This window comes from Rubricella aquisinus (assembly GCF_014199445.1).
GTDB lineage: Bacteria > Pseudomonadota > Alphaproteobacteria > Rhodobacterales > Rhodobacteraceae > Rubricella > Rubricella aquisinus.
Genome location: NZ_JACIJS010000006.1, coordinates 113,107 through 170,326 on the forward strand (window position 1 = coordinate 113,107; position 57,220 = coordinate 170,326).

Genomic DNA, 57,220 nt, shown 5'->3' on the forward strand with positions numbered 1-57,220 from the left:
ATGCGGAACTGGAGGCCAATCCGGGCCTTGTCAAAACCATGTCCGTCAAACCCCCTATGGGGCAAGGGCGGGTCCGGCTGGTGCGGATCGGGTCCGATGAGACCCAGATTGATTTGCAACCCTGCGGCGGCACCCATGTGGCGCGCACCTCAGCAATCGGCCTGTTGCGCCTTGGCAAAATCGAGAAAAAGGGCAAGCAGAACCGCCGCGTTTCAATCCATTTTGCGGATTAACGAAACTGGCGCATTCGGCCCCTTGCAATCCGCGGCGCGTTAGGTAAAACACCGCTCACTTGCGGTGGGGTGGCCGAGTGGTCGAAGGCGCACGCCTGGAAAGTGTGTAGGCGGGGAACCGTCTCCAGGGTTCGAATCCCTGTCCCACCGCCATTTGCCCCAGTATCTACATCCCACATCAAGTCTGTGCGGTTATTGCCCGACTTGCGCTGGTTTGCGGCTGTGTGGTCGCTCATGAGACACACGGTGAGCGCGGATCCACGCCTATTTCCGGGCGCAGTTTCTATTGCCCAGTTTGGGCGGTGGTGTCTTCGGTGATTTCGCTGACAACAGGCAATTTTCATAGAAATATTTAGTCTAAGGCCGTTTTCGGCGCTTGTGACTCAATTTTAGAGGGATTTCTTTATTATAACAGGGGAGTTTTTTTGACCGTGATTCCGAAGCTTTTCTCCTGGCAGGGCTAGTCGAGTGGAAATTGGGTCCAGAACAGTGTCTCGAGGGTTAATTTGAGCAATTGGATTCCGGTGATGATTGCTTCATGGATCAGCGGCGAAAGCGTGGCCAGTGATGTGATCGGCGCAACGTCGCTCTCGGAAAAGCCTTCTCGAATTGTAATGGTTTTGCTGGCGATGGCAGACGCCATCCTGGGGAGTCAGTCGTTCCGGTCACGAGACAGTTGGGAAGGTAATACCGAACCCGCCGGCCATGACGTTTTGTGTGCGTCGGTGTGAGCGGATCGCCAGTCTCGTCCCTGAAATTGCCAAGCAACGGGGCGGAGAGTGTGGCGTCGGTCTTTGATCCGGTGAGCTTGCCCACTCCACACCGGCGCGCGCTGGCGGATTGCGGCTTGTCCTGTACCCGCTCCCAAAAGGCATCGCTGACTATAGCGGTAAGAGCGCCTGGCAAGACCTTTTCCTTGTGCCGGATAAGGCCTCGATAAACCGCATTAGTCAGGGGCCGAGATATCTGCCCGCGGCTGAACATGGCACCGCCCTGCCGGATGCCATCGGCAAAGACCCGTCGCCTCGGCCATTCGAGCCGCCTAGGCCGTTGCTTTCAAACAGCTATTTTCAATGTAGAACTCGAACAGTCGGCGCACCGTCTTGGGCTCGGTCTGGTTGCCAACGAGGCCGCGCCAGTTGGAGTAGGGATCCGGCGTTGAGCGCGGATTTTTTGTCGGCAATGAGAACCGCTTTTTTTCTGCCTTCGTCAGATCGACCAAACAAATGCAGGTCACTTCGTTAACGTCGATTGACTTGGCTGCTTCTAGTCGTCCGTGTCAGGCGATGATCTCGTTCGCCTCATAGATCTGGATCGGGTTTATAAATCCGAACTCTCTGATGCTGGCCGCGATCTTCCGGGTTTGTTTTGCAGAGTTCGTAAACAGTGCAAACCGCTTCAATGTTGCAATCACGCGTTTGAAATGTGTTGCTGTACTGGTGGTGTCGCCTAGAGTGTTTGAAACGGAATGTAGGACGGCTCAGCAGATGTAATTGGCAAAAGCATTCTGTCGTTACTTGTAGATAGCCACCGAAAACGAATAACTCACGGATTAGAAAAATTTTTAAAAAATTGAGAGGCCGAGCGAATTGACTTTTTCAAAAATTTATCAACTCGAGAGAAAAGGTCCTCTCAAATCCTCGACGAACTTCGTTGAGAGCTACCGCAATCCAGAATTTGGCGCCTTGCGTGTATTGATGAGCGGCCCTTCGGCCTGCGTTGCGCTGTTCCGCAAAATAGTCAGTTCCGTCGGTTTTTTGGAATATTTGCATCAGGATCAAAGCGTTGCGGAAACGAATTTTGATCTTGGGTCCGGGGCCGAAAATCTAGGTATTACAAACTAGATAGTCAAAGTGGAGAAAGTGCGATGCGAAGCATCAGCCGTTTCAGTTGGTTTTTGATTTTCCTTGTCGCAGGGGTTTGGATTGCCACCAGCTTCCTAGAGGCATCGCTAGAAATTGTGTCTTTCAAAGTGGCAGCGGAGGTCGTGAACGAGCTTCTCTCTGGGCAATCTGAAAACGTATCTGATCGTACTTTCGTCTTTACTCTTGCGGCTTGGATCGTTGCGGTTGGCGCGGGTCTCTTAGTCGCCTATTTGGCTGTCTACGGACTAATCGTTCCATTTCAAATTGACCAAGCAACGCGAATGCTAAAGTCCGCCAAAGACCGCAAAGACTTTACGGCGAATTATGATGATCTCCACATCAAGCTGGCAAAGCATTCTTTGTTGGGAAGAGCTTGGCGCGAGTTTGACGAGACGTTGGTCAAGCCGGGGTTTGGTTCCAAACCAGCTGTAATACAGAATACCACTCGCCCAAATGTGTTCTTCAATGCAGAGCTTGTTCGGGGGCATTCCTTTGGCCTGAAGATGATGCCGAGCATCCCCGGCTACTTCGTTGGTACAGGCCTACTTCTGACCTTCATCGGGCTAGTTCTCGCTCTAGACACGGCAGGGACTGCTGTTACCACTGAGGATAGCTCTGAGATGCAAGCTGCAACGAGAAAGCTTCTGGAGGTTGCTTCCTTCAAGTTCTCGACCTCGATTGCGGGTCTTGGAAGCTCGATCGTTCTGGGCATTGTCTTCCGATCAATTGGAATCTGGATAGAGACAGCATTCGCAAGACTTTGCGAAGAGATCGAAACTGTTCTCCTCTACCGTTCACCGCAGGCAATCTCGGTGGAAATGGCCTCCGATCTGAAAGAGCAGCGAGATTATATGAAAGACATAACCCAGGGTGATTTCTTCCAGCGGTTTGGGCAAGAATTCGAGCCGCGTCTCCAGAATGCAGTCTCGGGAGCTATGGCGCCGGTGATTTCTGGCATTCAAGCGGCCGTCGAGGAGCTCTCCAGCCAAAGCCGACAGGGCGCAGAAGACCTTCTGGGCAAGTTTACCGAAACCCTTCATGAGGGTGCAGGGACAGAGATGCGTGAACTTGCGAAGACCTTTGAGGGCATTCAGACAAACCTCTCAACGCTTCAGGACGCGCTAGGTGAAACCAGCCGTGGCTTCGGAGGCGACATGGAGAGGGTGTCGAGTACCTTGACAGCATCCCTTGCTCAGGCAACCGAAACAGCAGAAGCGTTCAACACGGCCGCCCGACGGCTTGAGCGCTCAACCGCGCCGCTTCTTGAGAGTGGGACCAAGATCTCCGAGGCAGTTGATAAGATGGAAGCTTCCCTGCGCACCACCACAAATGCCCTTGAAACGGAGCAGCAGGCTGTCGCATCGCTTTCGGAGAAACTCGCCGCTCAGATGAAGGAGCAAGAGGCTCTCTGGGCCCAATATGCCGAACGCTTCCAGGGAATTGATGCCGAACTGGGAGGAGCGCTTGAGCAGTTATCGAAGGCTACGAGAGAGCAAGGCGAACGTATGCACGAGTACGCTGTTAAAGTCGATAAGGGGCTGGCGGAAGCCGTTGATAAGCTGAGGGGTCTCCTTGGAGGTCTTGATGAAAACACCCGTGAGTTCGGGGAAAGTGTTGAACAACTTGCGGAAGCTTTGAGGAACGGCCGTAATCTAACAGACGAGCGACTCGATGACCCCCTTTGACCTTGCAACAAACTCCGTTGAGCACGAAGAAGAGGAGAACTACTTCGTCTCTATGACCGACATGATGGTCGGGGTGCTTTTCATTTTCATCATCATGCTCATGGTTTTTGCTATGAACTTTCGCGAGCAGACCGATGAACAGGAGCGGATTTCGGCAGAACGGCTAAGAATTCTTGAAGAGCTCGAACAAGAAACAGAAAGAGTTGCGCAGCGCCTTGAACACCTCCGTGGAGAGGTCCGCGACGAAATCGATGTTCTCGCAACGCAGCAAGGTGTACGCAATCGGCTTCTGCGCGACATTAGAGAAGCTCTTGAAGATGAAGGTCTTGTTGTAGAAATCGATGAAAGAAACGGTGTGCTCCGGCTGACGGAAGACGCTGTTCGTTTTGGTACTAACAGTTCTGCGCTGAGCGGGACGAATCGTCGAAATGTTGGGCGGATCGGTGCAGCCCTTGCGACGGTACTTCCTGCCTACACCGCATGTTCTCAGACAACTCCAACAGAGGGGTGTGGACGAACCGGCAGTACCACTGTTGAGACGGTCTTTATTGAAGGCCATACAGACAACACCGGAGGGGACAATCGAAACTGGCAGTTGTCAACAGAACGCGCCGTTACAACCTATCGTGCGATTGCTACTGATGAACCCCTGTTGACGAACCTGCGCAATCGCGCAGGGCGGCAAATCATGTCGGTCTCAGGCTACGCCGCAACGCGTCCTGTGACTAACGATCGGACCGCGGATGGTTTGGCACGAAATCGAAGAATTGATTTGCGCTTTGTAATGGAAACAGACACGCGGAGGAGACTTGGCGAAATCCTTGAGCTAACCGATGCGATGCAAGGTGAGATCAAGAAGCTTCGTGACTTGGGAGGCCAGTAACATGGCCCCAGAGTTTAAGGCTGCCATCGCGCGCGTTGAGGATGCGTCAACTGCGAAGCAACGGCCGCCGGAGGTGCCCGCAGTGACACGCGCAGCCGAGCGAGTTGTCTTGGGGGCAGGCTCAGAGGGTTTTCGGGAAGATCGCGACTATGATGTGATCGCCCACGAAATCCGGGCGGAGGTCTCGCGTGGGGCTCCTCTTTCGCGAAAGATGTTAGCGGACGCGGTTTGGTGCCTTTGGGCGACAAAGCCTGCGCTTGCTGAAACACCGTCGGTTCTGACGCGTTTGATTGATACGTTTGCTGATGTAGGTCGTTCTAGATTATTCCGCAGCCTCGCCGCATCATATCTTCAAAACTTCCGACAGGATTTGCCCGGCCTTTTTGAGATAAGCGCTTTGCTTCAAAAGACGGCGCCGATTGCGCGCGAGCCCTATCGGGGACTTAGCGCAGAGCTTGATCTGTTTATTCCGCAACGTGGACCAGAAAACATTGCTACTCAGGCGATCGAGATGGGGACTTCGATACCGGAGTATTTTCGTAAGAAGGGAGTCGGCACACAAACGGCCTTCGGTGAATACTCTTCGCATGCTACTGAATTGGCGTTACAGCGGCTCGAAAGTGGTCGCCCCCTTGACGCTTTTGAGCACTTGAGGAGCGTCAAAAGACTTGCGCTCCATGCGGACGGGTCTCTCTTATTCGGCGGTCTCAGATCGGGGTTCGCAAATGCCCTTTTACTCCCATACGAGAGCCAGGATCCGGGCAAGTCTGAACGCGATCAGTACCTTGAACTCCTGCTCGAGGTTATTGGAGATCCGCGGTCGCATAGTGCAAGGTGGACTCCTATGCCGAGAGCCCGAGATGTGGCCCTGCGATGGTTTACAGAACAATCTTTGCGGCAGTTCCTCGACATCGTTGACAAGGTCGCCGATCGAAGGATGTGGCGCTACAGGCGAGCGTTTTGGGAGGCTGTTCACGCAAAGGGTCTAATCGATAGTGCCTGGGTGGTCTTCGACGGCTCCGGCGCGCGCGAAGCCCGAAGTCGCTTTGGCAAAAATACTAAGTTCGGGCAGTTTTCGCTGGGCGTCCAATCGGGGCAAGCCGCCTTGATCCTTCAGATTGGACCAAGCGTGGTGGCTGAATGGAGCCACAACGGCCGCTGCCACATCTGGAACGATGGATCCGAAGGACCGGCGCCTTACAAGTCACGATATAAACCCGCCGAGCTTCGAGCCACCTCCTCGGGTAACGCTGACTGCCCACGATTGTTTTCGCAGTCCCACGTCTCACCAGACACCTATTCTTGGCAAAGGAAGGTTGCGAGCAAACTTCAACGAATAACCGGCATTTCAATTTCCCAATCTGAGTACAAGATATCCCGATATGACTGACCGCTTCAAAACCGAAATCACTCAGTATGGTGCTAAAGTGAGTCTCTGGCGATCAAAGCTGATCGGAAGCCGAGCGATTGAGGTTCGCGACTGGAACTCCACCGAGAGTTCACTGCGACCTGGCCTTGCACGGATTCTACGGCTCATGCACGAAGGCCGTGCCTCAGTTTCGAATGATGGTTTGGCTGTTCTAATTCCCAATGATCAGGCGGTTTCGCTTGATGCGAGTTTTTCGGACTTGCTAGGGTTTCCTCCCGTTGCGACAGCCTCTTGTCACCTCGATGCGCACGGCCGTATCGATCAACCTGAGACAAGGATCGCTGAAAAGTGGCGCGACAGCGACTTCAATATTGTTCGGCCAAAGAGGCAAGGTGCCTTTGTACGTTATGGTGGTCAGGATTGGCGCCTGACACCGCAGGTCTACGATCTCTTGAACGCTGTCGCGGGGTTCAACGCCAGCGAAGGCCAAGACGCGCTGATCAGGATAAGGGCGTGGGGGCCCGTTCAGGCGGCACTCAGGGTTGTGACTGGTGAGACGATCGAGGCTGATCAGTACCTCTCTGGGCTCACAATCTATCAGGCTGGAAGCTTTGCGCTAGATATCGAGCAGACAGTGGACGGACCAAACTTCCTGCCAGTTTTGATGGCACGAGAAAAGCGTCAGAAGGACCTCGACGAGACAAATGCGCCAGAAGACGGGGAACTCGTAGACGAAACAGATGATCTGCGCGATGAAAACACCGATGCTCTTTTGCCGCAGGAGCTTCAGGACGACTTTGCGCGTCGACGCTTCGTCGCGGATCGAAGCGTCTCGTCGGCCTACGTCGTCGGCCGAAGCCAGTTCATTGTATTGGAGTCATCTCTTCAAGCAGCGCTCAAGGTAGTTCAGGAGAAACGCGGAGCGCCGGAAACGGAGCGGCGAAGATTTATAAAAAACCCCCGAGTTTATCTTGCAACGGCCCTGAATGATGATCCGTCAGCGGCTAATATCTTTGTCGAAACCAAACAGTACTCAGATCGTGTGACGGGTCTGAAGCTCTGGGATCCAGCCGATCTGCCTTGGCTCGCGAAGTTCAAGACCGCCTGGCTACCCGAGGGTGTGCCAATAGTGTTGGAGGGTGAGGAAATCCTCCTCACGGAGCCTCCAGAAAGTCTGGCAGAACGCGTACTTCAGGCAAAATCCTTTGGTCAGGAAACGGTCAATGTTGACGGTCGAGAGATCAATGTTTCCGCTCTAGAACAGGCTCTTGAGGCTTTCACGCTACGCCCTCCAAAAGGTAAAACCGCGGACGGAGAAAAGCCGGATGTTTCCCAGCTTTCAAGAGATGTGCTCGATATCGAGGACAATATTGAAGAGGCGGCTTTCGTTGTGGCGATGTCACCTCGAAAGTCTAAGGTCGGTTACGATCTAGGGCTGGACTCCCGCGTTCTGTCATCCCCTAAGACTCATCAGGTCGACGGTATTCAGTGGCTTTGGGACGCTTGGACGTCCGGCTGGCCAGGCGTTCTCTTGGCCGACGACATGGGTCTTGGTAAGACTTATCAAACGTTGGTCTTTTTGGCGTGGCGACGTGCTGAAATCGCAGCAAGGAGCAAGTCTAAGTCGCCGATCCTTGTCGTTGCGCCCACGGCACTTTTGAAAACATGGATTGCTGAGGCCGAGTTACACCTAGCACCAGACGTTCTTGGAGAGCGTGTTGAGGCCTTTGGCAGCGGCTTGCAGGGCTTGAAGGCGCCGAAGGGGCCCGGATGGTCCCCTGAGAATGCGTTGGACGTTGCAAGCCTGCGGCAAGCAGGCTGGATTTTGACCACCTATGAGACGCTGGCCACTTATCACCGAGCATTCGCACGTGTTGGGTATGACGTCGCCGTCTTTGACGAGATGCAGCGGGTAAAGTCGCCCACGACGCTCAATACACACGCCGCCAAGGCCATAAGTGCTGATTTTGTGCTCGGCCTAACAGGAACTCCAGTCGAAAACCGATTGGAGGACCTTTGGTGTATTATGGACCGTATCGCGCCAGGCCTTCTGGGCGATTTAAGACGCTTCAGCAAAGATTACTCTGACGCTGAAGAGAAGAAGCTGACCCAACTCAAGGTTAAGCTGGAAGATTCCAGCGCAGCGCCACCCGTAATGAAACGCCGGATGAAAGAAGATATTCTTGATGGTCTTCCTGCACAAGAAATCCGAACCTACCAAGCTGCAATGCCTGACATTCAAGCGAATGCCTACGCCCATACTGTAAGCGCTGTGGACTCTCTTGGGGCCAATCGGGCAACAATGCTCGAGGCAATCCACCGATTTCGAGGAATTTCCATGCATCCTAAGCTCGATGCAGACATTCCCTTTGGTGATCCCGCTGCCTTCGAAAATTGGGCCAATCAATCCGCTCGTGTCAGGCTCGCTTTGGAGATTCTCGATAACATACGAGAAAAACGAGAAAAGGCTCTGCTCTTTGTGGAGTACAAAGCAGTGCAGCGGACGATTGCAGCCGGTCTAACTGCCAAGTATCAACTTTCTTCAGAGCCAATGATCATTAACGGAGATGTGCCTGGTCACAGGCGTCAGCCCATAGTGGCGGAGTTCCAAGAACTTCCACCGGGCTTCAATGTGATGATCTTGTCACCGCGTGCCGCGGGCGTGGGTCTAACCATCACGGCTGCGAACCATGTAATTCATCTCTCACGTTGGTGGAACCCGGCCGTCGAGGATCAGTGCAACGACCGTGTCTACCGAATTGGTCAAGACAAGCCAGTTACCGTTCACGTGCCGCTCGCCCTACATCCCTCGTATCAAGAGACATCTTTCGATTTAAAACTGGATCAGCTTCTCCAAAGAAAGCGGACGCTGTCGCACAATCTGCTGGCGCCCCCTGAAAGCCGAAGCGACGTCATTGAGCTATTTTCCGGTGTGGTTTCCAAGTAGAATGAGGCATGATGCCTGGTAAATTAATGATAATGACGAGGGTCTACTTTTTTAAAAGTTCTCAAAAAAGCAATCAATAAATCAAAATTCACTATCATTTATCGAGAACAATTTTCTAAAAGCGCAGATGCATTCCAATTCCAATTTTTTACCTCCAAGATAATTTATGCGGTCCACTACCCCAAAAATAGGGATAAGCGTTTGAAGAGCTAGGAGACTGTAGACTTTCATGTTGAGCTGGCAAGAATGCCTTGCGATCTCGCTTCTGCTCTAGTTCTTTCCTCCATACTTAAACAATCCATGACTAGCTTCCAAAGGGCACGCTGACGGTCATGCTGTATTGCAGCTACATCCTGAGTTGCGACTGTCAGCGTATGCGCGGAAATTGCGTCCTGCCTCCATTTGGGAATCGCCCTTTTCGAGCCATTTCTTGAAATCGTTTTTAATCACGTCTCTCTGTTATTTTATTCGAAATACCACAGCAATCCTGTCCAGAATTTGTGTATTTGCATTTTGTGATGCCTTTTCTGCCGCCGCCAGCAAATGTTCCATTCGGGAACGCACTTTTGTGAGCATCTTCGGTCGCTGCTGCTCAAAGAAACCATAGATCGAATTGATCCCCAGATAATCTGGGATATCTCTTTCCTTTTCGCTGCGTTGACTGACGTCTTTCTTGGCTTCAATCCAAAAGGGGTCGAGTTCCTGGGCCCAGGCCTCCGCAAGCTTTTCAAGCGACGGCAGCGTCAAATGCCCGAACCTGTTGTAGCCTTGGTTCTTTGAAGGTCCTGACTCGAGGAACCTATCCAAAGACTCCAAGAGTGAAACAATGCGCTCGGGACGAATATCCCAGTGTGCCAAACCTTCCAAAGTCGGCTGGAGGCCCTCGATTGCAGAACTTAATTCGGCTTCTGTAAGTCTTTTCTGATGTTTTCCGGCCTTAGCGGTCTCGCCATAGGCCTCGCGCAGCAGCCGCGTCACTTCCGGCTGATCGCGAATGATTTCTTGTCGATCGCCTGTCTCGCGGACGGCCAACAGTCGTGGTGGTAAATAGGATGCTTCGACGAGCGATGGTGACCGCCCACCAAGCGCAATGATGGTCATCGGTGACCTACCTGCGAGAAGACACAGATCAGCACCCCAAAGGCTCACGGGCTTGATGCGCTCAATGGACCTCAGGCGAGCTTCTGGCAGCTTGCGCCGCATGTCTTCAACCAGATCGTAGAGGTTGTTCCGGCGAAGCGGCCGCGGTTTCTTGTGCTGCTCCAGGATCAAGTCTGTCAGATCGCCGGCAGAGAATTCCAGATACTCGTCGGCGAGATCGGAAGCACCCACACCCGAAAGTAGAGCGATGGACTCGATGCGATCACGGCCTTTCTTGTCGGAAGACAGCACAAGCCCGGGCAAATCGAAGGTGGTGTAGGTGATCTTGGAATGCGGGCTGCCTCAGACTGGAACAGGTCCTTCATGCCAGACAACTGACGATCCTCGAAGTTCTGCTTAAGTGCGCGGAGTGCGTTCAACTCTAGAGCTCTCTCGCGTCCCCGCTTGAGGTTGTCGTTAATTCTGGAGGTGATTTCGGGGGGTACATAGATCGACGCACGTCGTTCATGGAAGGCGAGCAATCCGTCCAAGCCCTGGTTCCCCATCAGGGTCGCTGACAGGCAAGACGTCCAGATTGCAGGGCTTTGTTCGAAGACGAGGGAGCGTCTCGACGGGGCGAGATAGCGGGAGTTTAATCGATGACTCTCGTCCACGATCATGGAGGCGGAAGATCGGACGCCTCGGTTGATCTCCTCAAGTTCCTCGGCCTCTTCGCCTTTACTGCGTGAAAGATGGCTGTGCTTGATGAGATTGAGGTTTGCTGGCTTGCTCTTATCCCAATTGCGAAAGACGCTCGCCGGAATGATGCCGAGCGCGCCATTGCGTGTTTGATCCGGACGCTCATCTCCATGCCGAAGAACGATGCTCGAGTGCATTGTCGGCAATACCGTCGCTAAGTGCTTGCCGATGTCGGTCTTACCTGCGCCTGTCGGTGCTTCTACAAATGCAAATCCGTGTTCGTATGCTGTTCCGGCGGCCTCGTAGACGAGATCTTGCTGGAATAACAGCGGCGGACGCCCCGCGGCGCCATCACCGTCGACACACCACGGCGAAAAGGATGTCATTTCGTGAACCGTTCGGGCGAGGGCTTCTTCGGCGCTCACGGGCCTAAGGAGTGCTCTCAGGATCGCAAGAGCCTGTTCGGTCCAGTCGGTGCCAAGCGTCCAGAAATCTTCAGCGGCCTGTCGTCGCATTGAGGCAAGGTCAGGAAACGCTTGAAGTTCGTCGGCGTACTCAAGATTGCGTCTAAGTCCGCCGACCGAGAAGTTGGAGCTACCTGCGAGCGCGCCTGTGTCACTGATGAAGAGCTTCGCGTGAAGCATAGCGTGTGTGCGACCGAACCGTTTTCGAGCTAAGTCACTATCAAAGACACGAAGCGAGATAGCTCCGGATTCGATCGCATCGTAAGCGAGGACAGCGCGCAACTCATCGGAGGAACGAAGCGAAAGTCCGCGCGTTTCGAGAAAATAGTCACGGGCCTCCTCCGATAGTTCACGCCCGTCACCGTCCATGTGGCTTTGATTATCGGTATTCGTTCCAAATATGATCCTGATCGTTTCAGGGGGCTCGCTTACAATGCTGGGCCGAACGCGAAGAATGATGGACATCGCGGACAGAAAGTCCTGGTATCCGGTTACAACGAGAGCGTGCGATCCATTAAGGGTGCGCTCAACGAGCTTTTGGACCGATAGCTCGCCGTTTGTCGCCCAAACAAATTCATGCTCGGTGGTACTCCCGGACGAGGGCGATGGCTCAACATCGGCGGCAACAGCCTCTTGCCCGTGTTCCTTGCGATCACGCAACAAAAACCTTGATATGAAACTGTCTGCTCGCTCGCGCGTCATTCCGGTCACCTCAAGAGCAGTCTACAGGTTCAGATGATTCCTCCAAACCATTGAATTCGGGGCAATTCCTATGAGGCCGCTAAGCCTGAAGAACCAAAGCGTTTTTCGGTGAGGTCAATCGCTCCGGCTCAGGTGCGAGGCAATTCTAGCATGTTTTGCCAAGTGGATATTTTTAACTTGGAGGGCCCCGCGCGGGATCGATACCATCCCCACCGCCGCACTTGATCCGCCCCACCGTGCGGTGTCTCCCGCAGTCCCCGCGCTTCAAAGGGTCCCGGTTTCCTATGCAGTTGAGCCGAAATTGACCGACAGAAGTTGCTTATTATCCTGCGAGGATTTGACGTTCACGCTTAAGGCTCGCGCTCATCGCTCTTATGGTACGCAGCACTTGAGCGCTTTCAGGATCACTCGGTGTTCTTGAATGGTAGCGAGGCAGCTGATGCGCTTGCTATAAGTGTAGGCTTCGTCATCCCTCGAAACCGGACAAGGCGCATCCTTCTCGCCAACGTCGCTGTGGATCGCGAGGCGCCAATGGCCGTCGAGCAGCGCGCATTTTTTGAAATCGGAACGGTCCCGGACGACGACCAGAGGCTCGACCAGCCCGACTTCTTTGATGGAGGCAACGACTTAGCGATAATTCACTGTCTCCTCGGTTTCTTTGCGAGCGGCATAGAGCGGGCAGATCTGTTCGAGTGGCAGTCGAATGAAGTCTTTTTAAAACGCCATGCTGATCGATTTAATGCGTCTGGATCGCGTCATCTGATGTCTCCCGTTCGATCGGTCAGGTGGATGCGAGGAAGGGTCAGGTCTAGGCTTGGTAATCGGTAGTAATTAGGTGGACGCTGGTTCGGCTGATCCATGCGCACAGCGATGATGTTGTCAGGCTTGAGGCTCATGTCAGAGCGGATGTTCTAGCGAAGAGACGCCGCATTGGTTACGCTACATCGGACGACGTCGATCTCTTCGTCAGGGCTTGAGACAAAGTCGGCGCGATCCGTCTTAATACTTTTGTGTTCGCCGCGCTCGATTAGGCGACATTGGTCCATAAAGACCTTTTGCGAGAGCGCGCGGCTGTACTTTTTCGCCATGGCGCGCTTGACGCCTTTGACGATCTTGGAGAGCGGGGTGCCATCGCTCTCGAACTGCTCAGCGCAGTAGATGACGGAGATACCGGCGCGATTGCAGATGTATGCGTAATAGGCGCTCGCGTCGGACTGGTTGTCGGTCGAGTGGCGCGCCGAGGCGACGCTCCCTGTGAAGCTGTTACACTCTGGTCATGTCTGTCCCTCCAGATTAAGTGCTGAGCCCTTCATCTGTTGCTTTCGCTAAGTGGCTAGGATGGCCTGTGATTCATGGGGTCTAAGCCCGGATGCGGAGGTTGGGAAAAGTGTTTCCAAAGATGGGCAAGTCTTTTCCAGATGACGAAGAGCGGAAGGTCGATCGATTAAAATTCCAAATCCCTCTCAGCAATCTGAGCGTTTCTTGCGGCATCCTTTGCCTTCAACGAAGGTCTGGCGATGCCATGGATTTGCCGCGCGGGTAATGGGCGGCTGTCACAGCTGGGAATCACTACATCGCTCACTTTTCCCTCGATACGCCCCGACTTGATGCTGCTAATCTGGGCAGGCTGTCTAGTGGTGCATATAAATTGTGCATCGCAGCAAAAACACGGCTCTGCGCTGCGCAATTTGCTTTGAGACTGGGCAGATCATCGGCCAGCCTTGCGGTGTCTTGAAACAGACATCAAACGCCGCGCGAGGGTCAATCCTGGCAGACCACCCCCCGCGCGACTGCAACATTCCTGCTGCAAGAGCAGTCTAGCATTGTGTGTAACCCTTGGAAACGCATGGCGGGCGGTCTTTTCGCAGCGATACGAGAGGATTTCCCCCATGACACGTTCCACCCTTTTTGGCGCTGCATCCGCGATCAGCCTGCTGGCCGCCGCCCCGGCCTTGGCCTGTGACGCCCCGATCAAGGTCGGTGTGCTGCACTCCCTGTCCGGCACCATGGCCATTTCTGAGACGACGCTCAAAGACACGATGGAAATGCTGATTGATCAGCAAAACGCGGCAGGCGGCCTTCTGGGTTGTCAGATTGAGGCCGTGGTCGTTGATCCCGCATCCGATTGGCCGCTCTTTGCCGAGAAAGCCCGCGAATTGCTGACCGTGTCGGAGGTGGATGTGATCTTCGGCTCCTGGACCTCCGTGAGCCGCAAATCGGCGCTTCCCGTGCTCGAAGAACTCAATGGCCTGATGTTCTATCCGGTGCAGTATGAGGGCGAGGAATCGTCCAAAAACGTGTTCTACACGGGTGCCGCCCCCAACCAGCAGGCGATCCCGGCGACCGACTATTTCCTTGAGGAATTGGGTGTCGAGAAATTCGCGCTTCTGGGCACCGACTATGTGTACCCGCGCACCACGAACAACATTCTCGAAAGCTACCTGATCTCCAAGGGGATCGCGGAGGAAGACATCTTCGTCAACTACACCCCGTTTGGGCATTCCGACTGGGCAACCATCGTGGCCGATGTTGTGGCCTTGGGTGAAGATGGCAAGCAGGTCGGCGTGATCTCCACCATCAATGGTGACGCGAATATCGGCTTCTATAAGGAACTCGCTGCGGCAGGTATTTCCGCCGATGATATTCCGGTCGTGGCCTTTTCGGTGGGTGAAGAAGAACTCTCTGGCCTCGATACCTCCAACCTTGTCGGCCACCTTGCGGCATGGAACTACTTCCAATCCGCGGAGAGCGAGTTGAACGAGGAATGGGTCGCCGCGTGGAAAGCGCGCATGGGTGAGGATCGCGTGACGAACGACCCGATGGAGGCGCATTTCATCGGCTTCAACATGTGGGTGAACGCCGTGACCGAGGCAGGCACCACCGATGTGGATGCGGTGCGCGCGGCAATGTACGGGCAGGAATTCCCGAACCTCACCGGCGGGACGGCCGTTATGCTGCCGAACCATCACCTCGCAAAACCGGTGTTGATCGGTGAAATCACCGCTGATGGTCAATTCGACATCATCTCGCAAACCAGCGAAGTGCCCGGCGATGCGTGGACGGATTATCTGCCCGACAGCGCCGTGCTGGTATCCGATTGGCAGGAGCTTGGCTGCGGGATGTATAACACCGTGACCGAGACCTGCGTGCAGATCAAATCCAACTACTGATCGCCAACCGGGCCGCGCGGTTCACCGCGCGGCCCACCTCAATTTGAGAGTGCCCCCATGATCCGCATTCTGCTCGTGCTGCTGGCCTCTTGGCTGACTGTGTTGTCCCCTGTTCAGGCGCAAGAGGCCAGTTTGCAGGACGTCCTGCAAACCCATCAGGAAGAGATTGCCAGCCCGTCCCGCCGCAGCGTCGGGGAAGTGCTGGAGGCGCTGGTCGCGACCGCGCATCCCGATCTGCCCCGGTTTCTGGAGCGTTGGCAGGCGCGGGAGGTTTGGGTGCGGGATGCGGACGGCTTGTTCTTCTTCGTGGAGGAGGGGGCAGATGCGATCACGCTCATCGACATTACAAGCCTTGAAGTGGTTGGCACCGCCGCTAAGGCCGAGATGACCGAACTGCGCCCCAATGGCGGTGTGCGCCGGGTTATCGGCTCCGCCCTTGTGCAATTCCAACTCTCCGATCCCGATATTGAGCGGCGCATCGCGGCGGTGGATGCGATTGCGCGCGCCATGTCCGCCGATCAATTGCCCGCCCTGTTGAGTGCCATCGACAATGAGCCGGACGCGGCGCTCAAAACCCGCAAAAGCCGCCTTGCAGGTATGCTCGCCGCCAGTTTCGCGGAGACAGAGGAGGCGCGGATCGCGGCGATAGCGGGTCTCGGCTCTGACCTGTCCGTGGACGTACGCGCGGTCCTGAACCAGATCCTATCCACGACAGAGGGCGTCGCCGCCGAAATGCCGGATGACGCCAATATCGCGCGCGTCCAGATGCCCGGCACCGATATCACCTATACCGACGCGTATGACCGTTTGGTCGCCGCAAATCTTGCCCCGGCACGGATTTCCAACGCGGATATCCTTGCAGCCCTGACCGAACATGTGGCGGGCGGCATGGTTGGTGGCATTCCGACTGCACAACTCAACACGCTAGAGACACGTCGGATCGCCTATACCGCCCTCGCCGCCGACGGCCTTGTCCCCCCGCTCGTGACGGACGCAGAGCGCACCGCGATGGTCGATGCCCACAGCTTTTTTCTCGCCTATGATGAGGACAGCAGCGCGATCACGGATGCGGCACGCGCGTCCCTTGATACGATTGAGCAAAAAGTTGCGCTGAGCCAAGCCGCCGATCTGACGCTTGATGCCTTGTCTCTCGCGTCGATCTATTTCCTTGCGGCCATTGGTCTGGCCATCACGTTCGGTGTGATGGGGGTCATCAACATGGCCCATGGCGAATTCATCATGATGGGCGCTTATACCGGCTATGTCGTGCAATTGTTCGTGCCCGACTACACGCTTTCGATCCTGATCGCGCTTCCCTTGGCCTTTGCCATCACCTTCGGGGCAGGGGTCGCGATGGAGCGGACGGTGATCCGCTGGCTCTATCATCGGCCGTTGGAAACCCTGTTGGCCACGTTCGGGATTTCCATTGCGTTGCAACAGCTTGCCAAGAATATCTTTGGCACGCAGGCGCGGCCCCTCACATCGCCCGAATGGCTCGACGGCGCGCTGGTGTTCAATGACGTGATCGCGATCAGCTATATCCGTATCGCGATTTTCGTGCTGGCGCTGGTGTTTCTTGCGCTGATCCTCTTTGTCCTCAAGCGCACCCGGCTGGGGCTGGAAGTGCGCGCGGTGACGCAAAACCCCGGCATGGCCGCGTCCATGGGGATCAACCCCGACCGGATCAACATGCTGACCTTCGGGCTCGGCTCCGGCATCGCGGGGATCGCGGGTGTGGCCATCGGGCTTTATGCCAAGGTCACGTCGGAAATGGGATCGGATTACATCGTGCAAAGCTTCATGACCGTGGTTGTGGGCGGGGTCGGGAATGTCTGGGGCACGCTCGCGGGCGCGTCGATGATCGGCTTTCTGCAAAAGGGGATCGAGTGGATGAACCCGTCCAATACTCTGGCCGCGCAGACCTTCATGATCCTGTTCATCATCCTGTTCATCCAATTCCGGCCCAAGGGCATTGTTGCGCTCAAGGGCCGCGCGGCGGGGGATTGATGGGATGATATGTGTTCTACCGTTCCTCCCGTTCGCCGGGGGCGCAGACCCCGGATCGCGCCCGACCCGCCCCCCCGGGGCGGGCGCCATGCGCCACCCCGCGGGCCGGTCGCGATCCTCTTCTTTCAGCCCGGAGCGTGAGCCAATCGCGCGAGACCCCGCCGCTGTATCAGATGCCGAGACCCCCCATGCGTAAGACCTTCATCTCTCAAAACCCGTCCGTCCTGTGGTTCCTCGCAGCCCTTGGCCTGTTCACCCTGATCGTGACGATCCTGTCCGAAGGGTTCGGGCTTGGCATCGTTTCCACCTCCTTCATCAAGACGTTGGGCAAAACGCTGTGCCTGTGCCTTATCGCCATCGCGATGGATGTGGTCTGGGGCTATTGCGGTATCCTCAGCCTTGGGCATTTCGCGTTTTTCGGCCTTGGCGGTTACGCCATCGGCATGTGGCTGATGTATGCGCGGACCGAAACGATTGTGGTCGAAAGCCTCGCTGGCAACATCATCCCTCCGACAGAGCAGGAGGTGATCGACGCCATCGGCACACAGATTTTCGGCGTCGTCGGCTCATCTGAATTCCCGCTGATCTGGGCCTTTGCCGATAGCCTTGTGCTGCAACTGCTGATGGTGGTTCTGGTGCCGGGACTGTTGGCGCTGGTGTTCGGCTGGCTCGCGTTTCGCAGCCGGGTGACGGGCGTATATCTGTCAATCCTCACGCAGGCGATGACACTGGCGCTGGCGCTCTACCTGTTTCAAAACGACAGCGGTTTGCGCGGCAATAATGGCCTGTCGGGCTTGCAGAACATCCCCGGTTTTGAAGCGACCCCGCAGGCCACCATTTCCATCGTGTTTTTCTGGGCGTCGGCCTTTGCACTGTGCGCGGGCTATCTGTTTTTCGCGTGGATCGTGTCGGGTAAGCTGGGATCGGTCCTGCGCGCGATCCGCGATAATGAGGCGCGGGTGCGGTTTCTGGGCTACCATGTGGAAAGCTATAAGCTGTTTGTCTTTACCATCACGGCGGTCGTGTCGGGGATCGCGGGCGCGCTTTATTATCCGCAAGCTGGCATCATCAACCCGGCGGAGATTGCGCCAATCGCCTCCATCTACCTCGCGGTTTGGGTCGCGATTGGCGGGCGGGGCCGGCTTTATGGCGCGGTGATCGGCGCGGCCTTTGTGTCGCTGCTGTCAAGCTGGTTCACGGGCGGCGGCGCACCGGATATTCCGCTTGGGTTTTACACGATCCAATGGACGGATTGGTGGCTGGTGCTGTTGGGCGTCAGTTTTGTCGCCGTAACGCTGTTCTTCCCGCAAGGCATCGGCGGTTTGTTCGACAAACTGGTGAGGAAGCAGCCATGAACAACACGCTTCTTGAGGTTGATGGCGTGTCGGTCACCTTCGACGGGTTTCGCGCCATCAACAACCTGTCGATCCAGATCGCGGAGCCGGAATTGCGCGCGATCATTGGCCCGAATGGCGCGGGCAAGACGACCTTCATGGATATCATCACGGGCAAGACACGCCCCGATGAAGGCAAGGTGATCTGGGGGGAGCGGAACATCTCCCTCCTCAAAATGTCCGAAAGCCAGATCGCACAACAGGGCATTGGCCGAAAATTTCAGAAACCAACGGTGTTTGAGGCGCAGACAGTGCGCGAAAACCTCGCCATGGCACTCAAAAACAAACGCGGGCCGTTTGACGTGCTGTTTTTCCGCTCGAACCCCTCCATCGAGGGGGAGATTGTGGAACTGGCGGAGGAGATCGGCCTGCAAGACGCGCTCGACACGCCGTCCGGTATCTTGTCCCACGGGCAAAAGCAGTGGCTGGAGATTGGCATGTTGCTGGCGCAGGATCCGCGGCTTTTGCTCGTCGATGAACCGGCGGCGGGCATGACGCAGGCCGAGCGGGAACAGACCACAGAAATCCTCGTGCGCGCGGCGCAGACCCGCGCCGTGGTGGTGGTGGAGCATGACATGGAATTTGTCCGGCGGCTGAATTGCAAGGTCACGGTGCTGCATGAGGGGTCCGTGCTGGCCGAAGGCTCCCTTGATCATGTGACCGCCAATCAGACGGTTATCGACGTGTATTTGGGGCGGTAGGGCGATGCTGGAACTAGAAAACATCACTCTGAAATATGGGCAAAGCCAGATCCTCCATGGGATCAGCCTCACCGCCAAACCGGGGGAGGTGACGGCGATCATCGGCACCAATGGTGTGGGCAAAACCTCCCTGCTCAAGGCGATCTCAGGGCGGCACCCATATGCGGAAGGTCAGATGCGGCTGGATGGTGCGGTGCTGGACCATCCCACGGCGTTTCAGGCGGCGCGGGGCGGCATCGCTTATGTGCCACAAGGGCGCGAGGTGTTCCCGCTGATGACCGTGATGGAAAACTTAGAGACCGGGTTTGCCTGTCTCCACAAGGCGGACCGCACCATCCCCGAGCGCATTTTCGATCTGTTTCCCGTGCTGGCGGAAATGCGCCACCGGCGCGGTGGTGATCTGTCGGGGGGGCAGCAACAGCAGCTTGCCATTGCGCGCGCGCTGGTGTCCCGCCCGCGTGTCCTTTTGTTGGACGAACCGACCGAAGGCATCCAGCCCAACATCATCAAACAGATTGGCCGGGTGATCCACCAACTCCGCGACGAGGGAGAGATCGCGATCATTCTGGTCGAGCAGTATTTCGACTTTGCCTATGATCTTGCCGCGCAATTCTATGTGCTGAACCGCGGCGAGGTGCGGTTGAATGGCGCCAAATCGGACCTGGGGCGGGAGCGGCTGTTGGAGAGTTTCGCGCTCTGATCTTGTTCGTGGTGAAGAAAGGTCCGTGACCTCCGGCTTGACCAATGATAGCGTTACCATCTGCTTCTGACGGCACTGCATGGCAGGGCAGCGCGATTTGGGGTTGCTGGGTCGTGACCGTGCTCTAATTGGTATTGAACGTCGAAACCGGGGGGCATCGCATGAAACAGCATTTACGGACGCTAAGTGTGGCCTGCCTCGTGGTGCCTCTTCTCAGCCTCGCGGGTATGGCGCAATCCTATATGACCCTGACCCTTACAGGACCGTCGGGCGCGGTGGTTGAATTCACGGCTGAGGAGATTGACGCGCTGCCGCAGCAGGACATCGTGACCTCGACCATCTGGACCGAAGGGGTCAACACGCTCACCGGCCCGTCGCTTCTGTCCGTTCTGGAGGCGGCGGAAATGACCGGCATGACCGTGACGCTGATTGCGCTTAATGAGTATGCGGTGGATATCCCCATGGCCGAGCTTGAGGCCGACATGCCCGTGCTGGCCACGCGGATGAATGGCGTGCCAATGTCCGTGCGGGACAAGGGACCATATTGGGTGGTCTATCCCTATGACAGCGACGAGACGTTGCAGAGCGAGCGGATTTATGCGCAAAGCATCTGGCAACTGAACCGCATCATGGTGCGCAACTGATCGTCCTGATCCGTTTCTGCTGAGAGTAACGCACGGAATAACATGACCCATATCCGTCTTGTCGTTGTTGTTCTGATTGCCCTTCTCTTGGGGTTGTTCGCCTATCTGGGCACGACGACCTTCACGCAGGTGCGGGGTCTGTCGACAGCCGCGCAGGACGACATGCTGTGGACGATCTCCCAGACGGAAGTTGAGATTGCCAATCTCGCGGCCACCCTTGCACAGGCTCAATCGGTGGAAATACCCGATACGGATATGGTCACACTGCGCGCCAATATCGCGCTGAGCCGATTGGGATTGTTGTCAGCCGGGCAGGCCCGTGTCCTGATTGATCAGGATTGGGAGGCACAGCGTCTGCAGCGGGTGATCGACGCCTACGCGACAGACGCGGCAGCGATTGTCGATGGTGCAGGGGTGCTGACACCACAAGACATCGACCGCCTGTCGCTTTTGACGACGAACATCCGCCCCAGCGTGCGCGCGCTTGCGCTGCGCGGTCTGGAACTGGGTGTCGAAAGCGCCGAAGCACGGCGCATGGCCTTTATCTCGCAATTGCGGGTGACGGGGATTGCTGCGATGGGCACGATCATCGCCCTTGGCCTGTTGCTGCTGATCCTTGATCAGCTTCTGGCGCAGGCCAGATTGCGGGACGCGGCACTCAAGGCGTCGCGCGATCGGCTTGGGGCGACGGTCGCCGCCTCCCTCGATGCGATCGTGATCGCGGGTGAGGATGGCCGCATCGTGGAATTCAACGATGCCGCCGAGACGATTTTCGGCTGGAAGCGGGATGACGTCATCGGCCAGCCGATGGAAGATAACATCATCCCCGACCGCCACCGCGCGGCCCATTTGGCAGGCATGAACCGCTATATCGCGACGAAAGAGCGCCGGGTTGCGGATCGTGGCCGGGTGGAGATGACGGCCCTGCGCAAATCGGGGGAAGAATTCCCCGTCGAGATCAACATCACCACCGCGCGGGACGGCACGCGCGAATTGTTCATCGCTTATCTGCGCGACATCAGCGCCCGCAAGATCAGCGAGCAAAACCTGATTGACGCGCGCGACCGCGCCGAAAGTATGGACCGGGCGAAGTCGCAGATTCTGGCCGTGATGAGCCATGAAATGCGCACGCCACTAAACGGCATCCTTGGGGTGCTTGATCTGTTGCGCACCACACCGCTTGACGCGCAGCAAAAGCGGTATGTCGAGGTTGTGGCCGGTTCAGGGGAGATCCTGCTTGCGCATGTCAACGAGGCGCTCGATATCACCCGGCTGGAAACCGGGGCGCTTACGCTGACCCCGCAACCGGTGGAGCTTTTGCCGCTGACCGAGCGGATCACCGATGTCTTGCGCCCTTTGGCACAAGAAAAGGGGTTGGAATTGACCCTTGAGTTTGATCCGTCCATGGCCCGTGCTTTTGTCGCGGATGGCGGGCGGATCGGGCAAATCCTCACCAATCTTGTGGGCAACGCGATCAAGTTTACCCAATCTGGCCGGGTTTCCGTCGAAGTGACGGGCATTCACGGCCCGGACGCCACTGCCGCGACCCTGATCGTCAGCGATACGGGCGAAGGGATCCCATCCGATCAGACCGAAGCGGTGTTTGAGGATTTCGTGGTCCTCAACAGCCCCAAAGGCCGCCGGGATCGGGGCGATGGGCTGGGCTTGCCGATTTCCCGCAAACTCGCGCGCCTCATGGGCGGCGATATCACGGTGCAAAGCGTCGTTGGGCAGGGCAGCAGCTTTGTCCTGAAACTGATGCTGGAGAGGGTGCAGGAGCCTCAAAGCGCGGCGCTGCCGCCGCCCTCCCAGACAGGCAAGTCGGTGCTTGTGGCCAATAATGATCCGTCCAACCGCGCCATCTTGCGGGAGATGATCCTGGGCCTTGGTCACAACGTGACAGAGGCCAGCAACGGGCTGGAGGCGCTGAACGCAGCGCGCGCGCAACCGTTTGATCTGATCCTGATGGACAGCACGATGCCCGTGATGGACGGGAGGACAGCGGGCCGCTTCATCCGCTCCGGCGATGGGCCGAACACGGGCACGATGATCGTCGGCCTCGTGGCGGAGGCCGGGCTGCCAGAGGAGGGGGCCGTCGAACCCTTCACCAGCTGCCTGCCGAAACCTGTTCGCATCAAGGAATTGCGCGACCTGTTGGCCGAGTGACGGGCTGCGCGGGCCTCAGCCCTCTGCCGCCGTGCCGAACAGGGCATGAAGCTGCCGCGCCGTGGCCTCATCGCTTGGATACATCAACTCCAGCTTGACCTCAGACAGGGCCACATCCTCCGCCGTGCCGAATTGGCCGATTGTGGCAAAGAGGGACAGGCGCATATCGCCCAGCCGGTAGATGCTTGGCACGATCGGGGGCAGCGGATCATCCGACGGGGTGACCTCCTCTGCGATCCGGGCGATCCATGCGTCAAATCGGGGATCGGCCCCGAAATGCGCGGCTTCCGTGCGCAGCCGGGCAAGGCTGTGGCGCAACACTTCGTCAAGGTTGTCGAGCGCATCGCGCAGCGCGGCATTCTCGATCAGATGCGTGACCAGCCCGTCCCCCAATCCAATTCCGACCGCGCCCAATAGATGCGCTGCCGCCGGGTTCATCTCGATGATCTGCCAATGCCGGTCAATGGCATAGGCGGGATAGGGCATGTGCCGCTCCATCGTCCAGCGGATTGCGTCCCGCACCGGGGCAAGCGCGTCCTCTGCGCGCAATGGCGCGGCAGCGGGGGCGTATCCGGCGGATAGAAGCATATCGTTGCGGGCGCGGTGGGGCAGGTTCATGCGCTGGGCAAGCCGCAGGATCATGCCCCGGCTGGGCCGCGCACGCCCCGATTCCAGAAAGGAGATATGGCGCGCCGACACTTCCGCCACGCCGGCAAGGTCGAGTTGTGACAAATGGCGATGGTGACGCCAGCTTTTGAGTGTTTCGCCAAAGGTGCTCATGTCCCCACGATACCGGCACAAACACGGGAAAGCACTTACCTCACAGGTAATTGTTTTGCGTCTGTCAGACCGGCAGATCGGTCCCTGAATTCAAATCAAGGAGACCAGATCATGACCCTTCACCTTCGTGTGCGACTGCTCAAGACGTTCAGCATCCTTTACCTGATTGGTCCGGGCCTTTTGATGGTGCTGGCCGAACTGCTGCCGGTCATGGGGGCGGTGTCGGCCTTTCTTGATCTGGCCTATTGGCCCTATGACGGGGCGCAGGTCGTCGCCGGGGATGTGGCGACGCTGTTCAATGCGATTCTCGGTGGTGTCTTGATCGGGTTTGGTGTCCTGATCCATGAGGTGGGGTCCAAGGTGTATGCTAAGGACGAGCCGCTGGGCCGTCGCATCCTGCTGACGGGCTTGTTTGCGTGGTATCTGACGGACAGCTTTGCCTCTGCCGTGACGGGGGCGCCATTCAACGCAGTGATGAACACGTTTTTCGCCGGGTGTTTCATCGTGACGCTTCTGTGGCCTGCACGGACCTGACACGCCCTTTGCCCTCGGATCGGCGGAGACCCCTCCGCCGACAGCCGCTTGCAAAAATCGACGGCCAGCCGGATTAAAGGTTTGACCCATCAAGCGCCCGCTTGCACGATCCCCAAGGGACGTTTCAGGGAGCAGTGATGGACCATATTCCACCTTTGCGCATTGACGGGCTGCAATACGCCAATTGGTCAGAAAAGATCTTTGGCCAGTTGCGCGCAGGCGGCGTGGACGCGATCCACGTCACCATCGCCTATCATGAGAGCTTTCGCGAAACCGTGCTGAATTTTGAGCGGTGGAACCGCTGGTTCGAGCAATATCCCGATCTAATCATGAAAGGGCTGTGGGCCAGCGATATCGACCGCGCGCGGACAACGGGGCGCACGGCGGTGTTCTTTGGCTTTCAGAACCCCAGCCCGATGGAGGATGACATTGGGCTGATCGAGATTTTGCACACGCTCGGCGCGCGGTTCATGCAGCTTACCTATAACAACCAATCCCTGCTCGCGACCGGATGTTATGAGGAGTATGACGCGGGCATCACCCGGATGGGGCGGCAGGTCATCGCGGAGATGAACCGCGTGGGGCTCGTGATCGACATGAGCCATTCGGGCGACCGCTCCACCATCGAGGCGGCGGAGATGTCGACCCGCCCCATCACGATCACCCATGCAAACCCCCATGCGTGGCACCCAGCGTTGCGCAACAAGCGCGATGAGGTGATCCGCGCGGTCACATCGCGCGGCGGGATGCTCGGCTTCTCGCTCTATCCCCATCACCTGAAGGGCGGCACGGCCTGCACGCTGGAAAGTTTCTGCCAGATGATCGCGGATGCGGCAGCCGCCTATGGCGCGGATCGGCTCGGCATCGGCACGGACCTGTGTCAGGATCAGCCCGACAGCGTGGTCGAGTGGATGCGCGTGGGCCGCTGGAGCAAGCAGATCGACTATGGCGAAGGCTCCGCCGCCATGCCCGGCTTTCCCCCCATGCCAAGCTGGTTTCAGGACAATCGCGATTTCGGAACGATAGAGCAGGGCCTGCGCGATGTTGGCATGACCGACCATGAGGTCGCGGGCATCATGGGCGGCAACTGGTATCGCTTCTTTGCCGAGAATTTCGGGGGGCAGCCATGATCCCCGCACTCGATCAGATCACCCGCCGCGCGCCCGCGCAGGTGATGCGGCTCAAACGGTTGGGATCGTTTCACCAATCGCGGCTGAGTTTCATGCGCATTCTGACCCGGCGCATGGCGGGGGAGGGCTGGCACTTCACGCGCGCCGCGTGGGAGGTGGATGCCGAAGGCGTCGGCCATGCCGTCTATACCGCCCAGGGGCCGGAGCGGAGCTATTCGCTGGTTGCCTTTGCCCATGACCTGCCCGCCGATCAACGATCCGACCGGGTCATTGCCGAGGCGTGGGACGCGACATTCGCCCTTTTCGACGGGGTGCCGGGGGCGGAGGATATCGCGCGGCTCCGCGATAACGTCCCAGTGCAGGAGGCGGGCCGCGTCACGGCGCGGGAGTTGACCCTGTCGCGCGCAAACCGGTCGGTCCGGCTTTGGTCCCATGTGGTCGATGCGCTGGCGCAGGGCGATCAGCCCGACGCGGCGGAGATCGACAAGGTGGGCTATCTGATGCGCACCACCGCCGTTTACGGATCGGGCAAATTCGGCGCAGCGGATCGGGAGATGATCGCCACTCGGCCCGAAATGGAAACCCCGTTTCAGGCAGAGATGCTGACGGTCTATCTCATCCGTACCTTCGTGCGCGATCTGGTCGAGCATATGGCTCGTATGCAGGGCGGTGACGGCGCGGTGCAGCTTGATCCGGCCCTTGCCCGGCGGCTCGGCATCGGGAATTCCACCGGGCTTGGCATGGCGCCCTTCATCGTCAACCATCCGGTTTTGTTCAACAACTGGATCATGGCGCGGGAGGAGGCCATCGCGCGGGTGCGCGCCGTCGCCACTCCAACAGCGGAGGAAATCCGGCAATTTCGCACCGTGCTGGAGGCAAGCGCCGTGAGTATCGGCAATTGGACCTCCGCGCATCCTCTCCAGCAGGAAAAGCTCCACGCGCTGGGCGATGATCTGGCGGCCCTGCAGGCCTGTGTGGCCGCGATGGACCTGACGCGTGATCATCCGTGGCACCGTTTGGTCACTTGGGGGGAGGCTGCGATGAGCGAGGAGGGGCAGGAATTGCTCTGCTCCCTGATCCTTGAACCCTACGGCACGCTCGTGGACGGATTGGCCTGCTGCATGGCCGATCCCCATGGCAGCCGCCAACCGATTGATGGGGCGATGACGGTCGCGGCGGTCCGAACCCTCCTGGAGGACGCATTCGGCTGGGCGCTACCGCTCGATTGGTCGGAGCAAGAGGCGTGTGCACGGGCATGGTATGTGTCCGAGGAAAAGCTCGAACCCCGCCTTGGGGAGCGGTTTGAAGAGCCGGTCGCGGAATATGAACAGCCCCTTGCCCCCGCGCGCGACGCGGCGATGGCCTATCGCGCCTTGACGGAATGGGAAGCAGAAGCGCCCATCGCGCCATTTCTGTTGGCCCATCCCGAGCATCGCCACACCATCCGCCGCGCGCAGATAGCCGCCCGCGCGCCCTATGGCGAAATCCGCGACAACACCATCGCGGCCGATATGCTGCCCATCGACATGCTGCGTGCGAAACTGTCTTTCTTTGGCGCGACACGGTTTGATCCCCGCTCCGACCGCTGGGTCCGCATTTCGATGTTTTCTGGCGCGCCTTATCCCGAGGCTCTGTCTCCGGAGACGGCGGATTTCTGGGTCTATCCTTGAGCCTCCGCGTGATCCTGTCCCTCAACGAAGTGGACGCAACCGCGAAAAAGGCGGCGCGCGGCGCGGGCTATCCATGGGGGCTGGCGGAGGAGGCGGCGCGCGCGACCCGTTGGCTCTGTGCGCAGGGGCAGGACGGGTGCGGCGCGTTGGCAGGCCTTTTATGCATCACGGATAGCCAGGTGGATGCGTTTGCCCCGGCGCGCAGCGGAACCGGATGGGTCGGTGACGGCCCCGTGTGCCCGATCCAGATGGGCGCGGCCCTTGCCGATTTTGCCTCCGATCTTAAGGCCGGGCCGGTGCATGTCCCGCCTGTGCGCGCACCGCGCCTGCTGCTGCCGTTTTTGGCGGTGATTGCGGAAATTATGGAAACGTCGGTTGAGGCCAATTGGAACAGTGGCACGGTTACGGTGGCGCAAGGCGCGGAAATGATGGGTGACCTGCCCGATCCATGCCGCCTCACGCTGTCCCTCACTGCCGCCGCAATCCCGTCGCGCGCGGTCCTCCGCGTCGTTCCCAAACCAGAGGATTGGGCCATGCTCACGACCTTTGCCCATCGCACATACGCCCCGGCAACAGCCGCCTCCCGGTTGAAAGGGGCGGGCGCGGGACTTTCGGACAATGATTAGGATGAGGACATAATGCAGACAGAAACGCTCACTCTGGCGGAGATCGAAGAGATCGCCTTCGCCGCGCTGACAGCCGCTGGCACCTCGCCGGAAAACGCGCACCCCTTGGCCAAAGCCACGGCAGAGACGGAGGCCGATGGCGTCGCCAGCCATGGCCTCGCCTATATCCCGATCTATTGTGAGCATGTGCGCTGCGGTAAAGTGGATGGGCAGGCCACACCCGTGATCGCCAAGCCGCGCCCGGCCTTCCTGACGGCGGATGCCGCGACAGGTTTTGCCCATGCGGCGATTGATGCGGGTTTTGCACAGCTGTTCCCTTTGGCGCGGGAGATGGGCGTGGCGGGCCTGTCGATCCGCAACAGCTATAATTGTGGGGTTCTGGGCTGTCACACACGGCGCATGGCGGAGGCGGGCTTGATCGGGCTGGGCTTCACGAATGCGCCGGCCTCCATCGCGCCCTCGGGCGGGGCAAAGCCCGTTGTGGGGACCAACCCCTTTTCCATCGCGGTGCCGGGGGAGGATGGCAAACCGGCGCTGTTGATCGACCAGAGCGCCAGCACCATCGCCAAGAGCGAAGTGATGAAACACGCCCGCGAAGGCCGCCCGATCCCTGAAGGCTGGGCGCTGGATGCCGATGGCAACCCGACGACCGATCCGGCGGTGGGGCTGAAAGGCTCCATGGCCCCCTCAGGCGGGTATAAGGGCGTGGGTGTGGCGCTGATGGTTGAGGTGCTCGCAGCCGCCCTGTCCGGGGCGCATCTGGGCATTCAGGCCTCCCCCTTTTCCGGCACGGCAGGCGGGCCGCCGCGCACCGGGCAGTTTTTCCTTGCGATTGATCCAAGTGCCGGGGATGGCGCGGCGACGGCAGTGCGGATTTCCCAGCTTGTCGCGGCGATCCGCGATCAGGAGGGCGCACACCTGCCGGGTGACGGGCGGGCGGCGGCGCGCGCGCGGGCCGAGGTCAGCGGCGTTGCGGTGAACACGGCGACGCTGGATAAAATCCGCGCGATTATAGAGGGTTAGAAATGGTTGTTGATATTTTGCAGAATCCGTGGCGGGGCAAGGGTATTCCGGGTCTTGGCCCGATGCCTGCTGATGACCCTGCCCCTGTTTTGGCATTGCTAGACCAGTGTCCGGCCCATGCGCAGACCCCGCTGGTGCGGGCCGATACGCTCGCCCACGAGGCCGGTATCGCCCAGCTTTGGATCAAGGATGAGCGGGGCCGGATGGGTCTGGGCAGTTTTAAGGCGCTGGGGGCGGCTTATGTCATCGCGCGCGACGCCGCTGCCGCCGGTGGCCCGTGGGAGACGGCGCTGACCGGTGCGACTTACGTCACCGCGAGTGCCGGAAACCACGGCATGTCCGTCGCGGCAGGCGCGCGACTGTTTGGCGCGCAGGCGGTCGTCTATATCGCGCAAACCGTACCAGACAGTTTCGCGGAGCGGCTGCGCGCCATGGGCGCGCGCGTGGTCCGTGAGGGGCCGACTTACGAGGACAGCATGGAGGCCGCGGAAAAAGCCGCGCGTGATGAGGGGATGCGCCTTTTGTCCGACGGATCATGGCCCGGTTATACCGATCCGCCCTATCATGTGATGGAGGGATATCTGAACCTCGCGGCAGAGGCCGTGGCACAGATGGACGCCCCGCCGACCCATATCCTGCTTCAAGCGGGCGTCGGAGGGCTGGCCGCTGCGGTCGCGGCACATGCGCGGCGGGCATGGGGGGATGGCCCGACCATCATCGTGGTGGAGCCAGAGGCCGCTCCCGCCCTGATCGAAAGCATCCGCGCGGGCCGGATCGTGGAAACCGAAGGGCCCGTCTCCTCCATGGGGCGGCTTGATTGCAAGGTGCCGTCGATGATCGCGCTGGCCGGATTGGCGCGGGATGCGGATGCCTTCGTGACCATCAGCGAAGCAGAGGCGGCAGAAGGCTGCGTGACCCTCGCCGCGCATGGAATGCCGACCTCCCCCTCGGGCGGGGCGGGGTTGTGCGCGCTGTTGAGCGGGGGGACGGGCATCGCGCCGGACGCGCGCGTGCTGTGCATCATGAGCGAAGGGATGACCGAGGGTGACTGACCGCTCCCTCATCTTTCCGCGCGCCGAATACGCCGCGCGGATCGCTGCCTTTCAGGCGCGGATGGCGCGGGCAGGGGCGGATGCGCTGCTTCTCACCAGCCCGGCGGATGTGTTCTATACCACTGGGTTCCTCACCCGGTTTTGGGAAAGCCCGGCGCGACCATGGTTTATCGTGATCCCGGTAGAAGGCGCGCCGGTGGCCGTGATCCCGTCCATCGGGGCCGATCTGATGGGGCGCACATGGCTGGAGGATATCCGCACATGGGACGCACCCGATCCGGTGGATGATGGGGTGTCGCTGCTCGCAGAGACGCTCTCGGCACTTGTGCCGGACAGGGGCAGGATCGCGCTGCCCATGGGGCTGGAGACGCATTTGCGCATGCCAGTGCGGGATTTTGAGCGAGTCAGGGCCGCGCTGTCGCCCCGCACGTTTGTCGATGGCACTGATGTTGTTCAGCGCGTGCGGGAGGTGAAATCAGAGGCGGAGATCGCAAAAATCCGCGCGACCTGCGGCATTGCGGATCGCGCCTTTGCCCGTGTGGCGGAATTTGCCGCTGCTGGCGCGACGCTCGCCCATGTCTTTCGCGCGTTCCAGATCACGCTCTTGGAGGAGGGTGCGGATTGGGTCAGCTATGTCGCGGCTGGTGCCGGGCAGGGCGGCTATGGCGATGTGATCTCCCCCGCGGGGCCAGAGCCGCTGTTGCGTGGGGATGTGCTGATGCTCGACACGGGCGCGGTGCGAGACGGGTATTTCTGCGATTTCGACCGCAATTTTTCTGTTGGGCCAGCCAATGACAGAGTGCGACGCGCGCATGAGGCGCTGGTTAGCGCTGTGGCCGATACCGCGCGCGATCTGCGGCCCGGAATGCGGGCCCGGGATGTGCATCGGCTGCTCTGCGCGGGGCTGACAGCGCGAGAGCAGATGCCCTGTGGTGGGCGGCTCGGGCATGGGCTGGGGATCACGCTCACCGAATGGCCGTCCTTCACGCCGAAGGATGACACGACCCTGCGCGCGGGCATGGTGCTGACGCTGGAGCCGGGCGTTGACCTTGGGCGAGGGCGGATCATGGTCCATGAGGAAAACATCGTGCTGCGCGAGGGTGGGGCGGAGTTTCTCTCCACCCCCGCGCCGCCCGATCTGCCGGAGCTGTCTGGATGAGCCATCACCCCTACAAACTGACAGAGCGGCACAGCGCCACGCTTGGCCTGATCGTGTTGCAGGTAGATGAGACCATCGAGCAGGATTTCCGGCGGATGGTGCCGGATGAGGTTGCGCTCTATGTCACCCGCATCCCGTCCGGCGCGGAACTGACACCCGATACGATTGCGCAGATGGCCGTGGATTTGCCCGCCGCCGCGCGCCTTTTGCCCCCGGCGGTGAGGTTCGACGCGATTGGCTATGCCTGCACCTCCGGCACGACGCTGATCGGGGTGGAGCGGGTCGCGTCGCTTGTGACAGCTACCGCGCAGACCCGCCATGTGGCCAATCCACTGACCGCCAGCATCAATGCGCTGCGTGCCGTGACGGCCCGGCGCATCGCCATCGTCTCCCCCTATATTGCCAGTGTGGCAGAGCCGATCCGGGATGCCTTTACCAGCGCCGGGTTTGAGGTGCGGCACACCGTCAGCTTTGGCGAGGAGGTGGAGGCGCATGTCGCCCGCATTGATCCCGCGTCGATCATGGAGGCCGCGCATGCGGCCTGCGCCGGGGGGGAGGTTGACGCGGTGTTCCTGTCCTGCACCAATCTGCGCACGCTTGATATCATCGCACCGCTTGAGGCCGCTTTGGGCATCCCCGTGATCAGCAGCAATCTTGCACTGGCATGGGATATGGCGCGGCTGGCGGGGACGGACCTTATTGCACCGGGGCGGTTGGTCAGGGGCGTTTGAGCGCGGTCGCGATATCCTTCAGCGTTGGGCCAAGCGGGTTTGCCTTGCGCCAGACCATGCCGATGCTGCGCCCCGGTTGCGGATCGGCAAGGCGAGAGATCGCCACATCGGCGGAGCGGGTTTCCACCGACACGGCCATCTCCGGGATCAGGGTCACCCCGATGCCCGAGCTGACCATCTGCACGAGGGTGGATAGGGAGCTTGCATCCAGCATGTCCCGCGTCGTGGTGCCACCAAGGGCGCAGAAAGACAGCGCCTGATCCCGAAAACAATGCCCTTCCTCCAGCAGCAAAAGGCGCATCGCGGGCAGGTCTTCGGCGCGGGGCACCGGCGCGTTTGCCTGCGCCTTGGGCCGGACGAGCATGAAGGCTTCGGAAAACAGCTCCATCTCCGTCAAGGTCGGCTCTGAGGTGGGAAGGGCGACAATCGCCATGTCGATCCGCCCCTCTTTCAGTGCGCTGATCAGGGTCGGTGTGATGGTTTCGCGGATTTTGATATCGAGCGCGGGATACATCCGGCTGAGCGTGGTGATGACCGACGGCAAAAGATAGGGCGCCACCGTCGGGATCACCCCGATCCGGAGCCGCCCGGCAAGCCCCCCTGCCGCGTTGCGCGCCATGTCCCCCAACTCATCCACTGCGCGCAGGATATCGCGCGCGCGGGCGGCGGTTTCCTCCCCTACGGGGGTGAGTCGCACCGTGCGGCTGCCGCGCTCCACCAGCGTGACGCCAAGCGTTTCTTCCAGTTCGCGGATCTGCATCGACAAAGCCGGTTGCGAAACGAAACTGGCCTCCGCCGCACGTCCGAAATGACCGTGATGGGCCAAAGCCTCGAAATACCTGAGTTGTCTTAGGGTTAGTTGATTCATAATCCTATCTTATCACAGGGATCAGTAAATGCGAATTCAACTGATGGAGAAACACTGTTAGGCCAACCCCAGACTAACGCCAATTCACGACGGGGCTACGGCTCTGTCTGGACCGCAAAATGAAGGAGACCCGTGATGGACGGAGCCAAGATCGAAGACATGAACGAAAGCGTGGGCAAATGCCCGGTTCTGGGCGGCGCGCATCGGCATGGCGCGCGCGGCACGACCGCGAACCAGCATTGGTGGCCGAATGCGCTGAACCTCAAGGTGCTCAACCAGAACCCGACCAGCGGCAACCCGATGGACCCGGATTTCAACTACGCAGAGGCGTTCAAGGCGCTTGATCTTGATGCGGTTAAGGCTGATCTGCACGCGCTGATGACAGACTCGAAAGACTGGTGGCCGGCTGACTACGGCCACTATGGCCCGTTTTTCATCCGTATGGCGTGGCACTCCGCTGGCACCTACCGGATTGGCGATGGTCGCGGGGGTGCAGGCGCAGGCACGCTGCGCTTTGCGCCGCTGAACTCGTGGCCCGACAATGGCAACCTCGACAAGGCGCGGATGCTGCTCTGGCCGATCAAGCAGAAATACGGCAACGCAATCTCTTGGGCCGATCTGATGATCCTGACCGGGAATGTGGCGCTGGAATCCATGGGTTTTGAAACCTTCGGCTTTGCCGGGGGCCGCGAGGACGTGTTCGAGCCGGAGGAAGATATCTATTGGGGGCCGGAGAGCGAGTGGCTCGCCGATGAGCGCTATTCCGGCGATCGCGAGCTTGAGGGCAATCTCGGTGCGGTGCAGATGGGCCTCATCTACGTCAATCCCGAGGGGCCGAACGGCACGCCCGATCCGCTCGCATCCGCGCGCGATATTCGCGAAACCTTTGGCCGTATGGCGATGAATGACGAGGAAACCGTGGCGCTGATCGCGGGGGGGCACACCTTCGGCAAGGGCCATGGCGCGGCGGACCCGGCGCAATATGTCGGGCCAGAGCCGGAAGGCGCCCCGATGGAGCAGATGGGCATGGGCTGGGCCAACAGCTTCGGCACGGGCCGGGGTGCGGACACCATCACCAGCGGGCTTGAGGGCGCATGGACGACCAATCCGATCGCGTGGGACAACAACTATTTCGACAACCTGTTCGGCTATGAATGGGAATTGACCCACTCCCCGGCGGGCGCGCAGCAGTGGAAGCCGAAAGGTGCGGATGCAGACGGGCTTGTCCCCGATGCACATGACCCGTCCAAGCGGCACGCGCCCGTGATGTTCACCTCTGACCTCGCATTGCGCGAAGATCCGGCCTACGCCAAAATCTCCAAGCGGTTCCATGAGAACCCGGCGGAGTTCGCGGACGCGTTCGCCCGCGCATGGTTCAAGCTGACCCACCGCGATATGGGGCCATATGAGCGGGGTTTGGGCAAATATGTGCCGTCCGAGCCGCAAATCTGGCAGGATCCGGTGCCTGCGGTAGATCACGCGCTGATTGGTGCGGATGACATCGCAGCCCTGAAAGGCCAGCTTCTGGAGGCCGCCAGCGGCACCGATCTGGCCTTTGTCGCGTGGTCGGCAGCCGCCAGCTATCGCGGCACGGACAAGCGGGGCGGGGCCAACGGCGCGCGTATCCGGCTTGCCCCGCAAAACGGCTGGGCCGTGAACGAGCCGGAGCGTCTGGCAGCGACCCTCGCCGCTATCGAAGGCGTCAAGGCCGCGTTCGAGCAGGGGGGCAAGCGCGTCTCCCTCGCCGATCTGATCGTGCTGGGCGGTGTCGCCGCCGTGGAGAAGGCCGCAGCCGATGCGGGCAACCCGGTCGACGTGCCGTTCACACCGGGCCGCACTGATGCGACCGACGAGATGACGGATGTGGACAGCTTTGCCGTGCTGGAGCCGAAATCCGATGGCTTCCGCAATTATCACGCGGCGGTTGTCACCCGCTCCCCGGAGGAGATGCTGGTCGATAAGGCGCAGATGATGGGCCTGACCGCGCCGGAAATGACGGTGCTTGTCGGTGGCATGCGGGTGATGGGCCTCAACACCGGCGGCGCGTCCCATGGCGTGTTCACCGACCGTGTTGGCGCGCTCAGCACAGATTTCTTCACCAATATCCTCGATATGGGCACGGTCTGGGCCCCGGCGGAGGCAGGTGACGGCGTCTATGTCGGGCGGGATCGGGCGACCGGTGCACAGAAATGGACGGGCACGTCCGCCGACCTCGTGTTCGGCTCCAACTCCCAGCTTCGCGCGATTTGCGAAGTTTATGCGCAGGCCGATGGTGCGGCGAAATTCGCCCGCGACTTCGCCGCCGCCTGGGGCAAGGTGATGGAACTCGACCGGTTCGACCTGCACTGATCCCTGTCAGTTGAAACAAAGCGGCGTCCTCACATTCGGGGGCGCCGTTTTTTATGGGCAAATGCACTGGCCAAGGTTAAAGCACCAACAGTTTTATGCCTGTGACGTTCTGAGGGAGCGGTGGAATTAGGCCGCCCGGCTAGACGTCGCATCGCGCACCACGAGACGATGCAGATGACGATGAAAGGATACGCGCGTGAGCATTACTCTCCTTGATGGTGGGATGGGGCAGGAGCTTGTCCGCCGCAGCAGCGCAGCTCCCACGCCGCTTTGGGCAACGGAGGCGCTGTTGCACGCGCCCGATCTGGTGGCGGAGGTGCACGCCGATTTCTTTGCCGCTGGTGCGCAGATCGCCACGACCAACACCTATGCCGTCCACCGCGACCGGCTCGCCCCTGCTGGGATCGAAGGGCGGTTTGAGGATTTGCAGCGTGCCGCCTGCGAAATCGCGGTGCGCGTGCGTGATGCGCATGGCTCGGGCCTGATTGCGGGCGGGGTTGGCCCGCTGAAAGGCTCCTACCGCCCTGATCTGGCGCTGCCGGTGGCTGAGGCGGCGTATCTTTTCGGGGAGGTCGCGGCGATTCAGGCTGACTATGTCGATGTATTCCTCATCGAGACGGCGTCGTCGGTGTTGGAGGCAGAGGGGGCGCTGACGGGGCTGCTGCCCGCCGGAAAGCCCGTGTGGCTGTCCGTGTCGGTCGGGGATGCGGATGGCACGCGCCTGCGCTCCGGTGAGCCGGTGGAGGCGATCTTGCCATTGGTTGAGGCCATGGGGCCAGCGGCCCTCCTGATCAACTGCACCCGTCCAGAGGCCGTGACGCAGGGCGTGGCCCGATTGTCGGGGGCGAGCGTGCCGCTTGGCGCTTATGCCAACGGGTTCACCCGGATTGACGAGGCGTTCCTCGATACCCAAGCGACGGTGGATGCGCTGTCCGCACGGACCGATCTGACGCCAGCCGCCTATGCCGATCATGCTGCGGATTGGATCGCCCTTGGCGCGTCGATCATTGGTGGCTGTTGCGAGGTGGGTCCGGCCCATATCGCGGAACTGAAATCCCGATTTGGAGCCTGACCATGACCCCTCCCTCCCATGCGCGCGCTGTGATCATCGGGGGTGGGGTTTCGGGCTGTTCGGTTGCGTATCACTTGTCGAAACTCGGTTGGACCGATATTGTCCTGCTGGAGCGCAAGCGGCTGACCTCCGGCACCACATGGCACGCGGCGGGCCTGATCGGGCAGCTGCGCGCCAATCAGAATATGACCCGGCTCGCGAAATACTCCGCCGACCTCTACACCAAGCTGGAGGATGAGACCGGCATCGCCACGGGGATGCGGCAAAACGGGTCGATGACCGTGGCATTGACGGCACATCGCTGGGAGGAGGTCCGCCGTCAGGCCACGCTCGCCCATAGCTTCGGGGTGGAGGCAGAGGTGATCGGCCCTTCGGAGGTCAAATCGCTCCATCCCCATGTGATGACGCGCGACGTGATCGGCGGCGTTTATCTGCCCCATGACGGCCAATGCGATCCGGCCAATATCGCGATGGCCCTCGCCAAAGGTGCGCGGATGCGGGGTGCGCGCATCCTGGAAGGGATCAAGGTCACGGCTGTTGACGATAATGGGCAGGCGGTCACGGGCGTTCATTGGGAAAGCTCTGAGGGATCGGGCCATATCGCCACCGATGTGGTGATCAATTGCGGCGGCATGTGGGGCCGCGATCTGGCCGCACAATCGGGCGTGACGCTGCCGCTCCATGCGTGTGAGCATTTCTATCTGGTGACTGAACCCGTCGCGGGCCTGAGCCAGCTCCCGGTGCTGCGCGTGCCGGATGAACACGCCTATTTCAAGGAAGACGCGGGCAAGATGCTCCTTGGCGCGTTTGAACCTAAGGCAAAACCATGGGGCATGGGCGGCATTCCCGAGGATTTCGAATTTGACAGCCTGCCGGAAGATTTCGCGCATTTCGAACCCATCCTGGAACGCGCGATGCGCCGGATGCCGCTGTTTGAGTCGGCAGGTATTCATACCTTTTTCAACGGGCCGGAAAGTTTCACGCCCGATGACCGCTATTATCTGGGCGAAGCGCCTGATCTGCGCGGCTATTGGGTTGCGGCTGGGTATAATTCGATCGGGATCGTGTCCTCCGGCGGGGCCGGTATGGCGCTCGCGCAATGGATCCATGACGGGGAGCCGCCCTTTGATCTCTGGGACGTGGATATTCGCCGCGCCCAGCCCTTCCAGCGCAACCGCCGCTATCTGAAAGAGCGGGTGAGCGAGACGCTTGGCCTGCTCTACGCCGATCATTACCCCTACCGTCAGCCCGAAACGGCGCGCGGTGTACGCCGCTCCCCGGTCCATGCGCTGCTCAGCGCGCGCGGCGCGGTGTTTGGTGAGACCGCAGGATGGGAGCGTGCGAACTGGTTTGCCAAGGACGGTCAGGACCGGGAATACCGCTATGACTGGAAAGGGCAAAACTGGTTTGAGAATCAGCGCGCCGAACATCTGGCCGTGCGCGAACAGGTGGGCCTCTTCGATCTGTCCTCCTTTGGCAAGATCCGGGTCGAGGGGCGGGATGCCAGCGCGTTCTTGCAGATGATGTGCGGCAATGATGTGGATGTGCCTGCCGGGCGGCTCGTCTACACGCAGATGCTCAACGCGCGCGGCGGCATAGAGTGCGACCTGACGGTGACCCGCCTGACAGAGACGGCGTTTTTGCTGGTGGTGCCCGCAGCCACGGTTCAGCGGGATCTGGCATGGTTGCGGCGGCATATTGGCGAGCGGTTCGTCGTCGTGACGGACATGACGGCGGCAGAAGCCACCTTTGCGGTGATGGGGCCACGCGCGCGCGATTTGATGCAGGCGGTCAGCCCAGATGATTTCGGCAACAGCGCGCATCCCTTTGGCACCGCTCGGGAAATTGAGGTCGGTATGGGCCTCGCCCGTGCGCATCGTGTGTCTTATGTGGGCGAATTGGGGTGGGAGCTTTATGTCAGCGCCGATCAATCCGTGCATGTGTTTGAGACCCTGTTGCAGGCGGGGGCGGAATTCGGCCTGAAACTCTGTGGTCTTCATGCGCTCGACAGTTGCCGGATCGAGAAGTGATTTCGGCATTTCGGCCATGACATCACCGATGAGGATCATGTGCTGGAAGCGGGGCTGGGCTTTGCCGTGAAGCCAGATAAGGGGTCATTTATTGGGCGTGACGCGGTGCTGCGCAAAAAGGAGGGGGGACTGGCCCGCCGCCTCGTGCAATTCCAACTCTCCGATCCTGCGGCGATGGTGTTTCATAATGAGGGGATTTTGCGGGACGGCGCGCGCGTGGGCATCGTCACCTCCGGCAATTATGGCCACACGCTCGGCGCTGGCATCGCGATGGGATATGTGCCCTGCGCGGGAGAGACAGCCGTGCAGGTGCTGGCGTCACGCTATGAGATAGAGATCGCAGGGGAGCGGGTGCCGGCCACGCCAAGCCTAACCCCGCTTTACGATCCGACCCACGTGCGGATGCGGGCCTGATAGTTTGCGGTTAAGGGGCTGTTCTGTACCCCCGATTGATGGCCCGCGCCGACCCTTGGGCGTCATGGCTGACAGGGAAGGGGGCGCACCTGACGGTGCGATGCCTCCGGCGGGGCATATTTGAAGAAAGTGAATTGGGTTTGGGACTGTGAGAACGGACCCGGTCTTTGGGTATGCTGCCATGTCATGCGCCCGCCCGATAGGGGGGCGGGGGCGATGGGTTTTGGCATCAGAGTTTGCGCAGTTTGATCCGGGTGAGACGGTTGCGATCCTTGGTCACGATTTCAAACCGGAAGCCATGGAAGCTGAACACCTGTCCCCGGGTCGGGATGGTCTGCGCCTCATGGATCACGAGGCCCGCGATGGTGTTTGCCTCCTCATCGGGGAGCGACCAGTCGCAGGCGCGGTTGATGTCGCGGATGGTCATCGCGCCATCCACGAGAACAGAGCCGTCGGGTTGCTCCTCGACACCCTCAACTTCATCATCATGTTCGTCCGCAATGTCGCCCACGATCTCTTCAAGGATGTCCTCAAGGGTAACAAGGCCCTGAAGCGCGCCATATTCATCCACCACCAGCGCGAAATGGGTATTGCGCTTGAGAAATGCGCGCATCTGATCGTCGAGGGTCGTAGTGTCCGGCACAAACCACGGCTCCATCGCGATATCGGTCACGTCCAAAGTGGAAAGTTTCGCAAGCCCACCTTCGGTGCCCCGGATCAGGGTGTCGACCGCGCGCAGCAGATCCTTTGCGTGGATCACGCCGATGATGTTTTCGGTCTCTCCCTTAAAGAGGGGGATGCGGGTGTAGCGGGAGCGCAGGCAGAAGGTCAAAATCTCCTCTGGCGGGGCATCCACGTCGATCATCTCGATATTGGAGCGGTGCATCATCACCTCCTCCACCGTGCGCTGGCGCAGATCGAGGGCAGCAAGCAGGCGGTCGCGATCATCCTTTTCCACGCCGCCTTCGGAATGATGGAGTGCGATTGCATCCGCGATCTCCTCATGCGCCATAATCCGCGCGTCGGCATCGGTACGCACGCCAAAGATACGCAAAGTCAGCCGCACGATCGCGCGCACGATGTTCACCACCGGCGCCAGCAGCCGCACAACCAGCGAAATGGGCAGGGAGACCATTTCCGCCGTCCGCTCCGAATTGGCGATGGCGTAGGTTTTGGGCAGCACTTCCGCGAACACGAGCACAAGTGCCGTCATCACAAGCGTCGCGGTGGCCACGCCATTCTCGCCCAAAAGGGTCGTGAAAAGCGCGGTCGCGAGGGCCGTGGCGGAGATATTGGCGAGATTGTTGCCCAACAAGATGCCGCCGATCAGCCGCTCGTCATCCTCCTTGAGACGCAGCGCACGGCCCGCCCCAACGCCGCCTTTTTCCGCGCGGCCGTGCAGCTTGGCCTTATTTGCGGCGGTCAGTGCCGTCTCAGAGCCGGAAAAGAAGGCCGACAGGCACAACAGAACCAAAATCGTGAGGATGGTTATCCATTCGCCAAGGGCGATGTTCAAAAACGGGGCGGCTTCGCCGTCCATTGGGCTCTCCAACAAAGAACAGGGTGCGTGATGACAGAGTTATGGGGGCGGGGGGCCATCGGGGCAAGGGCTGCGTCAGGGTTTTGCCAGCGGATGATGCTCCAAAACGAGGGATTTGAGGCGCTCATCGACGATATGGGTGTAAATCTCGGTCGTGGAGATGTCCGCATGGCCAAGCAGCACCTGAATGGTGCGCAAATCCGCGCCATGGGCCAACAGGTGCGTGGCAAACGCGTGGCGTAGCACATGCGGGGACACTTTCTCAGGCGATATTCCGGCGGTGACCGCGATATCCTTCAACACCCCGAAAAACCGCACGCGCGTGATATGCCCCGCGCTGCCGCCACCGGGAAACAGAAACCGCGCGCCCGGGGGTGTTTTCGCGTGTTTCAGGGTCTTGCGATGGGGCAGCCATGCGTTGATCGCAGCGCGCGCCGGGTCTGAGAGCGGCACCAGCCGGTCTTTCCCACCCTTGCCGCGCACGAGGATCATTTCAGGCCGGGCGCTGGTGGCGCCAAGCGGCAGCGACACCAGCTCCGTCACCCGCAGGCCAGTGGCATAGAGCACCTCCATCAGGCAGGTGTTGCGCGCGCGGTCCGCCGGGCTGCGGCCCGTGTTGCGCGCGGCATCCATCAGCCGGTCGACCTCCTCCATATCCAGTGTGCGGGGCAGGGGGCGGCTCTTGCGCGGGCCTTGCAGGCGCTGGGCCGGGTCATCATCGCGCCAGCCTTCCGAATGAAGAAACCGAAAGAACTGCCGCACCGCGCTCAACCTGCGCGCGCGGGTCGCGGTGGCCAGCCCTTCGGCCTCCAGCCCCGCGATATATCCCTCAAGATCGGTGCGCGCGGCCTTGAGCGGGGCGACCTTGCGCGCGGCCAGATAGCCGGTGAAATCATCCAGATCCCGGCGATAGGCGGCAAGTGTGTTGGGTGCCGCGTCCCGTTCCGCGTGAAGTGCCGTCAGAAAGGCCTTGATCAGATCGCCGCTCATGGCAGGCGCAGAAGGATGGTCTGCACCGCGATGCGGCGCGCGTCCTCCTCCAGCCCCAGCCCGCGCAGGGTGCGCAGTGCTGCGCGCAGATCGCCCGGATCGACCTCCACCCCCGCGCCAAGCAGATCAAGCGCGCTCAGCACCGCCTCGCCATTTCGGTTGATCCGCAACAAGTCCTCCAGCCGCGCCTCCTGCGGGTCGAGCGATTGCCCCTCCATGGGGAGGGCGAAGGCTTCAAGGGCAGCGGTGGCCAGCCTGTCGGCATCCCCCGGCAGGGCCGGCGCGGGCGGCAGCGTGTCATATGCGTCCGACCCTTCCGCGATCAGCAAGGCCACATGATGTGGATAGGGTGCCTCATCGGGCAGCCAATCGCGCGCGGGCGCGGGTTGCGCGGCAAGCATCAACACTTTCGCAACGGTCAGGTCGCCCTCCGCCGGTGGGATGAGGCGGGACAGGGCCGCCCCATATTCCAGCGCAAGCGGCATGGTCAGATCCACTTCCGCCAGGGCGTCATAGGCATAGCGGAGCGCGGGCAGGATATCCTCCGTCGCCTCGCCTTGGCCAAGGACCGCATCGAGGGTCTGCACATGCGCCATCCGGTCCCACACACTGCCGGAAGCAGCAGGCGTGCGCGCGCGATAGGCCGCAAACAGGATCGGATAGGGGAAGTCCCCCTCGCGGCTCAGCCGCTCTGCGGCAAGGGCGCGGTCGCGCACGGGAGCGCGGCCATGGATGTCGCGATAGAGGAACGCGGGCGGCAGATCGGCACGCGGGCGCGACTGCCCGGCGGCCTCTCGCAGGGCGAAATCAAGTGCGGTCATCGGCTCGGGCAAATCGAGGTCCGTGTCGTCCTCAAACAGGTCAGGGTCAAGGAACATGCGCAAATGATCGGCCCGCAATGGCGCGATGGCACCCAACGCCTCACCAAGGCCGAGGGTCATCGCCGCCGTGTCCCATTGCCCGCTGCGCGCGGCACAGAATACGCGGGTCGAAAGATCATCGGAAAGGGTGGCGTCGGCTGCCAGCATCTTGCAGGCCGCATCCGCGCGCCCTGTCAGGAGCGCAATGTCAAAAAGCCGCTCGAACAACCTGTCATCGGGCGGCCCGGCCCGCTGGCCGAGCGCTTCGGCCTCATCGACGGCGCCCATGCGCATCAGCGCGTCGATCCGGGCGTTGAGCACGATGGCGCGGCGGCCCGATCCGCGCGGCGGGATCGCTTCAACTAGAAGGAGCCGGTGCAAAAGGCCGCGCGTCGCCGGCACGCCGTTCTCGTTCAATTCGTCGAGCATGCGGGAGATGCGCAAGGCGCTGGAGATGCCCCAGATATCGGGCGGCAGGCCAAGCGCACGGGCAGGCACCAGCCCCACCGCATCCCGGCGGGTGCCGATCAAGGGTTCGGATGTGATGGTGCTGCGCTGCACGGTCGGGCCGGTCGGGGCCTCCGCCGCATTCGCATCCCGTTCAAGCGGGATCCAGCTGATCGCGGAGCGGGGCACTTCCTGCCCTGATGCGGGCCCGGCGATGACCGCCACCAGCCCGAGAATCGCAGTAAGCCTAGGCGCCAACATCAAGCTCCACCGGGACGCTGACAGGCTCTGCCTCGACACTCAGATCCGACATCAGCGCATAGCCGATGATACCAAGCCCTGCCAGAACCACCAAAATTGCCAAATAGAATAGCGCCCGCGCCATTTCTGCCCCGCCTTACCTGTACCCAATGGGTGCATTGCGCACCCTGTTGCCTCATATCTGCCGCGTGTTGTGCCACGTTGCCTTTCATTGGCAGCATGGTAACACTGCACCTGCCATCCGGTCCAGCGATCCGGTCCCTTCGATATGAGAGGTAACCTCGTGCATCCCAGACACAAGAGCGACGCACCGGATCAGGCGGAATTATGCCGCCCCCTCGTGCTTGTCGGCTTGATGGGAGCGGGCAAATCCAGCGTCGGGCGGCGGCTGGCAATGACGCTGGATGTCCCATTCATGGATTCCGATCAGGAGATCGAAGAGGCCGCGGGCCTCAGCATCCCCGAGTTTTTCGAGAAATATGGCGAAGAGGAGTTTCGCGCGGGCGAACGCCGCGTGATCGCGCGCCTGATGGCTGAAGGCCCCTGCGTGCTTGCCACTGGCGGCGGTGCCTTCATGGCGGAGGAAAGCCGCGCGCTCATGGGGCAGGCAGGTGTGACCGTCTGGATCAATGCGGAGGTCGACACACTTTGGGACCGGGTCCGGCAAAAGGACACGCGCCCTTTGTTGCGCACGCCTGATCCGCGCGGGACGTTGCAGGCGCTTGCGGATACGCGCTATCCCACCTATGCGCTTGCCGATGTCACGGTGATGTCGGAACCCGGCCAACCCCATGAGGCGGTCGTGCACGCGATCCTCGCGGCCCTGCGGACCCGTGATGAAACACTGCCCCAAGAGGCGCGGACCTTTCGCCCCGTGCCAGACAGTCAGACCTGAAGGACGACCCATGACCCCCATCCCACCCGAACGGCTGACCGTTTCGCTCGGCTCGCGCAGCTATGACATCCTGATCGGGCGCGATGTGATCCGGGACACGGGGCGCATCCTCAAGGACATGGGCGCGCGCGCTCGCGTTGCCATCGTGACGGAACGCCGAGTGGCTGATCTGCGCCTTGGCGGGCTTTTGCGGGTGCTGGAGGAGGCGGGCTTTACCGTCTCGGCACTGGTGCTGGAGCCGGGAGAGGGCACGAAAGACTGGAAAAACCTGACCCGTACGGTGGATTGGCTGCTTTCCCAGAAGATCGAGCGGGATGATCTGGTGATCGCGCTCGGAGGCGGCGTGATCGGCGATCTCGCTGGGTTCGCAGCGGCCATATTGCGCCGTGGTGTGGGCGTGGTGCAAATCCCCACGACGCTCTTGTCTCAGGTGGACAGTTCGGTCGGCGGCAAAACCGGGATCAACTCACATTTCGGCAAGAACCTGATTGGCGCGTTTCATCAGCCGCGATTGGTCTTGGCCGATACGGCGCTCCTTGACAGCCTGACGGATCGCGACTTTCGCGCGGGCTATGGGGAGGTCGTGAAATACGGGCTGTTGGGGGATGCGGGGTTTTTTGCGTGGTTGGAGCAGAACGGTCCGGCCTTGCTGGCGCGCGAGCCTGCGGCGCTGGCCTATGCGGTGCGCCGATCCTGCGAGATGAAAGCAGAAATCGTGGCGCGCGACGAAGAAGAACGCGGGGACCGCGCCCTTCTCAATCTGGGTCACACGTTTTGTCATGCGCTGGAGGCAGCAACCGGGTATTCGGATCGTCTGCTCCACGGGGAGGGGGTCGCAATCGGGTGCCTGCTGGCTTTTGACGTCTCAGCCCGGTCGGGGCTTTGCGCGCAGGAAGAGCCGAGCCGCATCGCGGCCCATTTCGCGCAGATGGGCCTGAAAACACGGCTCGCCGATATTCCGGGCGATCTGCCGGACGCAGAAGGGCTGATGCGGCTGATGGCGCAGGACAAGAAAGTGCAGGATGGCCGGATCACCTTCATCCTCGCCCATGGTATCGGGGAGGCGTTTGTGAGCCGGAACGCCGATCTGGAGACGGTCAAGGCTGTCCTGAGCGAGGCGTTGGAGGCTCGCGCGTAGTGCCTTCACATGCCGTCGTGGGGTGACGGCGAGAAACAAACGCTTCGGGGCAGCGCTCCCGCCCGTCGTTCCGTCGCTTGCGCTCCGTCCTCCCGTTTGGCCGGGCCGGCGCTGCGCGCCGGTTCAAGATTGCGCTGAGGTGTTTGAGGAACAGGACTGTTCCTCAAATCACCCTCTCAATTATGGGTGTCACGATTCGCCCGCGCGTCAAGGCCGCTCGTTCCTCGGACCTTGACCCACGGCCGAATCGCGGGGGCTGCTCTGACAACCCCAAGTCCAATTCACTTTCTTCAAATATACCCCGCCGGAGGCGCACGGTTCTCACAAAGCGCGCCAGCCGATATCGGTGCGGAACATCGCACCATCCCAGTTGATCTGACCGACCGCCGCGTAGGCGCGCGTTCGCGCCTCCGCCAGGGTGTTCCCCCGTGCCGTCACGTTCAGCACCCGCCCGCCATTGCTGACGATTTGGCCATCGTGCGTGGCGGTTCCGGCGTGAAACACCTTGACCATCGGGTCCCCTTCAAGTGCTGCCAATCCGCCGATGGGCGCACCTTTCGCGTAGCTGCCCGGGTAGCCCTTTGCGGCCATGACCACCGTGATCGCGTGATCCGGCGCCCAGTTGAGGCGCATATCGGCCACTTCGCCCCGCGCCACCGCTATGATCGCATCCAGAAATTGCGCGCCGAGCCGCATGGCCAGCACTTGCGCTTCCGGATCGCCAAAGCGGGCATTGTATTCGACCAGACGCCCCCGGCCATTCTCGATCATCAGGCCCGCATAGAGCACACCCTGATAGGGGGTCCCGCGGCGGCGCAATTCGGCAAGGGTCGGGGCGATGATCTCCTCGATCGCACGGCTCATCACCGCATCGGTCATCACGGGGGCAGGTGAATAGGCGCCCATACCGCCCGTGTTCGGCCCCTGATCGCCATCATAGGCGCGCTTGTGATCCTGAGCGGAGGCAAGTGGCAAAATCGCCTCCCCATCGGTGAGAACAAAGAGGGAGGCCTCCTCCCCGGTCATGAACTCTTCGATGACGACTTCGGCCCCAGCGGCGCCGTAGGCACCACCGAACATGTCCTCAAGGGCCGCGTGGGCCTCGTCCACATTCATGGCGACCGTCACACCCTTTCCGGCGGCAAGCCCGTCGGCTTTTACCACGATGGGCGCGCCCTTCTCGGTCACATAGGCTTTCGCAGGCTCCAACGCATCGAAATGCGCCCATGCGGCGGTCGGGACGTTGGCGGCGTCGCACACCTCCTTGGTGAAGGTTTTGGACACTTCGAGTTGGGCGGCCGCCTGACTGGGACCAAAGGTGAGGATGCCTGCTTCCCGCAGCCGATCCGACACGCCCGCGGCCAAGGGGGCCTCCGGGCCGATCACCACCAGATCAATCGACTCCGCATCGCAAAAGGCAACCACATCCGCCGCGTCGCAGGGATCAAGCGCGATGCATTGCGCGACCTCCGCCATGCCCGCATTTCCGGGGGCCGCGAACAACTCGTCACAGACCGGATTTTGCGAGATTGCCCATGCCAGCGCATGTTCGCGCCCACCGCCACCGAGGATCAGAATATTCATCGGGTGCGCTTCCTTTTGCTGTCCATCATTCTTGCGCCCCCGTGTAGCCAGCACGCTGGCCCCTGACAAGCCATCGGGCTATGACAGAGGGCATGAGTGACACCACCGATACCCCATGGTCCGACAGGGACGCCCATTGGCAGCGCATCGTGGCGGCCCCGCTTGATGGCCCCGGTGACACACCGCTGGCGGAACGGGTCGATCTGCCAAGCGATGCGCTGTTTCACGAATACCGCCGGTTTCTGCGGCTGGCGGAGATGTTTCCCGATCAGGTCACGCCCCCGCCTGTGCTGCAACAGGTCTGGCAAGCCCATACCGGGACCGCCGGTTGGCGCGCGATGAAGGTGCCGGAATATGACGCCCATGCGGGCCGGGGGGATATGAGCAGTTTCGCCGCCCGCTATCTGATGACGCGCCGCGCCTACGCCAAATATTTCGGAGAAGACCCGCCAGAGCCGATCTGGCCCCCCGTCACGATGGAGACGCAGGCGCGCGGTCCATCCCGGTCGATGTTCGCGGGTGGGCTGGTGGTGCTGCTGATCGCGATCCTGCTACCGGGGGAGAAGGTTTTGCTCAAATCGGGCTTGTTCGTGACCGCGTTCGTGCTTTTGCTAGGGCAAAGCATCATGCAATTGCGCAACTGGTGGGGAGGCCGCGATGTCTGACCTGATTGATGACGATATTCCGGGCCGCAACGCGCCGGAATTCTCCGTGTCGGACCTGTCTGGTGCGGTCAAACGACTGGTTGAGGGCAACTTTTCCCATGTGCGGGTCAGGGGGGAAGTTGGCCGCGTGTCGCGCCCTCGCTCGGGCCATGTTTATCTTGATCTCAAGGATGACCGCTCCGTCATCGCGGGGGTGATCTGGAAAGGCGTGGCAAGCCGCTTGCGCACCCCGCCCGAGGAAGGGATGGAGGTCGTGGTTACAGGGCGGCTGACGACCTTTCCCGGTCAATCGAAATACCAGATCGTGATCGAGAGCCTTGCCCCGGCGGGTGTCGGTGCGCTTATGGCGATGCTGGAGAAACGGCGCATGGCGCTTGCCGCCGAAGGGCTGTTTGATGCGGAGCGCAAACGCCCTCTGCCGCGTCTGCCGCGCGTGATCGGGGTTGTCACATCGCCCTCTGGTGCGGTGATCCGGGACATCCTGCATCGTCTGCGCGACCGGTTCCCGCGAGAGGTGATCGTCTGGCCCGTCGCGGTGCAGGGGGAGCGGTGCGCGCCCGAAGTTGCCGCGGCCCTACGCGGCTTTAACGCGCTGCCAGCAGGGGGAGCGGTGCCCCGGCCCGATGTGCTGATCGTGGCGCGTGGCGGTGGCAGTCTTGAGGATTTGTGGGGGTTCAACGAAGAAATCGTCGTCCGTGCGGTGGCCGAAAGCGACATTCCCGTGATTTCTGCCGTGGGGCATGAAACGGATACCACGCTCGTTGATTTCGCCGCTGATCGGCGCGCGCCCACGCCCACGGCGGCAGCGGAGTTCGCGGTGCCGGTGCGGGCGGATTTGCTGGCAACGCTTGCCTCCTTTGACGAGCGGCGGCAGGCCGCCCTTGCCCGCCTGTTGCAGCGACAGGGGGAGCGGCTGCGCACTACCGCACGAGTTTTGCCCCGGCCCGAGGTTCTGCTGGCGGAGCGGGCGCAGCGGCTTGATATTGCGGCAGCACGCTTGCCGCTGGCGCTGCGCGACCATGCGCGCGCAAAGCGGGGGCTGTTGCAGGAACGGGGCGGATCGCGCCTGTCGCCTGCGCTTCTGACCGGGTTGATCCGTCATCGGCGTCAGCAGGTGACGGGCCTTGCGCAATGGATCCGGCCAGAGCGGGCCATGGCCGCCCTTACCCCTGAACGGGAGGCGCTGGCGCGTCTTGCCCGGCGGCTGGAGGAGGCGCGGGACATCACCCACACGCGCCGCACCGCGCTCACGGCTCTTGACCGCGTGATGCGCGCGGCGGGCTATCAGCAGACACTTGCGCGTGGCTATGTTGTGGTGCGCGATGCGGAGGGCGGCGTGGTCACCGATGGCGGTGCGCTCAACACAGGGCAGGGGCTGGAGCTGGAATTCCGGCAGGAGACGCGCGTCGGCGTCACCGTTGGGGATACGGCGCAACCGGCCAAAGCGAAACCGCGCAAATCAGCGCCCAAGTCCGGGCCGGACGGGCAGGGCAGCCTGTTCTAGGCCCCAAGGGCGGGACCACCGCAACTGAGCGGCACCACCGTGCGCCGCGTCATGCGAATATCGCCGCTCGTGTCGGTCGCGTCGGCGGGGCGGGCGAGGATATCCTCGCCATCGCGGATCATGTGCCAGCATTGCGGCGGCCCGCCGGTTTCATAGGCGAAACACATCGCGCCGGCCTCTTCATACCAGATGCCATTGATGCACATGCCGTTCGGAAATTGCCATTTCACCCGGCGGTCCGGCAGGAACATCTCCGATCCGGCAAGCGCGCCATCCTGTTCGAAATGCAGGGTGAAGCCTTCCACATGGGTTTCAAACCATTCGAGTGGCACGATTTCTTCGCTCGGGGAGAGGGTCTGCGCCATGGCTGCCCCGGCAAGGAGGCAGGACAGAAGGACTGGCCGGATCAACTCGTGGCTCCCGATTGGCAATCAAACCCGCCCGGCACGATCGTGCCCACGGTTTGCATCGTGTAGTCGCCATTGTCATCAGGCTCGGTCGGCAAAACGATAATCTCCTCCCCGCGCAGGACATGCAGAAAACAGGAGGTGTTGGTTGGCCAAAAAAAGCAGAATGCCTGATCGGTCTCCCGGTATTCCCATGTCCCGTCAAGACAAACGCCGCTCACATGCTGGAACCGCGCAAAACGGCTGTCGGGAAAGTAATATTCCCGCCCGTAGAATTGCCCGTTAAGAAAATAATAGACGGTCTGCCCATCCGCGAGGTCCAGCCATTCCTCATTCGTATAGGGCCGATCCCCCGTTTCCAGCGGGACAGAGGTCGCCGCCGAAGGCAGGGCGATGAGAACGGCTGCTGACAGGGCCGACAGGAACAATGTGCGCATGGGTATATCCTCGATTCGGGATCAAGAGTATCGCGCAGGGCGCGGATTTCCATGCGGTTTCACGCTTTTGTCATGCTGTGGATGGAGGCCCGGTGACGATGCGGAAGGTCAAACCTCATCATCACCGGGCAAAGCGCCCCATCGGTGGGCCTTGGGTGCGGCGCGGTCGAGCCCCCTCTTGCGCGCTAGCATCCGCTGGATCGTGAGTGGCCTGTCACCAGATCCACGGTCACGAACCGGTCAACCGATGGTTCGCAGAAGCCTGTCGCCTGCAGAACGAAGACTCCTTCCGAGACGGCTACGGCATGGGCCGCTTCGTAGACCGAGGTGAACGTCCTGTCCGGGTCCATCCGCTCGGCAGCCGTGCCGACCGTGACCAGTGCCGCGCACAGCGCGAGAGCGAACAGAACCGAGAACCCAAGTTCACGAACCACCGTCATTTCCAATTCCCCCAAACTGGATTTCCAAAGAAACGTCGGGACCCCCCGACTACGCATTCAAAGGTAATACAACCCTAGGGAGAGTCAAGGGTTGCTTATACAATCAAGGTTAACGCGCCCTCCCCTTGATCCCGCGCAAACCGATGTGTATCTGGACTGTTGAGAGGTTGGCGCGGGCGAGCGCCTCGCCAACCCGGTCAGATCCGGAAGGAAGCAGCCGTAACGAGTCCCGTTCGGGTCGTTGTCCAGCCTCTCACCCATCGTTTGACGAATTGGGGTCTTGATGCGCGCATTCCTGGAAGTCCTGAAAGGCTTTCTGCTGGGCACTGTCCTGTGCGCCCTGTTCATCGCGGCATTGATTGTTTTTCTCCCAACGGCAGGAAATGAGGCACGCGACCGGCTCGCCATCCAACTGGCGCAACCGGACGAGGTGATTGTCGCGCAGGAGGCCGAGCGGCTGCGGATGCCATTGCCGCGCCCTCTGTCGATGTATTCCACCCAATACGAGGCCGAAGATCAGGGGCAGACGACCTACGAATCGGATGGCCGGCTTGTCCATATCCTTGATTTCGGCACCGGCGGGCAGCCGCGCCCCATGGTCATGCTGTTTCACGGGCAGGGGCGCAATGGCTTGTCGATGCTCGATATGTGGAAAGCAACCGGGGAGCGGGAAGGGTTGTTGCTGGTGGCACCCGACGGCATTGGCGGCGGCTGGACCGCCATGGTGGAGGACAACCAACGGATCGAGGCGCTGATCGAGGATGTCGCCGTCGAATACCCGGTGGACCGGGAGCGTATCTTTCTCTTTGGCCATTCGGCAGGTGCTCGGCATGTGCTGGAAATGGCCAATCATTTTGAAGGAAGCTGGCGGGCGGCGGCGGTGCATGGCGGTGTGCTCCCGCTCAACCGCGTGCGCCCTGCCGCCGAGCCTACGCCATTGCGCATCTATATCGGGACGGAGGACACGATCTTTCCCTATGAAGAAGTAGAAACCGTCGCTGATGCACTGGCCCGTGCGGGTCATCCGACGGGCCTCGTCACGATCACCGGGCATAATCATTGGTACTACACGATTGGCCCGTCGATCAGCCGCCGGGCCTGGGACTATTTCGCGGAACAATAGCCATCCGCTTGCCCCGCTCAGATGCGGGCCTTAGTCTGCTCGCATCACATTCAGGAAAGCATTCCATGTCCGAGACTGACCAGCCCGTCTATCAGGTGCTTGCGCGCAAATACCGGCCCGCGACCTTCGCCGATCTGATCGGGCAGGAGGCGATGGTCCGCACCCTGCGCAACGCGTTCGAGGCCGACCGGATCGCCCATGCCTTCGTCATGACGGGCGTGCGGGGTGTGGGCAAAACCACCACCGCCCGGATCATCGCCAAGGGGCTGAACTGTATCGGGGAGGACGGGACCGGCGGCCCGACGATCCAGCCCTGCGGCACATGCGGCCCCTGCACCGCAATCGCGGAAGGGCGGCATGTGGACGTGCTGGAACTGGATGCCGCGTCGAACACCCAAGTCGACAAGATGCGCGAAATCCTTGCCGGGGTGCCGTATCGCCCGACCGAGGCGCGCTATAAAATCTACATCTTCGATGAGGTCCACATGCTGTCCACCAGCGCGTTCAACGCGCTTTTGAAGACGCTGGAGGAGCCGCCGGAGCATGTGAAATTCATCTTTGCCACCACCGAGATTCGCAAAGTGCCCGTGACGGTGCTCAGCCGCTGTCAGCGGTTCGATCTGCGCCGGATCGAGCCGGATGTGATGATCGCCCATCTGTCGAAAATCGCTCAGGCCGAAAAGGCGGATATCGATGATGACGCGCTGGCACTCGTGACCCGCGCGGCCGAAGGCTCGGTCCGCGATGCGTTGTCGCTTTTGGATCAGGCGATTGCTCATGGTGCGGGCAAAACCACGGTGGAGGAAGTGCGCGCGATGCTGGGCGTCGCGGACCGGGCGCGCGGGCTCGACCTGTTTGAGTTGGTGATGAGGGGCGACGCGGCGGGCGCTTTGGGCGAATTGTCCGCGCAATATGCCGCCGGGGCCGATCCTGCGGCGGTGATCCGCGATCTGGCGGAGATCACCCATTGGATTTCGATGGTGAAAATCACGCCCGAAGCGGCAGAGGATCCCACCGTATCGCCTGATGCGCGCCAACGCGGGGCGGAGATGGCGCAAGGATTGCGGATGCCGGTTTTGACCCGCGCCTGGCAGATGCTCTTGAAGGCGATGGAGGAAGTGTCCGCCGCGCCGAATGCGATGATGGCCGCTGAAATGGCGCTGATCCGGCTGACCCATGTGGCGGAATTGCCGCCGCCGGGCGATCTGGCCGCGAAACTCGATACGATGGCGCCACCTGCCGCAGCGCCCCACGGCTCCGCGCCTCAGGGCGGTGGCGGTGACGGCGGGCCACGGGCGCAATTGAGTGCAATACCCGGCGGGGCGGCGGCGGCAGCCCTTGCCCAACCCGCGACGCCCGCCCCGGACCCACTGGCCCGATTTGCGCGGTTTGAGGATGTGGTCGCCCTGATCCGCGACCGCGACATCGTTTTTCTGATGGATGTCGAACAGCATTTGCGGCTGGTCGAATACCGCCCCGGCTTCATCGAGTTTGAACCGACGCCCGACGCGCCGCAAAACCTCGCCTCAACCCTTGGCCAACGGCTTCAGGATTGGACGGGCGCGCGCTGGGCCGTTTCCGTCGTGTCAAAGGGCGGGGCTGCGACGCTCGCTGAGGAAAAAGAGGCGGCGTTTGGCGATCTGGTTTCGCAGGTGCAGGCGCACCCTTTGGTGCAAGCGGCCCTCACGGCTTTTCCCAAAGCGCAAGTGCGGGATGTGATCACCGATCACGTCGAGGAGGATACGAACGAGGATATCGTGCCAATCGACCCGGATGAGGTTGATGACGATTGGGAACCGGTTGATCCGTTTGAATAGGGCGCGGCATAAATGCTGCGCTGCAACTAATTCTAAGGTTGTAGGGAATCGGCGCCGACAATACACTCTATAGTTGTATTTCGACAACTTAGAGAGCCTCCCCATGCGTCTTCCCAAACCTCTTGTTTGTGCTGCACTGGCTTGTGTCGCACTGACACTGCCCCCTGCGAACGCCCTAGGAACGACCGAAGGCGCGGATCCCCTCGCAATAACAGCCCAGGAAGTGACCCGAAAAGTCAACGTTGCCGGACGCCAGCGCATGCTGTCGCAACGGATGGCAAAAGCAAGTTGCCTTATGACGTCCGATATTGCGGCTGAGCGGCATTTTGAGCAACTGACCCAAGCCCATGAGTTATTCGGCCGTTCGGATACTGCGCTGCGCCTTGGCGATCAGGAGATCGGCCTTGGCCCGGAACAGCGGCGCGCGGTGATGCGCGCTTTGGAAGAAGTGGATGGCCCGTGGTATCGCTATGACCGATTGATCCGACAGGTCATGTCAAACCGAACCACCGATCAGGTGGATATCGAACGGTTGTCGCTGGTGAGCCTTGAGGTCTTGCGCCATATGAATGCGGCCGTGAACCAGACCGCGCGGTCCTATGGCAATGTGCTGCCCGATGTGCCGCTTGCGCTGACGATCACCATTGACGTGGCGGGACGGCAACGCATGCTCAGCCAAAAGGCGATGAAGGAGCTTTGCCTTGCCCATCAGGCGGCAGACCCGGCTGTGCATCTGGCCACCCTGCAAGGCACGATTGAGATGTTCGATCTGTCGTTGACAGCACTTCAGCAAGGGTTTGCCGATGTCGGCGTTCTGGCACCCCCAAATTCCGAAATTGCCCGTCAATTGACGCTGGTTCGTGATCTGTGGATGCCAATCCAAGCGCAATACCGCATGGCGATTGAACAGGGTGTTGTGGACAGTGCCATGTTGGAACAGATGGCCCCGGCTACGGATTTCCTGCTTCAGGAGATGAACCGCGCTGTGGGACTGTATGAGGCTGACACGCGCGTCGCTGCCACAAATTGATCCGGTATCAAGGCATTGCCTGCCCTTGTTCTGCGCTGTGGCAGGCCCTATCACTGTGTCAGGTAAACCTCACGGAAAGGGATCGCGATGCTCAAAGGGCTCGGCGGACTTGGCGATATGGCCAAGCTGATGAAGCAGGCGCAGGAGATGCAAGGCAAAGTGGCCGAGGCACAGGCGCGGCTTGATCAGATCGAAGTGGAAGGACAGGCCGGGGCCGGTATGGTCACCGCGCGCGCCACGGCAAAGGGCCAGTTGCGTGGTCTCAGCATTGATCCGAGCCTGTTCGATCCTGAACAGCGCGAAGTCGTTGAGGATCTGATCGTTGCCGCCGTGCGCGATGCGCAGATCCGCGCGGGTGAGGCCGCGCAGGCCGAAATGGCGAAAGTGACCGAAGGGATGGAGCTCCCCCCCGGCATGAAGATGCCGTTCTAAAGGTGCTGCCCATGGATATTCGCAAACTCACTGAAACCATGTCCGTCGCCCCGCAATTGTCGGAGGAGGATATCGCCTCCCTCGCGGCGGAGGGCTACACGACGCTGATCAACAATCGCCCCGATGAGGAGCTTGCCCTGACCGGCGGGCCGGGGTCAGAGGTGATGGCGGCAGAGGCCGCAGCGCAGGGCATGGCCTATCACTACATCCCCGTGCCGGGCAGCGGCTTCGGGATCGAGCATGTCCGCGCCGTGCGCCGCGCGATTGAGGAAGCCGATGGCCCCGTCATCGCCTATTGCCGCTCCGGCACACGCTCCTGCAATGTCTGGGCGCTGGCCATCGCAGGCGGTGAGATGAGCGCGGAGGAGATCAGCGCGGCAGGCCGGGCAGGGGGCTATGACCTGTCTGCCATGATGAACATGCTGAGCCAGCGGATCGACTGATCCCGGTCAGGCGGCCCTGATAAGGCCGCCTGCACGCTCCAAAAACGCGACAATCTCCGCCACGCCTTCCCCGGTTTTGAGATTGGTGAACACGAAAGGCCGCGCGCCGCGCTGGATGTTTGCGTCCCGATCCATCACATCCAGCGACGCGCCCACATGGGGGGCCAGATCGGTCTTGTTGATGATAAGAAGATCGGATCGCGTGATCCCAGGCCCCCCTTTGCGGGGAATTTCCTCTCCTGCCGCCACATCAATCAGATAGAGTGTGATATCCGCCAATTCGGGGGAGAAGGTCGCGGCAAGGTTATCGCCGCCACTCTCGATCAGGATCATATCAAGATCGGGAAAGGTCTGGTTCAGCTCCGCAATCGCGGCGAGGTTAATCGACGCGTCCTCCCGGATCGCGGTGTGCGGGCAGCCGCCCGTCTCCACCCCGCGGATGCGGTCCAGCGGCAGGGCTTGCGCCCGCATTAGCGCCTCTGCGTCCTCCTTGGTGTAGATGTCATTGGTGATGGCGGCGATGGAATACTGATCCCGCATCGCCTTGCACAGCGCGATGGTCAGCGTCGTCTTACCAGCACCTACCGGCCCGCCAAGGCCCACGCGCAAGGGTCCATTCTGGGACATCAGGCGTCCTCCTCTTCAAACACTTCGAGGGCCGCGTTCAGCCCGTTGATTGCGGCGGGAAAGCCGCCGTAAAGGCTCATTTGCCAGATCGTTTCCGCGATTTCGGCGCGTGTCAGGCCCGCCTTGCGCCCGCCCGCGATATTGACCTTCAACTGTGGCCGGGTTTGCCCACCAAGTGCGGTAAGGGCTGCAATCGTCGCGATATAGCGGTCGCGCAGGGGCAACCCCTCCCGCGCGTAAATCTGGCCATAGGCGAAATCGGTGATGCTTTCCGACAGGCCCGGCACCAGCGCGTCGTACCGTTTGCGCAGCGCATCCTCCATACCGGGATTGAGGGTTTCTGATACCATGCGTCCCTTGGCCAAAGTCTCATCGGTCATGATCTGAATATCCGTGAATATAGGGCTTCATGCCGCGCGGAGGCGATATCGGTCAGCACCATCGCGGTGCCAATCTCGTCGAGCGGCGCGGTCTCTGCCTCCGCAGCGATGTCGGAGCAAAGCGGTTGCAGGGCTGTCAGGATACGCTGCCCGTCCGTCTGGCCCAAGGGGATCAGCCGGATGCCCGCATGGATCAGATTTGCGATCACCGCTTGCAGATAGAGCGGTAGAACCATCGCGGGAGCCATTCCAGCGGCCATTGCTGCCCGCCCGACGGCAACGGGATAGGCGGCTTCGCTGATCGTGAACGGTTGGGTCGCGTTGATCGTGCGGGCAAAGGCGGCACCCTGTTCCATCGTCTCGGTATAACGTTCCCGGCTGGGGGCGAGGGCGGCGGCAAGGTCGGCCACATCCTCCCCCTCCATCGTGCGGGCAAGCAGGATCGCATCACTGCGCGCGGAGCCATAGCGAAGCAGGCCCGCGAGCCATTGCTCCAGCCCGTCGGCATTGGTGATGGTGCCCTCGGCAATCAGCGTCTCCAGCCCGTGCGACCACGAAAACGCGCCCGTGGGAAACGCGGGGGAGAGCCAACTGTGCAGCGTCAGCGCCGGATCAGTGGGCATGGGAATGGGTGCGGCCATGGCCATAGGCGCCGCCCTCGGGCGTAAACGGTGCCTCGATCCGCTCCACCGTACAGCCGAGTTGTTCGAGCATGTCCGCGATCACATGGTCCCAGCGCAGGATCAGATGATCGGGATGGATCGCACAGGGCAGATGGCGATTGCCGACATGCCACGCGGTGCGAATAAGGTGATGCGGATCAGGGGAGGTCGCGCGCATCAGATCCTCGGGTGCGGCGCGCACCTCAATTGTGCGCCCATCGTCCAGCAAAAGCCGATCGCCCGCGCGCAACTCCGTCGCCTCCGCCAGATCAAGCAGAAACGCAGTGCCCTGATCCCCCGTCAGCGCAATCCGCCGCCGGAACCTGTCATCATAGGTGAGCGTCACCGTATCCGCGGGCGGCTCATGGGAATGGGTGAGGGTGGTGGCTCTGGTCATCGTCGTTCCATCTTGTCTGTTGGGGCGCGTAGCGGCCCGACATGCGCCCGACCCGCCCCACAGGGCGGGCGCATACGCCCACCCTCGGGTCGGGCGCATGTCTCTGAGTTAAAACATAAAATACCGCTGGGCCATCGGCAAAACTTCAGCCGGCTCGCAAGTCAGCAACTCGCCGTTTGCCCGCACCTCGTATGTCTCTGGATGCACCTCAATCTCCGGCGTGGCGTCGTTGAGCTTCATTGCGGATTTGCCGATCCCGTCCCGCACATTCTCCACCGGCAGGGTCTGTTTCGCCAGTCCAAGCGACGCGCCGATCCCGTCCGCATGGGCCGCGCCAGACACAAACACTACCGCCGAATGCTCCACCGCGCGGCCCATTGCGCCGAACATCGGGCGGGAATAGACCGGTTGCGGCGTCGGGATCGACGCATTCGGATCACCCATCTGCGCACATACGATGGAGCCTGCCATCAGCACCATTTCCGGCTTCACCCCGAAAAACGCCGGGTTCCACAGGCACAGATCAGCGCGCTTGCCGACCTCGATCGAGCCGATATGCGCCGATATCCCATGCGCAATCGCCGGGTTGATCGTGTATTTCGCGATGTAGCGGCGCACGCGCATATTGTCATTCTCGCCGGTCTCCTCGGGCAGGCGACCGCGCTGTTTCTTCATCTTGTCCGCGGTTTGCCATGTGCGGATCAGGACTTCGCCCACGCGCCCCATGGCCTGACTGTCTGACGCGATGATCGAAAACGCGCCCATGTCATGCAGGATATCTTCTGCCGCAATCGTTTCCTTCCGAATGCGGCTTTCGGCGAAGGCCACGTCCTCCGGGATCGACTTGTCGAGGTGATGGCAGACCATCAGCATATCAAGATGCTCTTCGAGCGTGTTGACCGTATAGGGCCGCGTCGGATTTGTGGAGGAGGGGATCACGTTCTCCAGCCCGCACACCTTGATGATGTCGGGCGCATGGCCGCCGCCTGCGCCT

At 60.8% G+C, this 57,220-nt stretch carries 50 protein-coding genes, 1 tRNA gene, 1 other RNA gene and 2 pseudogenes (2 of these 54 running past the window's edge); 35 read left to right on the top strand and 19 right to left on the bottom strand.

Going from position 1 to position 57,220, the window contains the following annotated elements; genetic code table 11:
• Window positions 1-233: the end of an alanyl-tRNA editing protein gene (locus FHS89_RS10840; RefSeq protein ID WP_184011522.1), read on the top strand. Its footprint begins 475 nt before the window's first position; only the last 233 of its 708 coding nucleotides appear in the window; the start codon falls outside the window, past its left edge; it ends in the stop codon at window positions 231-233.
• A gap of 63 nt (window positions 234-296) precedes the next feature.
• A tRNA-Ser gene (locus FHS89_RS10845) sits at window positions 297-386 on the top strand.
• A 307-nt stretch (window positions 387-693) separates the two neighbouring features.
• Here FHS89_RS10845 and FHS89_RS16195 read toward each other — a convergent pair.
• Window positions 694-876, bottom strand: a complete 183-nt coding sequence (locus tag FHS89_RS16195; protein WP_221229393.1) for a hypothetical protein — start codon at window positions 874-876, stop codon at window positions 694-696.
• Between the two features lie 215 nt (window positions 877-1,091).
• Window positions 1,092-1,235: pseudogene (locus tag FHS89_RS16485) on the bottom strand (hypothetical protein); the annotation flags it as partial.
• Window positions 1,236-1,822: 587 nt separating this feature from the next.
• Here FHS89_RS16485 and FHS89_RS10855 point away from each other — a divergent pair.
• From FHS89_RS10855 to FHS89_RS10875, 5 genes are read left to right on the top strand one after another with little or no spacing between them, the layout of a single operon-like run.
• Entirely contained in the window at window positions 1,823-2,077 is a 255-nt protein-coding gene (locus FHS89_RS10855; RefSeq protein ID WP_184011526.1) for a hypothetical protein, read from the top strand.
• A 23-nt stretch (window positions 2,078-2,100) separates the two neighbouring features.
• The gene (gene zorA / locus FHS89_RS10860; protein ID WP_184011528.1) at window positions 2,101-3,783 is read left to right on the top strand and encodes an anti-phage ZorAB system protein ZorA; all 1,683 of its coding nucleotides are present in this window, start codon (window positions 2,101-2,103) and stop codon (window positions 3,781-3,783) included.
• A complete protein-coding gene (locus tag FHS89_RS10865) occupies window positions 3,770-4,666 on the top strand; it encodes an OmpA/MotB family protein (protein WP_184011530.1) in 897 nt (298 codons plus the stop codon). Before zorA ends, FHS89_RS10865 begins: the two co-directional genes overlap by 14 nt.
• A 1-nt stretch (window position 4,667) precedes the next feature.
• A complete protein-coding gene (locus FHS89_RS10870) occupies window positions 4,668-6,056 on the top strand; it encodes an EH signature domain-containing protein (RefSeq protein WP_184011532.1) in 1,389 nt (462 codons plus the stop codon).
• Window positions 6,049-8,982 carry a DEAD/DEAH box helicase gene (locus FHS89_RS10875; protein ID WP_184011534.1) on the top strand — a complete coding sequence of 978 codons (2,934 nt, stop codon included), beginning with the start codon at window positions 6,049-6,051 and terminating at the stop codon, window positions 8,980-8,982. Before FHS89_RS10870 ends, FHS89_RS10875 begins: the two co-directional genes overlap by 8 nt.
• A 459-nt stretch (window positions 8,983-9,441) precedes the next feature.
• On the opposite strand, the gene FHS89_RS16295 is transcribed toward FHS89_RS10875, so the two are convergent.
• The gene (locus FHS89_RS16295) at window positions 9,442-10,314 is read right to left on the bottom strand and encodes a hypothetical protein (RefSeq protein ID WP_246413791.1); all 873 of its coding nucleotides are present in this window, start codon (window positions 10,312-10,314) and stop codon (window positions 9,442-9,444) included.
• A complete protein-coding gene (locus FHS89_RS10880) occupies window positions 10,260-11,927 on the bottom strand; it encodes a phospholipase D family protein (RefSeq protein ID WP_246413794.1) in 1,668 nt (555 codons plus the stop codon). Before FHS89_RS10880 ends, FHS89_RS16295 begins: the two co-directional genes overlap by 55 nt.
• 1,889 nt (window positions 11,928-13,816) lie before the next feature.
• Between FHS89_RS10880 and urtA the strand changes: the two genes are divergently transcribed.
• The 7 genes from urtA (at window position 13,817) to FHS89_RS10915 (ending at window position 22,709) form a co-directional block, all read left to right on the top strand.
• A complete protein-coding gene (gene urtA / locus FHS89_RS10885) occupies window positions 13,817-15,097 on the top strand; it encodes an urea ABC transporter substrate-binding protein (RefSeq protein ID WP_184011536.1) in 1,281 nt (426 codons plus the stop codon).
• 57 nt (window positions 15,098-15,154) lie between these two features.
• Window positions 15,155-17,104 carry an urea ABC transporter permease subunit UrtB gene (urtB, locus tag FHS89_RS10890; protein ID WP_184011538.1) on the top strand — a complete coding sequence of 650 codons (1,950 nt, stop codon included), beginning with the start codon at window positions 15,155-15,157 and terminating at the stop codon, window positions 17,102-17,104.
• Window positions 17,105-17,292: 188 nt separating this feature from the next.
• Window positions 17,293-18,459 (top strand): urea ABC transporter permease subunit UrtC, encoded by a 1,167-nt coding sequence (urtC, locus tag FHS89_RS10895; protein ID WP_184011540.1) that lies wholly within the window; start codon window positions 17,293-17,295, stop codon window positions 18,457-18,459.
• Window positions 18,456-19,199, top strand: a complete 744-nt coding sequence (urtD, locus tag FHS89_RS10900) for an urea ABC transporter ATP-binding protein UrtD (RefSeq protein ID WP_184011542.1) — start codon at window positions 18,456-18,458, stop codon at window positions 19,197-19,199. Before urtC ends, urtD begins: the two co-directional genes overlap by 4 nt.
• 4 nt (window positions 19,200-19,203) lie before the next feature.
• On the top strand, window positions 19,204-19,899 hold the full coding sequence (urtE, locus tag FHS89_RS10905; protein WP_184011544.1) for an urea ABC transporter ATP-binding subunit UrtE: 696 nt from the start codon (window positions 19,204-19,206) through the stop codon (window positions 19,897-19,899).
• Between the two features lie 161 nt (window positions 19,900-20,060).
• A complete protein-coding gene (locus tag FHS89_RS10910; protein WP_184011546.1) occupies window positions 20,061-20,543 on the top strand; it encodes a putative pterin-binding protein in 483 nt (160 codons plus the stop codon).
• Between the two features lie 42 nt (window positions 20,544-20,585).
• Window positions 20,586-22,709 (top strand): hybrid sensor histidine kinase/response regulator, encoded by a 2,124-nt coding sequence (locus tag FHS89_RS10915; RefSeq protein WP_184011548.1) that lies wholly within the window; start codon window positions 20,586-20,588, stop codon window positions 22,707-22,709.
• 15 nt (window positions 22,710-22,724) lie between these two features.
• Here FHS89_RS10915 and FHS89_RS10920 read toward each other — a convergent pair whose 3' ends face one another.
• Window positions 22,725-23,489 (bottom strand): helix-turn-helix domain-containing protein, encoded by a 765-nt coding sequence (locus FHS89_RS10920; RefSeq protein WP_184011550.1) that lies wholly within the window; start codon window positions 23,487-23,489, stop codon window positions 22,725-22,727.
• A 111-nt stretch (window positions 23,490-23,600) separates the two neighbouring features.
• Between FHS89_RS10920 and FHS89_RS10925 the strand changes: the two genes are divergently transcribed.
• The 8 genes from FHS89_RS10925 to FHS89_RS10960 all read left to right on the top strand — a co-directional run bounded on the left by FHS89_RS10925 (window position 23,601) and on the right by FHS89_RS10960 (window position 31,414).
• Entirely contained in the window at window positions 23,601-24,023 is a 423-nt protein-coding gene (locus FHS89_RS10925; RefSeq protein ID WP_184011552.1) for an excinuclease ABC subunit A, read from the top strand.
• A gap of 137 nt (window positions 24,024-24,160) precedes the next feature.
• On the top strand, window positions 24,161-25,153 hold the full coding sequence (locus FHS89_RS10930; RefSeq protein ID WP_184011554.1) for a membrane dipeptidase: 993 nt from the start codon (window positions 24,161-24,163) through the stop codon (window positions 25,151-25,153).
• Complete coding sequence (locus FHS89_RS10935; protein ID WP_184011556.1) at window positions 25,150-26,823, top strand: hypothetical protein; 1,674 nt, start codon at window positions 25,150-25,152, stop codon at window positions 26,821-26,823. Before FHS89_RS10930 ends, FHS89_RS10935 begins: the two co-directional genes overlap by 4 nt.
• Entirely contained in the window at window positions 26,820-27,449 is a 630-nt protein-coding gene (locus tag FHS89_RS10940) for a DUF3726 domain-containing protein (RefSeq protein WP_221229394.1), read from the top strand. Before FHS89_RS10935 ends, FHS89_RS10940 begins: the two co-directional genes overlap by 4 nt.
• 9 nt (window positions 27,450-27,458) lie before the next feature.
• Window positions 27,459-28,472, top strand: coding sequence for an Ldh family oxidoreductase (locus FHS89_RS10945; protein ID WP_184011816.1), 1,014 nt, complete (start codon window positions 27,459-27,461; stop codon window positions 28,470-28,472).
• Window positions 28,473-28,474: 2 nt separating this feature from the next.
• A complete protein-coding gene (locus FHS89_RS10950; RefSeq protein WP_184011558.1) occupies window positions 28,475-29,524 on the top strand; it encodes a pyridoxal-phosphate dependent enzyme in 1,050 nt (349 codons plus the stop codon).
• Window positions 29,517-30,683 carry a M24 family metallopeptidase gene (locus FHS89_RS10955; RefSeq protein ID WP_184011560.1) on the top strand — a complete coding sequence of 389 codons (1,167 nt, stop codon included), beginning with the start codon at window positions 29,517-29,519 and terminating at the stop codon, window positions 30,681-30,683. The genes FHS89_RS10950 and FHS89_RS10955 overlap by 8 nt, the downstream gene beginning before the upstream one ends.
• Window positions 30,680-31,414: a maleate cis-trans isomerase family protein gene (locus FHS89_RS10960; protein ID WP_184011562.1), complete on the top strand. Its 735-nt coding sequence runs from the start codon at window positions 30,680-30,682 to the stop codon at window positions 31,412-31,414. Before FHS89_RS10955 ends, FHS89_RS10960 begins: the two co-directional genes overlap by 4 nt.
• On the opposite strand, the gene FHS89_RS10965 is transcribed toward FHS89_RS10960, so the two are convergent.
• Window positions 31,401-32,282 (bottom strand): hydrogen peroxide-inducible genes activator, encoded by an 882-nt coding sequence (locus tag FHS89_RS10965; protein WP_184011564.1) that lies wholly within the window; start codon window positions 32,280-32,282, stop codon window positions 31,401-31,403. The genes FHS89_RS10960 and FHS89_RS10965 overlap by 14 nt on opposite strands.
• Window positions 32,283-32,417: 135 nt before the next feature.
• Between FHS89_RS10965 and katG the strand changes: the two genes are divergently transcribed.
• The 3 genes and pseudogenes from katG (at window position 32,418) to FHS89_RS10980 (ending at window position 38,147) form a co-directional block, all read left to right on the top strand.
• A complete protein-coding gene (katG, locus tag FHS89_RS10970; RefSeq protein WP_221229399.1) occupies window positions 32,418-34,631 on the top strand; it encodes a catalase/peroxidase HPI in 2,214 nt (737 codons plus the stop codon).
• 196 nt (window positions 34,632-34,827) lie between these two features.
• Window positions 34,828-35,703: a homocysteine S-methyltransferase family protein gene (locus FHS89_RS10975; RefSeq protein ID WP_343051439.1), complete on the top strand. Its 876-nt coding sequence runs from the start codon at window positions 34,828-34,830 to the stop codon at window positions 35,701-35,703.
• Window positions 35,704-35,705: 2 nt separating this feature from the next.
• Window positions 35,706-38,147 (top strand): annotated as a pseudogene (locus FHS89_RS10980) (GcvT family protein).
• Between the two features lie 229 nt (window positions 38,148-38,376).
• On the opposite strand, the gene FHS89_RS10985 reads toward FHS89_RS10980, so the two are convergent.
• From FHS89_RS10985 to FHS89_RS11000, 4 genes are all read right to left on the bottom strand, one after another.
• A complete protein-coding gene (locus tag FHS89_RS10985) occupies window positions 38,377-39,687 on the bottom strand; it encodes an HlyC/CorC family transporter (protein WP_184011566.1) in 1,311 nt (436 codons plus the stop codon).
• 75 nt (window positions 39,688-39,762) lie between these two features.
• Entirely contained in the window at window positions 39,763-40,677 is a 915-nt protein-coding gene (locus tag FHS89_RS10990) for a site-specific tyrosine recombinase XerD (RefSeq protein WP_184011568.1), read from the bottom strand.
• Entirely contained in the window at window positions 40,674-42,242 is a 1,569-nt protein-coding gene (locus FHS89_RS10995; RefSeq protein WP_184011570.1) for a hypothetical protein, read from the bottom strand. Before FHS89_RS10995 ends, FHS89_RS10990 begins: the two co-directional genes overlap by 4 nt.
• On the bottom strand, window positions 42,232-42,369 hold the full coding sequence (locus FHS89_RS11000; RefSeq protein ID WP_184011571.1) for a hypothetical protein: 138 nt from the start codon (window positions 42,367-42,369) through the stop codon (window positions 42,232-42,234). The genes FHS89_RS10995 and FHS89_RS11000 overlap by 11 nt, the downstream gene beginning before the upstream one ends.
• A 144-nt stretch (window positions 42,370-42,513) precedes the next feature.
• Between FHS89_RS11000 and FHS89_RS11005 the strand changes: the two genes are divergently transcribed.
• Window positions 42,514-43,140 carry a shikimate kinase gene (locus FHS89_RS11005; protein ID WP_184011572.1) on the top strand — a complete coding sequence of 209 codons (627 nt, stop codon included), beginning with the start codon at window positions 42,514-42,516 and terminating at the stop codon, window positions 43,138-43,140.
• A 10-nt stretch (window positions 43,141-43,150) separates the two neighbouring features.
• Window positions 43,151-44,278 carry a 3-dehydroquinate synthase gene (aroB, locus tag FHS89_RS11010; RefSeq protein ID WP_184011573.1) on the top strand — a complete coding sequence of 376 codons (1,128 nt, stop codon included), beginning with the start codon at window positions 43,151-43,153 and terminating at the stop codon, window positions 44,276-44,278.
• Window positions 44,279-44,599: 321 nt separating this feature from the next.
• Here aroB and purD read toward each other — a convergent pair whose 3' ends face one another.
• Complete coding sequence (purD, locus tag FHS89_RS11015; protein ID WP_184011574.1) at window positions 44,600-45,862, bottom strand: phosphoribosylamine--glycine ligase; 1,263 nt, start codon at window positions 45,860-45,862, stop codon at window positions 44,600-44,602.
• 92 nt (window positions 45,863-45,954) lie between these two features.
• Here purD and FHS89_RS11020 point away from each other — a divergent pair, with 92 nt between their 5' ends.
• Together FHS89_RS11020 and xseA are read left to right on the top strand one after the other, a co-directional pair.
• The gene (locus FHS89_RS11020) at window positions 45,955-46,527 is read left to right on the top strand and encodes a hypothetical protein (RefSeq protein ID WP_184011575.1); all 573 of its coding nucleotides are present in this window, start codon (window positions 45,955-45,957) and stop codon (window positions 46,525-46,527) included.
• Window positions 46,520-48,031, top strand: coding sequence for an exodeoxyribonuclease VII large subunit (xseA, locus tag FHS89_RS11025; protein WP_184011576.1), 1,512 nt, complete (start codon window positions 46,520-46,522; stop codon window positions 48,029-48,031). Before FHS89_RS11020 ends, xseA begins: the two co-directional genes overlap by 8 nt.
• Here xseA and FHS89_RS11030 read toward each other — a convergent pair.
• From FHS89_RS11030 to FHS89_RS11040, 3 genes are all read right to left on the bottom strand, one after another.
• The gene (locus FHS89_RS11030) at window positions 48,028-48,441 is read right to left on the bottom strand and encodes a hypothetical protein (protein WP_184011577.1); all 414 of its coding nucleotides are present in this window, start codon (window positions 48,439-48,441) and stop codon (window positions 48,028-48,030) included. The two genes, xseA and FHS89_RS11030, sit on opposite strands and share 4 nt — an antisense overlap.
• Window positions 48,438-48,875, bottom strand: coding sequence for a hypothetical protein (locus tag FHS89_RS11035; protein ID WP_184011579.1), 438 nt, complete (start codon window positions 48,873-48,875; stop codon window positions 48,438-48,440). Before FHS89_RS11035 ends, FHS89_RS11030 begins: the two co-directional genes overlap by 4 nt.
• 185 nt (window positions 48,876-49,060) lie before the next feature.
• Window positions 49,061-49,315 carry a hypothetical protein gene (locus FHS89_RS11040; RefSeq protein WP_184011581.1) on the bottom strand — a complete coding sequence of 85 codons (255 nt, stop codon included), beginning with the start codon at window positions 49,313-49,315 and terminating at the stop codon, window positions 49,061-49,063.
• 161 nt (window positions 49,316-49,476) lie between these two features.
• Between FHS89_RS11040 and ffs the strand changes: the two genes are divergently transcribed.
• The 6 genes from ffs (at window position 49,477) to FHS89_RS11070 (ending at window position 54,160) form a co-directional block, all read left to right on the top strand.
• Window positions 49,477-49,573: signal recognition particle sRNA small type (ffs, locus tag FHS89_RS11045), an RNA gene on the top strand.
• A gap of 25 nt (window positions 49,574-49,598) precedes the next feature.
• Complete coding sequence (locus tag FHS89_RS11050) at window positions 49,599-50,438, top strand: CE1 family esterase (RefSeq protein ID WP_184011583.1); 840 nt, start codon at window positions 49,599-49,601, stop codon at window positions 50,436-50,438.
• A 65-nt stretch (window positions 50,439-50,503) separates the two neighbouring features.
• On the top strand, window positions 50,504-52,255 hold the full coding sequence (locus FHS89_RS11055; RefSeq protein WP_184011585.1) for a DNA polymerase III subunit gamma/tau: 1,752 nt from the start codon (window positions 50,504-50,506) through the stop codon (window positions 52,253-52,255).
• Window positions 52,256-52,358: 103 nt separating this feature from the next.
• Entirely contained in the window at window positions 52,359-53,285 is a 927-nt protein-coding gene (locus tag FHS89_RS11060) for a type IV pili methyl-accepting chemotaxis transducer N-terminal domain-containing protein (protein WP_281376687.1), read from the top strand.
• Window positions 53,286-53,372: 87 nt separating this feature from the next.
• Entirely contained in the window at window positions 53,373-53,717 is a 345-nt protein-coding gene (locus FHS89_RS11065) for a YbaB/EbfC family nucleoid-associated protein (RefSeq protein ID WP_184011589.1), read from the top strand.
• An 11-nt stretch (window positions 53,718-53,728) separates the two neighbouring features.
• Entirely contained in the window at window positions 53,729-54,160 is a 432-nt protein-coding gene (locus FHS89_RS11070) for a protein tyrosine phosphatase family protein (RefSeq protein ID WP_184011591.1), read from the top strand.
• A gap of 6 nt (window positions 54,161-54,166) precedes the next feature.
• On the opposite strand, the gene ureG is transcribed toward FHS89_RS11070, so the two are convergent.
• From ureG to ureC, 5 genes are all read right to left on the bottom strand, one after another.
• Window positions 54,167-54,787, bottom strand: a complete 621-nt coding sequence (gene ureG, locus FHS89_RS11075; protein WP_184011593.1) for an urease accessory protein UreG — start codon at window positions 54,785-54,787, stop codon at window positions 54,167-54,169.
• Window positions 54,787-55,167: a carboxymuconolactone decarboxylase family protein gene (locus tag FHS89_RS11080; protein WP_184011595.1), complete on the bottom strand. Its 381-nt coding sequence runs from the start codon at window positions 55,165-55,167 to the stop codon at window positions 54,787-54,789. Before FHS89_RS11080 ends, ureG begins: the two co-directional genes overlap by 1 nt.
• Window positions 55,164-55,790: an urease accessory protein UreF gene (locus tag FHS89_RS11085; RefSeq protein WP_184011597.1), complete on the bottom strand. Its 627-nt coding sequence runs from the start codon at window positions 55,788-55,790 to the stop codon at window positions 55,164-55,166. Before FHS89_RS11085 ends, FHS89_RS11080 begins: the two co-directional genes overlap by 4 nt.
• Window positions 55,780-56,226, bottom strand: a complete 447-nt coding sequence (locus FHS89_RS11090; protein ID WP_184011599.1) for an urease accessory protein UreE — start codon at window positions 56,224-56,226, stop codon at window positions 55,780-55,782. Before FHS89_RS11090 ends, FHS89_RS11085 begins: the two co-directional genes overlap by 11 nt.
• 108 nt (window positions 56,227-56,334) lie before the next feature.
• Window positions 56,335-57,220: the 3' portion of an urease subunit alpha gene (ureC, locus tag FHS89_RS11095; protein ID WP_184011601.1), read on the bottom strand. The gene runs 827 nt beyond the window's last position; only the last 886 of its 1,713 coding nucleotides appear in the window; the start codon falls outside the window, past its right edge — the gene reads right to left on this strand; it ends in the stop codon at window positions 56,335-56,337.

What these genes read in the sequence shown, in the direction of transcription:
- FHS89_RS16195 (WP_221229393.1), bottom strand. Translation starts at nt 876, where the DNA reads ATGGCGTCTGCCATCGCCAGCAAAACCATTACAATTCGAGAAGGCTTT.
- zorA (WP_184011528.1), top strand. Translation starts at nt 2,101, where the DNA reads ATGCGAAGCATCAGCCGTTTCAGTTGGTTTTTGATTTTCCTTGTCGCA.
- FHS89_RS10865 (WP_184011530.1), top strand. Translation starts at nt 3,770, where the DNA reads ATGACCCCCTTTGACCTTGCAACAAACTCCGTTGAGCACGAAGAAGAG.
- FHS89_RS10870 (WP_184011532.1), top strand. Translation starts at nt 4,668, where the DNA reads ATGGCCCCAGAGTTTAAGGCTGCCATCGCGCGCGTTGAGGATGCGTCA.
- FHS89_RS10875 (WP_184011534.1), top strand. Translation starts at nt 6,049, where the DNA reads ATGACTGACCGCTTCAAAACCGAAATCACTCAGTATGGTGCTAAAGTG.
- FHS89_RS10880 (WP_246413794.1), bottom strand. Translation starts at nt 11,927, where the DNA reads ATGACGCGCGAGCGAGCAGACAGTTTCATATCAAGGTTTTTGTTGCGT.
- urtA (WP_184011536.1), top strand. Translation starts at nt 13,817, where the DNA reads ATGACACGTTCCACCCTTTTTGGCGCTGCATCCGCGATCAGCCTGCTG.
- urtB (WP_184011538.1), top strand. Translation starts at nt 15,155, where the DNA reads ATGATCCGCATTCTGCTCGTGCTGCTGGCCTCTTGGCTGACTGTGTTG.
- urtC (WP_184011540.1), top strand. Translation starts at nt 17,293, where the DNA reads ATGCGTAAGACCTTCATCTCTCAAAACCCGTCCGTCCTGTGGTTCCTC.
- urtD (WP_184011542.1), top strand. Translation starts at nt 18,456, where the DNA reads ATGAACAACACGCTTCTTGAGGTTGATGGCGTGTCGGTCACCTTCGAC.
- urtE (WP_184011544.1), top strand. Translation starts at nt 19,204, where the DNA reads ATGCTGGAACTAGAAAACATCACTCTGAAATATGGGCAAAGCCAGATC.
- FHS89_RS10910 (WP_184011546.1), top strand. Translation starts at nt 20,061, where the DNA reads ATGAAACAGCATTTACGGACGCTAAGTGTGGCCTGCCTCGTGGTGCCT.
- FHS89_RS10915 (WP_184011548.1), top strand. Translation starts at nt 20,586, where the DNA reads ATGACCCATATCCGTCTTGTCGTTGTTGTTCTGATTGCCCTTCTCTTG.
- FHS89_RS10920 (WP_184011550.1), bottom strand. Translation starts at nt 23,489, where the DNA reads ATGAGCACCTTTGGCGAAACACTCAAAAGCTGGCGTCACCATCGCCAT.
- FHS89_RS10925 (WP_184011552.1), top strand. Translation starts at nt 23,601, where the DNA reads ATGACCCTTCACCTTCGTGTGCGACTGCTCAAGACGTTCAGCATCCTT.
- FHS89_RS10930 (WP_184011554.1), top strand. Translation starts at nt 24,161, where the DNA reads ATGGACCATATTCCACCTTTGCGCATTGACGGGCTGCAATACGCCAAT.
- FHS89_RS10935 (WP_184011556.1), top strand. Translation starts at nt 25,150, where the DNA reads ATGATCCCCGCACTCGATCAGATCACCCGCCGCGCGCCCGCGCAGGTG.
- FHS89_RS10950 (WP_184011558.1), top strand. Translation starts at nt 28,475, where the DNA reads ATGGTTGTTGATATTTTGCAGAATCCGTGGCGGGGCAAGGGTATTCCG.
- FHS89_RS10960 (WP_184011562.1), top strand. Translation starts at nt 30,680, where the DNA reads ATGAGCCATCACCCCTACAAACTGACAGAGCGGCACAGCGCCACGCTT.
- FHS89_RS10965 (WP_184011564.1), bottom strand. Translation starts at nt 32,282, where the DNA reads ATGAATCAACTAACCCTAAGACAACTCAGGTATTTCGAGGCTTTGGCC.
- katG (WP_221229399.1), top strand. Translation starts at nt 32,418, where the DNA reads ATGGACGGAGCCAAGATCGAAGACATGAACGAAAGCGTGGGCAAATGC.
- FHS89_RS10985 (WP_184011566.1), bottom strand. Translation starts at nt 39,687, where the DNA reads ATGGACGGCGAAGCCGCCCCGTTTTTGAACATCGCCCTTGGCGAATGG.
- FHS89_RS10990 (WP_184011568.1), bottom strand. Translation starts at nt 40,677, where the DNA reads ATGAGCGGCGATCTGATCAAGGCCTTTCTGACGGCACTTCACGCGGAA.
- FHS89_RS11000 (WP_184011571.1), bottom strand. Translation starts at nt 42,369, where the DNA reads ATGGCGCGGGCGCTATTCTATTTGGCAATTTTGGTGGTTCTGGCAGGG.
- FHS89_RS11005 (WP_184011572.1), top strand. Translation starts at nt 42,514, where the DNA reads ATGAGAGGTAACCTCGTGCATCCCAGACACAAGAGCGACGCACCGGAT.
- aroB (WP_184011573.1), top strand. Translation starts at nt 43,151, where the DNA reads ATGACCCCCATCCCACCCGAACGGCTGACCGTTTCGCTCGGCTCGCGC.
- purD (WP_184011574.1), bottom strand. Translation starts at nt 45,862, where the DNA reads ATGAATATTCTGATCCTCGGTGGCGGTGGGCGCGAACATGCGCTGGCA.
- FHS89_RS11020 (WP_184011575.1), top strand. Translation starts at nt 45,955, where the DNA reads ATGAGTGACACCACCGATACCCCATGGTCCGACAGGGACGCCCATTGG.
- xseA (WP_184011576.1), top strand. Translation starts at nt 46,520, where the DNA reads ATGTCTGACCTGATTGATGACGATATTCCGGGCCGCAACGCGCCGGAA.
- FHS89_RS11035 (WP_184011579.1), bottom strand. Translation starts at nt 48,875, where the DNA reads ATGCGCACATTGTTCCTGTCGGCCCTGTCAGCAGCCGTTCTCATCGCC.
- FHS89_RS11040 (WP_184011581.1), bottom strand. Translation starts at nt 49,315, where the DNA reads ATGACGGTGGTTCGTGAACTTGGGTTCTCGGTTCTGTTCGCTCTCGCG.
- FHS89_RS11050 (WP_184011583.1), top strand. Translation starts at nt 49,599, where the DNA reads ATGCGCGCATTCCTGGAAGTCCTGAAAGGCTTTCTGCTGGGCACTGTC.
- FHS89_RS11055 (WP_184011585.1), top strand. Translation starts at nt 50,504, where the DNA reads ATGTCCGAGACTGACCAGCCCGTCTATCAGGTGCTTGCGCGCAAATAC.
- FHS89_RS11060 (WP_281376687.1), top strand. Translation starts at nt 52,359, where the DNA reads ATGCGTCTTCCCAAACCTCTTGTTTGTGCTGCACTGGCTTGTGTCGCA.
- FHS89_RS11065 (WP_184011589.1), top strand. Translation starts at nt 53,373, where the DNA reads ATGCTCAAAGGGCTCGGCGGACTTGGCGATATGGCCAAGCTGATGAAG.
- FHS89_RS11070 (WP_184011591.1), top strand. Translation starts at nt 53,729, where the DNA reads ATGGATATTCGCAAACTCACTGAAACCATGTCCGTCGCCCCGCAATTG.
- ureG (WP_184011593.1), bottom strand. Translation starts at nt 54,787, where the DNA reads ATGTCCCAGAATGGACCCTTGCGCGTGGGCCTTGGCGGGCCGGTAGGT.
- FHS89_RS11080 (WP_184011595.1), bottom strand. Translation starts at nt 55,167, where the DNA reads ATGACCGATGAGACTTTGGCCAAGGGACGCATGGTATCAGAAACCCTC.
- FHS89_RS11085 (WP_184011597.1), bottom strand. Translation starts at nt 55,790, where the DNA reads ATGCCCACTGATCCGGCGCTGACGCTGCACAGTTGGCTCTCCCCCGCG.
- FHS89_RS11090 (WP_184011599.1), bottom strand. Translation starts at nt 56,226, where the DNA reads ATGACCAGAGCCACCACCCTCACCCATTCCCATGAGCCGCCCGCGGAT.